General features: G+C 71.3%; 52 protein-coding genes (2 of these 52 running past the window's edge). 36 read left to right on the top strand and 16 right to left on the bottom strand.

Annotated features, from left to right (window positions below):
* Positions 1 to 830 carry the 3' end of a BTAD domain-containing putative transcriptional regulator gene (locus J8M50_RS00670; protein ID WP_010350804.1) on the top strand. 2,734 nt of this gene lie to the left of the window's left edge, so 830 of the gene's 3,564 nt are visible here — the last part of the coding sequence; its start codon lies beyond the left edge, outside the window; it ends in the stop codon at positions 828 to 830.
* Positions 831 to 920: 90 nt separating this feature from the next.
* Here J8M50_RS00670 and J8M50_RS00665 read toward each other — a convergent pair whose 3' ends face one another.
* Complete coding sequence (locus tag J8M50_RS00665; RefSeq protein WP_010350805.1) at positions 921 to 1,496, bottom strand: hypothetical protein; 576 nt, start codon at positions 1,494 to 1,496, stop codon at positions 921 to 923.
* 192 nt (positions 1,497 to 1,688) lie between these two features.
* Positions 1,689 to 2,888 carry a pyridoxal phosphate-dependent aminotransferase gene (locus tag J8M50_RS00660; protein ID WP_010350806.1) on the bottom strand — a complete coding sequence of 400 codons (1,200 nt, stop codon included), beginning with the start codon at positions 2,886 to 2,888 and terminating at the stop codon, positions 1,689 to 1,691.
* A 150-nt stretch (positions 2,889 to 3,038) separates the two neighbouring features.
* Between J8M50_RS00660 and J8M50_RS00655 the strand changes: the two genes are divergently transcribed.
* The 21 genes from J8M50_RS00655 to J8M50_RS00555 all read left to right on the top strand — a co-directional run bounded on the left by J8M50_RS00655 (position 3,039) and on the right by J8M50_RS00555 (position 27,094).
* The gene (locus tag J8M50_RS00655) at positions 3,039 to 3,392 is read left to right on the top strand and encodes a hypothetical protein (protein ID WP_178865246.1); all 354 of its coding nucleotides are present in this window, start codon (positions 3,039 to 3,041) and stop codon (positions 3,390 to 3,392) included.
* Between the two features lie 387 nt (positions 3,393 to 3,779).
* Positions 3,780 to 4,295 (top strand): DUF2617 family protein, encoded by a 516-nt coding sequence (locus J8M50_RS00650; RefSeq protein ID WP_010350808.1) that lies wholly within the window; start codon positions 3,780 to 3,782, stop codon positions 4,293 to 4,295.
* A 220-nt stretch (positions 4,296 to 4,515) separates the two neighbouring features.
* Complete coding sequence (locus J8M50_RS00645) at positions 4,516 to 6,156, top strand: polyamine aminopropyltransferase (protein ID WP_010350809.1); 1,641 nt, start codon at positions 4,516 to 4,518, stop codon at positions 6,154 to 6,156.
* Between the two features lie 323 nt (positions 6,157 to 6,479).
* Positions 6,480 to 7,403 (top strand): SRPBCC family protein, encoded by a 924-nt coding sequence (locus tag J8M50_RS00640; RefSeq protein WP_010350810.1) that lies wholly within the window; start codon positions 6,480 to 6,482, stop codon positions 7,401 to 7,403.
* 195 nt (positions 7,404 to 7,598) lie between these two features.
* The gene (locus J8M50_RS00635) at positions 7,599 to 8,387 is read left to right on the top strand and encodes an aldose epimerase family protein (RefSeq protein ID WP_010350812.1); all 789 of its coding nucleotides are present in this window, start codon (positions 7,599 to 7,601) and stop codon (positions 8,385 to 8,387) included.
* A 65-nt stretch (positions 8,388 to 8,452) separates the two neighbouring features.
* Entirely contained in the window at positions 8,453 to 9,025 is a 573-nt protein-coding gene (gene pyrE, locus J8M50_RS00630; protein ID WP_029183433.1) for an orotate phosphoribosyltransferase, read from the top strand.
* A 141-nt stretch (positions 9,026 to 9,166) separates the two neighbouring features.
* Entirely contained in the window at positions 9,167 to 10,198 is a 1,032-nt protein-coding gene (gene fbaA / locus J8M50_RS00625; RefSeq protein ID WP_010350815.1) for a class II fructose-bisphosphate aldolase, read from the top strand.
* A gap of 232 nt (positions 10,199 to 10,430) precedes the next feature.
* On the top strand, positions 10,431 to 12,416 hold the full coding sequence (locus tag J8M50_RS00620; protein WP_029183434.1) for a WD40 repeat domain-containing protein: 1,986 nt from the start codon (positions 10,431 to 10,433) through the stop codon (positions 12,414 to 12,416).
* A 111-nt stretch (positions 12,417 to 12,527) separates the two neighbouring features.
* Positions 12,528 to 12,941 (top strand): DUF3151 domain-containing protein, encoded by a 414-nt coding sequence (locus J8M50_RS00615; RefSeq protein ID WP_010350817.1) that lies wholly within the window; start codon positions 12,528 to 12,530, stop codon positions 12,939 to 12,941.
* A gap of 193 nt (positions 12,942 to 13,134) precedes the next feature.
* Positions 13,135 to 13,974, top strand: a complete 840-nt coding sequence (locus J8M50_RS00610; RefSeq protein ID WP_010350819.1) for a tryptophan 2,3-dioxygenase family protein — start codon at positions 13,135 to 13,137, stop codon at positions 13,972 to 13,974.
* The gene (gene kynU, locus J8M50_RS00605) at positions 13,967 to 15,154 is read left to right on the top strand and encodes a kynureninase (protein WP_010350820.1); all 1,188 of its coding nucleotides are present in this window, start codon (positions 13,967 to 13,969) and stop codon (positions 15,152 to 15,154) included. The genes J8M50_RS00610 and kynU overlap by 8 nt, the downstream gene beginning before the upstream one ends.
* A gap of 249 nt (positions 15,155 to 15,403) precedes the next feature.
* Complete coding sequence (locus J8M50_RS00600; protein WP_010350821.1) at positions 15,404 to 16,321, top strand: alpha/beta hydrolase; 918 nt, start codon at positions 15,404 to 15,406, stop codon at positions 16,319 to 16,321.
* A 242-nt stretch (positions 16,322 to 16,563) separates the two neighbouring features.
* Complete coding sequence (locus J8M50_RS00595) at positions 16,564 to 17,562, top strand: alpha/beta hydrolase (protein ID WP_010350822.1); 999 nt, start codon at positions 16,564 to 16,566, stop codon at positions 17,560 to 17,562.
* Between the two features lie 25 nt (positions 17,563 to 17,587).
* A complete protein-coding gene (locus J8M50_RS00590) occupies positions 17,588 to 18,907 on the top strand; it encodes an acyltransferase family protein (protein ID WP_078480460.1) in 1,320 nt (439 codons plus the stop codon).
* A 4-nt stretch (positions 18,908 to 18,911) separates the two neighbouring features.
* Entirely contained in the window at positions 18,912 to 20,495 is a 1,584-nt protein-coding gene (locus J8M50_RS00585) for a sensor histidine kinase (RefSeq protein WP_010350824.1), read from the top strand.
* Positions 20,492 to 21,169 carry a response regulator gene (locus J8M50_RS00580; RefSeq protein WP_010350825.1) on the top strand — a complete coding sequence of 226 codons (678 nt, stop codon included), beginning with the start codon at positions 20,492 to 20,494 and terminating at the stop codon, positions 21,167 to 21,169. The genes J8M50_RS00585 and J8M50_RS00580 overlap by 4 nt, the downstream gene beginning before the upstream one ends.
* Before the next feature lie 120 nt (positions 21,170 to 21,289).
* The gene (locus J8M50_RS00575) at positions 21,290 to 22,666 is read left to right on the top strand and encodes a sensor histidine kinase (RefSeq protein ID WP_010350826.1); all 1,377 of its coding nucleotides are present in this window, start codon (positions 21,290 to 21,292) and stop codon (positions 22,664 to 22,666) included.
* Between the two features lie 15 nt (positions 22,667 to 22,681).
* Positions 22,682 to 23,353, top strand: a complete 672-nt coding sequence (locus J8M50_RS00570) for a response regulator (RefSeq protein WP_010350827.1) — start codon at positions 22,682 to 22,684, stop codon at positions 23,351 to 23,353.
* Positions 23,354 to 23,580: 227 nt separating this feature from the next.
* Positions 23,581 to 25,536: a cell wall-binding repeat-containing protein gene (locus J8M50_RS00565; protein WP_010350828.1), complete on the top strand. Its 1,956-nt coding sequence runs from the start codon at positions 23,581 to 23,583 to the stop codon at positions 25,534 to 25,536.
* Positions 25,537 to 25,553: 17 nt separating this feature from the next.
* Positions 25,554 to 25,718, top strand: a complete 165-nt coding sequence (locus tag J8M50_RS00560) for a DUF397 domain-containing protein (RefSeq protein WP_010350829.1) — start codon at positions 25,554 to 25,556, stop codon at positions 25,716 to 25,718.
* A gap of 173 nt (positions 25,719 to 25,891) precedes the next feature.
* A complete protein-coding gene (locus J8M50_RS00555) occupies positions 25,892 to 27,094 on the top strand; it encodes a cytochrome P450 (RefSeq protein WP_010350830.1) in 1,203 nt (400 codons plus the stop codon).
* A 4-nt stretch (positions 27,095 to 27,098) separates the two neighbouring features.
* On the opposite strand, the gene J8M50_RS00550 is transcribed toward J8M50_RS00555, so the two are convergent.
* The 3 genes from J8M50_RS00550 to J8M50_RS00540 are packed head-to-tail and all read right to left on the bottom strand — an operon-like array spanning position 27,099 to position 29,857.
* Positions 27,099 to 27,320: a hypothetical protein gene (locus J8M50_RS00550; protein ID WP_010350831.1), complete on the bottom strand. Its 222-nt coding sequence runs from the start codon at positions 27,318 to 27,320 to the stop codon at positions 27,099 to 27,101.
* A 54-nt stretch (positions 27,321 to 27,374) separates the two neighbouring features.
* Positions 27,375 to 28,943: an ABC transporter permease gene (locus J8M50_RS00545; RefSeq protein ID WP_010350832.1), complete on the bottom strand. Its 1,569-nt coding sequence runs from the start codon at positions 28,941 to 28,943 to the stop codon at positions 27,375 to 27,377.
* Positions 28,940 to 29,857, bottom strand: coding sequence for an ABC transporter ATP-binding protein (locus tag J8M50_RS00540; RefSeq protein WP_010350833.1), 918 nt, complete (start codon positions 29,855 to 29,857; stop codon positions 28,940 to 28,942). Before J8M50_RS00540 ends, J8M50_RS00545 begins: the two co-directional genes overlap by 4 nt.
* A 118-nt stretch (positions 29,858 to 29,975) precedes the next feature.
* Between J8M50_RS00540 and J8M50_RS00535 the strand changes: the two genes are divergently transcribed.
* A complete protein-coding gene (locus J8M50_RS00535) occupies positions 29,976 to 30,491 on the top strand; it encodes a GbsR/MarR family transcriptional regulator (protein ID WP_010350834.1) in 516 nt (171 codons plus the stop codon).
* A gap of 52 nt (positions 30,492 to 30,543) precedes the next feature.
* Here J8M50_RS00535 and J8M50_RS00530 read toward each other — a convergent pair whose 3' ends face one another.
* Entirely contained in the window at positions 30,544 to 32,052 is a 1,509-nt protein-coding gene (locus tag J8M50_RS00530) for an APC family permease (RefSeq protein WP_029183436.1), read from the bottom strand.
* Positions 32,053 to 32,258: 206 nt separating this feature from the next.
* A complete protein-coding gene (locus J8M50_RS00525) occupies positions 32,259 to 33,542 on the bottom strand; it encodes an adenylosuccinate synthase (RefSeq protein ID WP_010350836.1) in 1,284 nt (427 codons plus the stop codon).
* Positions 33,543 to 33,762: 220 nt separating this feature from the next.
* Between J8M50_RS00525 and J8M50_RS00520 the strand changes: the two genes are divergently transcribed.
* The 3 genes from J8M50_RS00520 (at position 33,763) to J8M50_RS00510 (ending at position 37,216) form a co-directional block, all read left to right on the top strand.
* The gene (locus J8M50_RS00520; protein WP_010350837.1) at positions 33,763 to 34,677 is read left to right on the top strand and encodes a diacylglycerol kinase family protein; all 915 of its coding nucleotides are present in this window, start codon (positions 33,763 to 33,765) and stop codon (positions 34,675 to 34,677) included.
* A 191-nt stretch (positions 34,678 to 34,868) separates the two neighbouring features.
* Complete coding sequence (locus J8M50_RS00515) at positions 34,869 to 36,683, top strand: bifunctional metallophosphatase/5'-nucleotidase (RefSeq protein ID WP_010350838.1); 1,815 nt, start codon at positions 34,869 to 34,871, stop codon at positions 36,681 to 36,683.
* Positions 36,684 to 36,925: 242 nt separating this feature from the next.
* Entirely contained in the window at positions 36,926 to 37,216 is a 291-nt protein-coding gene (locus J8M50_RS00510; RefSeq protein ID WP_029183437.1) for a hypothetical protein, read from the top strand.
* A gap of 20 nt (positions 37,217 to 37,236) precedes the next feature.
* On the opposite strand, the gene J8M50_RS00505 is transcribed toward J8M50_RS00510, so the two are convergent.
* The 4 genes from J8M50_RS00505 to J8M50_RS00490 form a co-directional block, all read right to left on the bottom strand.
* Positions 37,237 to 37,887, bottom strand: coding sequence for a putative DNA-mimic protein (locus tag J8M50_RS00505; protein ID WP_010350840.1), 651 nt, complete (start codon positions 37,885 to 37,887; stop codon positions 37,237 to 37,239).
* A 42-nt stretch (positions 37,888 to 37,929) separates the two neighbouring features.
* Entirely contained in the window at positions 37,930 to 40,392 is a 2,463-nt protein-coding gene (locus tag J8M50_RS00500; protein ID WP_010350842.1) for a dolichyl-phosphate beta-glucosyltransferase, read from the bottom strand.
* Positions 40,389 to 41,093 (bottom strand): GntR family transcriptional regulator, encoded by a 705-nt coding sequence (locus J8M50_RS00495; protein ID WP_010350844.1) that lies wholly within the window; start codon positions 41,091 to 41,093, stop codon positions 40,389 to 40,391. Before J8M50_RS00495 ends, J8M50_RS00500 begins: the two co-directional genes overlap by 4 nt.
* 181 nt (positions 41,094 to 41,274) lie before the next feature.
* A complete protein-coding gene (locus tag J8M50_RS00490) occupies positions 41,275 to 42,642 on the bottom strand; it encodes an aspartate aminotransferase family protein (RefSeq protein ID WP_010350846.1) in 1,368 nt (455 codons plus the stop codon).
* A gap of 260 nt (positions 42,643 to 42,902) precedes the next feature.
* Between J8M50_RS00490 and J8M50_RS00485 the strand changes: the two genes are divergently transcribed.
* The 3 genes from J8M50_RS00485 (at position 42,903) to J8M50_RS00475 (ending at position 47,989) form a co-directional block, all read left to right on the top strand.
* Complete coding sequence (locus J8M50_RS00485; RefSeq protein WP_010350848.1) at positions 42,903 to 44,816, top strand: serine/threonine-protein kinase; 1,914 nt, start codon at positions 42,903 to 42,905, stop codon at positions 44,814 to 44,816.
* 108 nt (positions 44,817 to 44,924) lie between these two features.
* Positions 44,925 to 46,475: a substrate-binding domain-containing protein gene (locus J8M50_RS00480; RefSeq protein WP_010350849.1), complete on the top strand. Its 1,551-nt coding sequence runs from the start codon at positions 44,925 to 44,927 to the stop codon at positions 46,473 to 46,475.
* 68 nt (positions 46,476 to 46,543) lie between these two features.
* Positions 46,544 to 47,989, top strand: coding sequence for a M20/M25/M40 family metallo-hydrolase (locus tag J8M50_RS00475; protein ID WP_010350850.1), 1,446 nt, complete (start codon positions 46,544 to 46,546; stop codon positions 47,987 to 47,989).
* A gap of 21 nt (positions 47,990 to 48,010) precedes the next feature.
* On the opposite strand, the gene J8M50_RS00470 is transcribed toward J8M50_RS00475, so the two are convergent.
* Together J8M50_RS00470 and J8M50_RS49610 are read right to left on the bottom strand one after the other, a co-directional pair.
* Entirely contained in the window at positions 48,011 to 48,385 is a 375-nt protein-coding gene (locus J8M50_RS00470; RefSeq protein WP_010350851.1) for a barstar family protein, read from the bottom strand.
* Positions 48,386 to 48,450: 65 nt separating this feature from the next.
* Positions 48,451 to 49,095 carry a ribonuclease domain-containing protein gene (locus tag J8M50_RS49610; RefSeq protein WP_010350852.1) on the bottom strand — a complete coding sequence of 215 codons (645 nt, stop codon included), beginning with the start codon at positions 49,093 to 49,095 and terminating at the stop codon, positions 48,451 to 48,453.
* Positions 49,096 to 49,361: 266 nt separating this feature from the next.
* On the opposite strand from J8M50_RS49610, the gene J8M50_RS00460 reads away from it, so the two are divergent.
* The 3 genes from J8M50_RS00460 to J8M50_RS00450 all read left to right on the top strand — a co-directional run bounded on the left by J8M50_RS00460 (position 49,362) and on the right by J8M50_RS00450 (position 51,905).
* Positions 49,362 to 49,811 carry a hypothetical protein gene (locus tag J8M50_RS00460; protein WP_010350853.1) on the top strand — a complete coding sequence of 150 codons (450 nt, stop codon included), beginning with the start codon at positions 49,362 to 49,364 and terminating at the stop codon, positions 49,809 to 49,811.
* A gap of 82 nt (positions 49,812 to 49,893) precedes the next feature.
* Positions 49,894 to 50,556 (top strand): response regulator transcription factor, encoded by a 663-nt coding sequence (locus J8M50_RS00455; protein WP_010350854.1) that lies wholly within the window; start codon positions 49,894 to 49,896, stop codon positions 50,554 to 50,556.
* Between the two features lie 89 nt (positions 50,557 to 50,645).
* Positions 50,646 to 51,905, top strand: coding sequence for an ATP-binding protein (locus tag J8M50_RS00450; RefSeq protein WP_010350855.1), 1,260 nt, complete (start codon positions 50,646 to 50,648; stop codon positions 51,903 to 51,905).
* A 42-nt stretch (positions 51,906 to 51,947) separates the two neighbouring features.
* On the opposite strand, the gene J8M50_RS00445 is transcribed toward J8M50_RS00450, so the two are convergent.
* On the bottom strand, positions 51,948 to 52,685 hold the full coding sequence (locus J8M50_RS00445) for an SLATT domain-containing protein (protein WP_263303568.1): 738 nt from the start codon (positions 52,683 to 52,685) through the stop codon (positions 51,948 to 51,950).
* Positions 52,686 to 53,110: 425 nt separating this feature from the next.
* Between J8M50_RS00445 and J8M50_RS00440 the strand changes: the two genes are divergently transcribed.
* From J8M50_RS00440 to J8M50_RS00430, 3 genes are all read left to right on the top strand, one after another.
* Positions 53,111 to 53,452 carry a YbaB/EbfC family nucleoid-associated protein gene (locus tag J8M50_RS00440; RefSeq protein WP_029183439.1) on the top strand — a complete coding sequence of 114 codons (342 nt, stop codon included), beginning with the start codon at positions 53,111 to 53,113 and terminating at the stop codon, positions 53,450 to 53,452.
* A 159-nt stretch (positions 53,453 to 53,611) separates the two neighbouring features.
* Positions 53,612 to 54,211, top strand: coding sequence for a recombination mediator RecR (gene recR / locus J8M50_RS00435; RefSeq protein WP_010350858.1), 600 nt, complete (start codon positions 53,612 to 53,614; stop codon positions 54,209 to 54,211).
* Positions 54,212 to 54,218: 7 nt separating this feature from the next.
* Positions 54,219 to 54,878, top strand: coding sequence for a DUF5063 domain-containing protein (locus tag J8M50_RS00430; protein WP_010350859.1), 660 nt, complete (start codon positions 54,219 to 54,221; stop codon positions 54,876 to 54,878).
* Between the two features lie 97 nt (positions 54,879 to 54,975).
* Here J8M50_RS00430 and J8M50_RS00425 read toward each other — a convergent pair whose 3' ends face one another.
* A complete protein-coding gene (locus J8M50_RS00425) occupies positions 54,976 to 55,812 on the bottom strand; it encodes a PhzF family phenazine biosynthesis protein (RefSeq protein WP_010350860.1) in 837 nt (278 codons plus the stop codon).
* Positions 55,813 to 55,984: 172 nt separating this feature from the next.
* Here J8M50_RS00425 and J8M50_RS00420 point away from each other — a divergent pair, with 172 nt between their 5' ends.
* Positions 55,985 to 56,506: an SgcJ/EcaC family oxidoreductase gene (locus J8M50_RS00420; protein ID WP_029183440.1), complete on the top strand. Its 522-nt coding sequence runs from the start codon at positions 55,985 to 55,987 to the stop codon at positions 56,504 to 56,506.
* Here J8M50_RS00420 and J8M50_RS00415 read toward each other — a convergent pair.
* Positions 56,472 to 57,027, bottom strand: partial view of a HAMP domain-containing sensor histidine kinase gene (locus J8M50_RS00415; protein WP_010350863.1) — the final stretch only. It continues 827 nt past the right edge of the window; only the last 556 of its 1,383 coding nucleotides appear in the window; its start codon lies off the right edge, out of view; its stop codon occupies positions 56,472 to 56,474. The genes J8M50_RS00420 and J8M50_RS00415 overlap by 35 nt on opposite strands.

The raw sequence follows: 57,027 nt of genomic DNA, 5'->3' as shown, positions 1-57,027 counted from the left end.
TACTGCGTGACCTGGGCCGTCTGGCCGAGTCGCTCGACTGTCTCGTACGGGCGGAGAGCCTTCCGGGGGACCTGGACAATCAGCACAACCGGATCCGCAGGCAGGCCGACCTCGGCCGTACCCGGCACCTGATCGGCGATACGGCGCAGGCGGCACGCCACCTCCGGACGGCCCTGGCGATGGCCCGGGAGTGCGGCGACCTGGGCGGCGAGGCGTATGTGCTGCGGCTGACGGCGTCCGCCGACCGGGACGCGGGCGACCTCGGCCGTGCCCTGGAACGGGCGACGACCGCCACCGCTCTCAGCGACCAGGACGTCGACGACTACTTCCGGGCCGCCGCCCGTCTCACCCTCGGCAGTGTGCTGCTCGCCCTCGGGCGCGGCGGTGAGGCCTCCGACACCTGGCGGGAGGCGCTGAAGCTGGCCCGTGAGCGCGGCGCGCACGATCTGGAGGCACGCTCCCTGATCGCGCTGGCGGCCGTCCGGCGTCCCCTGGACCGCGAACAGGCGGCGACGGCGCTGGACATCGCCCGCCGTACGGAGTACGTCCTGGTGGAGGGCGAGGCGCTGACCGTCCTGGCCCGGGGCGGCCTGGACCACGGCGAACCCGCCGTCGCGGCCGGTCACGCCCGTCAGGCCCTGGCCCTGCACCGCGACTCCGGCCACCGCAAGGGCCAGGCGCAGGCGCTGGACCTGCTCGGCCGGGCCGTGGACGCGACGGGCGAGGAGGACCCCGCGCCGTACTGGCGAGAGGCCCTGGCGATCTTCGACGCGATCGGGGACCGGCGGGTCGCGGTGCTCCGGCAGCGGCTCGTTATGGCGGACGTATGACCGCGTGCCGTCCGGACCACGTCGGGGGCGGCGTGGTCCGGACGGCCTACCGGACGACGTGCGGTGGCCGTGGCGTCCCGGTCGTGGACCTCAGCTCGTGACCTTCTTCCAGGTCAGTTCCCGCTGGTCGCCGTGGCGCCAGCCGCGGGTGTGGACCGCGTCGGTACGGGGCTTGTCGCGCTCGTTGATGTAGGGGGACCTGGCGTCGACGTTCTGCCCGCTGTCGTAGTACGACTGGAGCGCCGAGGCCCCCCAGCCCTCCTGTCCTCCCCAGGACCAGAGTTCGTCGTGCGCGTTGGTGCCGCTGCTCCCCTCGGGCTCCATCCACACGTTGTTCTCGTTGCCGCCGTGGTAGGCCATCACCTCGTCCTTGCCCATGTTGTACAGCGTGAACTGCCCGTCGGTGCCGAACTGCTTCCACCGGCAGTAGGAGTTGCCGGCGGCGGCACTCTTGGCCACCATCCAGACCGCCTGGTTGTCGGGCGAGGCGCACAGCACGGAGTCCTCGAACCTGCCGTTCTGGAGCATCACCCCCGCGGCGGTGGGGGCGGCCGAGGCCGACGTGGCCGGCACGGCGGTGACGCAGAGCGCGGCGAGGCCGGCCGCTGCGGCGAGGCGGGCCCCGAGGCGGGCTCGGCTCTGGGGAACCCGTGTGGATGAAGCCATGTGAAGAAACTCCCTACCTGTGTTCCGGACCTGTGTTCCGGACATTCCGGGGCTGAGGGCCGGAGTGGACATGCCAAAGGTAGGGAGGGGGTGCGTGTACCGCGCCGCACGTGTGACGCAGGGGAAAACCCCTGGTGGGGGCGGTGATGCGGCAAGAACCGGCAATCCGTGCGCGCCGGTGCGTGGGCGGGGTCAGTGCGCGAATGCCTTGCGGAGTCGTTCCGCCGCGTCCTCCAGGACCGAGGTCCGCTTGCAGAACGCGAACCGTACGAAGGGGGCGCCCTGGTCGCGGTGGTCGTAGAAGACCGCGTTGGGGATCGCGACGACGCCCGCGCGCGCGGGCAGCGCACGGCAGAAGGCGAAGCCGTCGCTCTCGCCGAGAGGGCGGATGTCGGTGGTGACGAAGTACGTGCCGGCCGGGCTGAACACCCCGAAACCGGCCTCCTTGAGCCCCGCCGACAGCAGGTCCCGCTTCGCGCGCATGTCCGCGCGGAACGCCTCGAAGTAACTGTCGGGCAGCGCGAGGGCCTCGGCGACCGCGTACTGGAAGGGCCCGGAGGCGACGTACGTGAGGAACTGCTTCGCCGAGCGGACGGCGGTCGTCAGCCCCGGGGACGCCGTCACCCAGCCGACCTTCCAGCCGGTGAACGAGAACGTCTTGCCGGCCGACCCGATGGTCACCGTCCGCTCGCGCATGCCCGGGAGGGAGGCCAGCGGGATGTGCTCGGCGTCGTCGTACACGAGGTGCTCGTAGACCTCGTCCGTGACGACGAGCAGGTCCCGTTCGACCGCCAGCTCGGCGATCGCGGTGAGCTCCGCGCGCGTGAGGACCGTTCCGGTCGGATTGTGCGGCGTGTTGATCAGAAGCAGTCGCGTCGCGTCGGTGACCGCGTCGCGCAGCTCGTCCAGGTCGAGGCGGAAGCGGGCCGCCTCGGGGTCGGGGCGCAGGGTCACGGGGACCCGGCGGGCGCCCGCCATGGCGATGCAGGCGGCGTACGAGTCGTAGTAGGGCTCCAGGGCCACCACCTCGTCCCCGGGCTCCAGGAGGGCCAGCAGGGTGGCCGCGAGGGCCTCCGTGGCGCCGGCCGTCACCAGGACCTCGGTGTCGGGGTCGTACGACAGGCCGTACCGCGCGCGCTGGTGCGCGACGATCGCCGTACGCAGCTCCGGTACGCCCGGGCCCGGCGGGTACTGGTTGCCGCGCCCGTCGCGCAGCGCGCGCACCGCCGCCTCGCGGATCTCCTCGGGGCCGTCCGTGTCGGGGAAGCCCTGGCCGAGGTTGATGGCGCCCGTGCGCACCGCGAGGGCCGACATCTCGGCGAAGATCGTCGTCCCGAACTCGGCGAGACGGCGGTTGAGGAAGGGGCGTGCGCTGCTGGTCATGCCCGCCATCCTGCGCTCAAGCTCTGGACTTCCTCAAGTGTGCTTTGGCTGCTGAGACGGCGGGGCATCCCCAGGTCACGCACCGCTCGTACGGTGCGCGAGGCGCCCGAGGGGGGACGCTTCGGGGGACTTGCGAGAAGCGGAAGGAGGGTGATCGTCATGCCCATGGCAATCGGCATCATCCTGCTCGTTCTGTTCATGGCTCTGGTCACGGCGGCGCTGTTCGGCAGCCGGCGCCGGGAGCGGGCCGAGAGGCAGGCGCGTGCCGCGCGGCGGCGGTCGTACAGCGGGAGCGGGAGCAGCAACAACAGCAGTGGGAGCAGCGACAGCATGAACAGCTCCTACACGGGCGGCGGCTGGTGGATCTTCGGGGGTGACTCGGGGGGTAGCTCGGGGGGTGACTCCGGAGGGGGACACCACGGTGGTCACTCCTGCGGGGGAGGCCACTCCTGCGGCGGGGGTAGCTCCTGCGGGGGAGGAGGGGGCGGCGGCGGTTGCGGCGGAGGCAGCTGACACGGGGCAGCTGAGCTTCGTCCGGGAGCATCGCCGGGGTCCGGGGGGACTACCGCAGAGGGACGCCCGCCGCGTGGCGACACGCGGCGGGCGTTCTCGCATGTGACATACGCCTCGCGTACGCCAGGGCCGCCCGGCGTACGCCGTAGTTGAACAGTTGAGCTGTGCAGCCCTCTAGGGGATGGAAACCGCACGAAGTTGGGTAAAAACGCTGTGGTGGGACCGCGGTCCATGATTCCCTCTAAAATACCAACGCAGCCCCTCGGACCCCTCGGACGTCCTGCGCGGACGTCCTCTCATACAGGGCCGACCGGGGCCGGACCCCGGAGTCGACCGGGGCGCGCCGGACCTACCCGCTTCTTCCTCGCGTGCTTGCGGAGCCGATCCATGCTCACGACCCTGACCACCTCCTACACCGACACGCGCGCGGCCGACCTCGCCTGGGCCCTGGGGCGCGAGCCGCTGTCGGCCCTGGCCACGCTCGACCTCGAACTGTCCGGTGCCAAACTCCAGTTGAGGCTCCTCGGCGCCTCCCACCAGGTGCTGCTGGAGGAGGCGGAGACCTCCTGCTCGGAGACGGTCGCCTGTATCCCCGGCAGCAGCACCCCGCTCCCGCTCGGCGTGGCCAAACGCGTCGGCGACTGGGAGTACGAGTTCGCGGCCCACGTGGAGGTCCTCTCCCCGGGCCAGTTCGCGGGCCGCGCGCAGGAACTGCTCGCACTCGTCTCCGACCACCCCCATGGCCTCGCGGGCGTCTTTCCCGGCAGCCCGCACGCCTTCACCGCGCTGCTCGCGCACAGAGTCGACGGGTACGTGCACTGGCGGACCTGGCACGCGTACCCCCAGGACGGGCAGCTGGTGGCGACCCGGACCCGGGTCGGGGTGCGGGTACCCGTGGGGTAGTCCCCGGGTACCCCTCACGGGGGCCGGAGTGCCGTGTCCCCCGAAAGAGGTAGTACCCCCGTACCCCCGCACCCGCCTGGCTCCGTCCCTCACACGGGTGGAGCAGCCCGTCAGGACCCCCTCCCGGCCTACCCGGGTAAACCCAAGGGACCACTCCGGCCTCCGGTTTCACGCGTGTGGGTGACATGGCGTACTGAGGCCGTGACGTAACGTCGCAGTCGTGATCGAACCGCACGCGCCCGCTCCCCCCGGTGCCCCGCCTCCGTGGGGAGGCCGGGCCCCGCTGCCCGTCCGGCCGGCGACGGGGCGGTTCCTGGTCCTGGCCTGTGTGTTCGTGTGCGCCGCGTGCGGGCTGGTCTACGAACTCGAACTCGTCGCGCTCGCCTCGTACTTGATGGGCGACTCGGTCACCCAGGCGTCCGTCGTGCTGTCCGTCATGGTGTTCGCCATGGGCGTCGGCTCGCTCGCCGCCAAACGCCTGCGCACGCTGGCCGCCGCCGGGTTCTGCGCGGTCGAGGCGGTGCTCGCGCTGATCGGCGGGTGCAGTGCGATGGCCCTGTACGCGGTGTTCGCCTGGACCGGTGACTGGGGCGGCATGTGGGCGAACGGCCCGCGCGTGCTGCTCGTCGCGTTCTCCCTCGCCATCGGTCTGCTGATCGGCGCCGAGGTCCCCCTCCTGATGGAGCTGATCCAGCGCATCCGCCGCCAGGACGCGGGCGGTGCGGTCGCCGACCTGTTCGCCGCGGACTACGTCGGCGCGCTCGTCGGCGGCCTCGCCTTCCCCTTCCTCCTCCTGCCGTTCCTGGGCCAGTTGACGAGTTCGCTGCTCACCGGCGCGGTCAACGTCGTCGCGGGCAGCGCGCTGATCCTCGGCCTGTTCCGGCGCGACCTGACCCGCCGGGCGCGCTGGCTGCTGCTGGTGGTCAACGTGACCGTCCTCGGCGTCCTCGCCGCTGCGGCCGTACTCGTCGACGACTTCGAGCGCGCGGCCCGCGAGGCGGTGTACGGGGACGACGTGCGCGTAGCTCTCCAGACCGATGTGCAGGAGGTGGTCCTCACGGGGGGTACGCCGGGTCATCCCCTGGGGCTGTACCTCGACGGCCGGCTGCGTGTCGGGGGGCGGGACGAGCGGAAGTACCACGAGGCTCTCGTCCACCCTGCGATGTACGGGTCTCATGCCCGTGTCCTGGTCCTCGGGGGCGGGGACGGGCTCGCCGCGCGCGAGGTCCTCACCCATCCCGGGGTACGGCGGGTGGACATCGTCGATCTCGACGCGGGGCTCGTCCGCCTCGCCCGTACCGACCCGGCGCTCTCCCGGCTCGGCGGGCACGCGCTGGGCGACCCCCGGGTGCACGTCACCATCGGGGACGCGTTCCACGTACTGCGCACGACGGTGCCGGGTACGTACGACGTCGTCGTCGCCGACCTGCCTGATCCGGGGATCACCGCCAGCACCAAGCTGTACTCGGAGGAGTTCTACGGCCTCGCGCGCCGCTCGCTCGCACCCGGGGGGCGTCTCGTCGTCCACGCCGGGCCGCCGGCCACCCGGTCCCAGGTGTTCTGGACGGTCGACGCGACCATGCGGGCGGCGGGGCTGCACACCACCCCCTACCGGGTGACCGGCCGCGACTCCGGGTTCGCGGCGGGGCCCGACCGGACGACCGCGCGGTCCCGGGCGCCGAAGGACTGGGGGTTCCTGCTGGCCTCGGCGGGGCCCCGGCCGCCGGTTCTCGCGCTCGACCCCCGGGCGCCGCGACCGCAGACGCTCACGGCGGAGGGGCTGGCGGAGGGGGCGCGGGTGGCTGAGGCCACGCGGGTTACGGGGGTGCGGGTATCTACGCTGGTCCATCCCAGGTACTAGGGGTAGGGGGGCGGGGGTACGAGGTTCGGCTGGCTGGGGGTCTGGCTGGCCGGGGGAGGGCTTGGTGGACTGCGGGGTCTGACTGGCCGCGAGGCTTGGCGGACTGCGAGGCCGGGCTGGCCGCGGGGCCTGACGGACTGCGGGGCCTGACGGACTGGGGGCCTGATGGGCCGTCTCTCCACCTGCGGGTGGCTCCCCCCACCTCCGGGGTGACCTCTCCCTCCACCCCCAGGCGGCGTCACCCTCCGCCCCCCCGGGTGCAGCGGAGCGAATCCCCCTCTCCGTGGGTGCTTTTCCCCGACCGGTGGGTAGGCTCCACCGACATGGAGCAAGAGGTGTTCGTTCCGGTTCCGGCGGAGCGGCTGCGAGCGGCCCTCGCCGACCCCGCGCAGGTGGCCCGCGCGGTCCCCGGCCTCCAGCAGGACGCGGGGACGCCCCCGGTCGCGGGCCGGCTGAAGATCCGGGTCGGCAGCCACACGATCACCTACCGGGGTAACGCCCAGGTATCACCCGGCGCCGACGGCACGTACACCGTCCGGGCGGACGCGGCGGAGGCCAGGGGCAGCGGCAAGGTCCACCTCGCCCTCACCCTCGCCCTCACCGAGACCCCCACGGGGACGACCCTCAGGTTCACCGGCACCGCCCGCGCGGACGGCCGGATCGCGGAACTCCCGCAGGAGACGGTCGCGGCGGCGGTGGCCCGCCTCGTCAACCGCTTCGGGGGGAACCTGGGGACTACGGGTACGGGTACGGATCCGCAGGCGGCGAAGCAGGACGGGGAAGCCGGGCGGGGCTCAGAAGCCGGGCGGGGTCCGGAGGCCGAGCAGGGCCCGGGAGCCGGCCGGGACCTTGAAGACGAGCGGAACCCCGGAGCCGAGCACGACGCGGAGCTGGAACAGCCGATGCCTCCGAAGCAGTCCCCGGAACCCAAGCCGGCCCCGGACCCGAAGCCCGAACTCCCCTTCCCCTCAACGGTCTTCGAGACCGAGACCCCCGCGTCCGCCCTGGACCCGCTGGCCTCCCTGAACCCCGTCGACCCCCCGGCGGAAGCCGCTCACGCCCGCCGCACGATGATCGGCAGGAGCGCGGAGGAGGTCGACCACGCCCCACCGCGAGGCCGCTACGCCCCGGTCCCGGCCCCCCAGTCGTTCACCCCGGCGAACACCCTCCGCTGGGCGGCCCCGGCGGCGGCCCTCGCGGTGGTGTCGGCGGTGGTGGTGGGCCGCGCACTGCGCAGACGCCGCTGAACGCAGACGCCGCTGAACGAGGCCGGAGCGGAACGCGGGACGCCGGGACAGGGGACGTACCGTAACCGGCGTACCTCTCAGGAGGCAGACGTACCCCGGTACGACGCCCTGGCGGCCCGCCCCCTCGCCGCGCCCCCGGCGCAGCCACCCCCGCCGCCCGGCCGGACCCGTAGCCCCCCAGTACTGTCATCCCTTGTGAGCAACGAAGAGATCACACTGACCGCCGGCTCCGCACAGGCGACCGTGCACCCCGCCAACGGCGCCCGCGTGGCCTCCCTCCAGGTCGACGGTGTCGAACTGCTGCGCCAGGGCGAGAAGTTCGGCTGCTTCCCGATGGTCCCGTGGTGCGGCCGGATCAGGGACGGACAGTTCCGCAACGGCGGTACGACGCACCAGATGCCGCTGAACGCCCCGCCGAACGCCATCCACGGCACCGCGCGCGGCAGTGCCTGGAACGTCGCCCGCGTCGCACCCGACGAAGCGGTCCTCACGTACGACCTCGTGACTCCCTGGCCCTACCCCGGACGTATCACCCAGGTGTTCGCCCTGACCGAGGAGACCCTGACCCTCACCATGGCGGTGGAGACGTACGACGACTCCTTCCCGGCGCAGATCGGCTGGCACCCCTGGTTCAACAGGAACCTGGGAGGTACGGACGTACACCTCGCGTTCGACCCCGCCTGGCAGGAGGAGCGCGGCGACGACCACCTCCCCACCGGGAACCGGATCGAGCGCAAGCCCGGCCCGTGGGACGACTGCTTCGGCATGCCGGACGGCGTCGACGTGACGCTGACCTGGCCGGGGCAGCTGGAGCTGAAGGTCGCCAGCCGCGAGCAGTGGGTCGTGGTGTACGACGAGCAGGAGCCCGCCGTGTGCGTGGAACCGCAGACCGGCCCGCCCAACGGCCTGAACACGCACCCCCGCCTGGTCACCCCGGTGGACCCGCTGGAGGCGTCCACGACGTGGACCTGGCGGCGCCTGTAGTACCCGTACGACCTGAGAGCCACGGCCCCGCGTAGCCCGTACAGCTCGCCTCTAAGCTGTTCGCCATGACGGACGTCGACGAAGTAATGCCGCAAGGCACACGCGCTGAGCTGCTGCAACAGATCAAGGACAAGGCCGTGGTGCACGGCAGGGTGACGCTCTCCTCGGGGCTGGAGGCGGACTACTACATCGACCTGCGCCGCGTCACCCTGGACGGTGAGGCCGCCCCGCTGGTCGGGCAGGTGCTGCTGGACCTGACGGCGGAGCTGGAGTTCGACGCGGTCGGCGGGCTGACCATGGGCGCCGACCCGGTCGCGACGTCGATGCTGCACGCCGCCGCCGCGCGAGGCCGGAAGCTGGACGCCTTCGTCGTCCGCAAGGCCGCGAAGGCGCACGGCATGCAGCGGCAGGTCGAGGGCCCGGAGATCCGCGGGCGGCGCGTGCTGGTCGTCGAGGACACCTCCACGACCGGCGGCTCCCCGCTGACGGCGGTGGAGGCGGTGCGCGCGGCGGGCGCCGAGGTCGTGGCCGTCGCGACCATCGTCGACCGCGCGACCGGCGCCGACGAGAAGATCCGGGAGGGCGCGGGTGTGCCGTACCTCTTCGCCTTCTCCAAGGACGAGCTGGGCCTGGACTGATACCTGAGACGTACCCGGTTACACCTTCCGGAGCAGGGGGCCATGTCTGGAAAGATGGGCATGACGACGACGTCAGACACCCAGGTCTAGGTCAGGGCCGTAGTACGCAGATCGCAACCCGCACACCCAAGGAGCGGACAGATGCCCATCGCAACCCCCGAGGTCTACAACGAGATGCTCGACCGGGCGAAGGCAGGCAAGTTCGCCTACCCGGCCATCAACGTCACCTCGACCCAGACCCTGCACGCGGCGCTGCGCGGCTTCGCGGAGGCGGAGAGCGACGGCATCATCCAGATCTCCACGGGCGGCGCGGAGTTCCTGGGCGGCCAGTACAGCAAGGACATGGTGACCGGCTCGGTCGCGCTCGCCGAGTTCGCGCACATCGTCGCCGAGAAGTACCCGGTCACGGTCGCGCTGCACACCGACCACTGCCCCAAGGACAAGCTCGACGGGTACGTACGGCCGCTGCTCGCCGTCTCCGAGGAGCGCGTGAAGGCCGGCCGCAACCCGCTCTTCCAGTCGCACATGTGGGACGGCTCGGCCGAGACGCTCGCCGACAACCTGGCCATCGGCCAGGAGCTGCTGGCCCGCGCGGTCGCCGCGAAGATCGTCCTTGAGGTGGAGATCACCCCGACCGGCGGCGAGGAGGACGGCGTCTCGCACGAGATCAACGACTCCCTCTACACGACGGTCGACGACGCGATCCGCACCGTCGAGGCGCTCGGCCTCGGCGAGAAGGGCCGCTACCTGCTCGCCGCGTCGTTCGGCAACGTGCACGGCGTGTACAAGCCGGGCAACGTCGTTCTCCGCCCCGACCTGCTGAAGGAGCTGAACGAGGGCGTCGCCGCCAAGTTCGGCAAGCCGGCCGGTTCGCAGCCGTTCGACTTCGTCTTCCACGGCGGCTCCGGCTCCTCCGAGGAGGAGATCGCGACCGCGCTGGAGAACGGCGTCATCAAGATGAACCTCGACACGGACACGCAGTACGCGTTCACCCGGCCGGTCGCGGCGCACATGTTCCAGAACTACGACGGCGTCCTGAAGGTCGACGGCGAGGTCGGCTCCAAGAAGACGTACGACCCCCGTACCTGGGGCAAGCTGGCCGAGGCGGGCATGGCGGCGCGGGTCGTCGAGGCCACGCAGAACCTGCGGTCGGCGGGTACGCGGATCAAGTAGTACCTCCGGGTGAGTGGTCCGGTGTCGTCCTCAGGGGACGGCGCCGGACTTTCTGTATGCCCGGAGTGCCCCCTACCTGAGAGCCAGTGATCCACGCCACGCCATATGTGTGAATCCTGTGGACACGTTGTCATAGGCATGCAATAGGCTGCGATCACCGCACCCCGGTTCTCGGGGCACGCCCCAACTCACGGGGCAGCGAAGACCATTGGGGGGTCTTTTCATCGTGTTCGTGCGTAAACGCACTCTTTCGACCGCGACCGCGCTCGCGGTTCTCGTCAGCTCCGCCGCGCTGGTCGTGGGGACGGCCGGTTCGGCCGCGGCGGACAGCAGCAAGGTGCTCCCGCTGAAGTCCGCGGGCGACATCGTGGTGGACGGCGTCCACCGCAAGGTCTTCGTCAGCGACCCCGTCACCGGACGGGTCGTCGCGACGGACTACTCCGGCAACGTGCTCACCACCGTGCCCGAGCTGTACGGCGTCACCGGCCTGGCTCTCTCGGCCGACTCCGGCCGGCTGTACGCGGCCGTCCCGAGCGTCGACGCGATCGTCGCCCTCGACACCACGACGATGGCCGAGCAGGCCCGGTACGCCACCGGCGAGGGCACCGACCCGCAGTTCCTGGCTCTCGCGGGCGGCAAGATCTGGTTCGGGTACGGCACCGAGTCCGACGGCTCGATCGGCTCGCTGGACGTCTCCGGCACCGACCCCGTCGTCGCCCTCGACCAGGACGCCGAGACGGACTACGCCGGCGCCCCGCGCCTGGCCGTCTCGCCGACCGAGCCGAACACCGTCGCGGCGGCCGGGTCGTACGACCGCGGGTTCGCCCTCGCGACGTACGACGTGACGACGGGCACCGCGGCCCGTACCTCGCGTAATACCTCAGGACTGACCGGGCAGACCAACGATCTCGCCTACACCCCGGACGGCAAGCGCATCGTCACCGCCAACCCCGGCAAGGTGCACCACGTCTGGCAGGCCTCCGACCTCACCGAGGTAGGTACCTACACCAGCACCGAGCACGGCACGTCGGTCGCGATCGCCCCCGACGGCACGGTCGCGGCGGGCTCCGACGCCCCGTACGGCAAGGACGTCTTCGTCTACCGCCCGGGTCAGACCACGGCCGTACGGCAGTACGACTTCCCGGTGACGGGTACGACGTCCGCCGGCGACGGCCTCGTCAACGGCGGGCTCGCCTGGGAGCCGGGCGGCAGCCGCCTGTTCGCGGTCACCGACAACTGGGACAGCAACGTCCGGCTGCACATCCTGGACGAGCCGACCAAGTCCGCGCCGGCCGTCGCCGTCAAGGCACCGGCCACGGCCGCGCTCGGCAAGGCGCTCACCGTCTCCGGGACGGTCTCGGGGACGCTCGCGCTGCCCGTGGGTACCCCGCTGGTAGTCACGCGGTACGACTCCGAGTCCCCCAAGGGCAAGTCCCTGGGGACGAAGAAGCTGGCCGCGAAGGGCGCGTTCTCCTTCACGGACACCCCGGCCGTCGCCGGGAACGTCACCTACAAGGTCGCGTACGCCGGAAGTACTACGCACTCCGCCGCGTCCGGGTCCTCGGTCGTCAAGGTCGCCTACAACAAGACGGCCCTGAAGATCGACCGCAACAACCTGACCGTCAACTACGGCACCAACGTGACGTACACGGCGACGCTCGGCGCGACGTACAAGAACCGCACCGTCGAGATCTGGGCCGACCCGTGGGGTCCCGAGCCGAAGCGGCTGCTCAAGCGCGGCAAGGTCAACGCGAAGGGCCAGCTCGCGGTCGCGCTGCGGATGACCCGCGACACCACGGTCAGCGCGGTCTTCACCGGGGACGCCCGCTTCGGCAAGGCCGAGGCCAAGTCCGGTGTACGCACGCGCGCCGGTGTGACGACCTCGCTGTCGGGCCACTACAAGTGGACGAAGTTCGGGAAGACCAACTACCAGACCTTCCACCAGACGACCGACCCGCTGATCACCACGTGGATCAACGCCTACCCCGGCCGGTACACGCGTCTCGACCTGGAGTTCTACTCCCAGGGCCGCTGGGTCTCGGGTGAGCCCGAGTACTTCCCGCTGGACAGCGCCGGCAAGTCGTACGTGACGCTGGACGGCGACGGCGCGGCCGGGTACCGGTTCCGCCTGCGGTCGGTGTACGTCGACGGCTACAACGGCGACATCGCGAACACGACGTCGTACGGGCCGTGGAAGTACTTCAACTTCACGAAGTGATACCTGCGAGGTAGCTCCACGGAGCTACGTCCGGCCGTGCGCTCCCACCGAGCCCGGCGCCCTTCCCGGGGTGCCGGGCTCGGTGCCGTCCGGGGTGACAGACTGGAGGTCATGACGATTCACGAGAACCTCCTCGGGGGCCCGCCCCCGACCCACCTCCCCGACGACCCCGAGCCGCGCGAGCTGCTCGCGGGCGGCACCGCGGCGGCCGACGTCGCCGCGAAGTACCCGAAGTCCTCGCTGGCCTGGGCACGGCTCGCCGACGAGGCGTTCGAGCGGGGCAGCGTGGTGGAGTCGTACGCGTACGCCCGTACCGGATACCACCGGGGTCTCGACTCGCTGCGCCGCAGCGGCTGGAAGGGCCACGGCCCGGTGCCGTGGGAGCACGAGCCGAACCGCGGCTTCCTGCGCGCCCTGCACGCCCTCGCGCGCGCCGCCGGGTCGATCGGGGAGCAGGACGAGTACGAGCGGTGCACGCAGTTCCTGAAGGACTCCTCGGCGACGGCGGCGCAGACGCTGGGCTGAGGTCTGGTCCGAGGGAGTGCTGAGGTCGTACCCGTGTAGTACCCGGGTATCAGGCTGGCCCGTCTGGACGTGTGATCAGGCGGGCCTTGCCTTTTCGGCCGAGGATCGAAGAGGATGCCCGGCGGGGACCGGGGCCACCGTGTCGAGAACGGCAGGGGCGGACCGCTACCCGGAGCAACAACAGGAGACAGCGATGTCCCAGGAGGCTCACGAGGCTCACGAGCCCGAGACACCTCATCTCGACTTCGCGGGTACGACGCCGTACGAGGACTATGTCCGGGCGGATGTGCTCACCCACCTCCAGCACCCCCTCTCCGAGGACCCCGGAGAGATGGTCTTCCTGGTCACCACCCAGGTCATGGAGCTGTGGTTCACGGTGATCGTCCACGAGTGGGAGACGGCCACGGAGGCGCTGCGCTCGGACCGCATACCGGTCGCGGTCGACGCGCTGAAGCGCTCCGTACGGGAGCTGGAGGCGCTCAACGCCTCCTGGCGTCCGCTCGCCCAGCTCACCCCGGCCCAGTTCAACTCGTACCGCTCGGCCCTCGGCGAGGGCTCCGGCTTCCAGTCCGCCATGTACCGGCGGATGGAGTTCCTGCTCGGCGAGAAGTCCGCGTCCATGCTCGTCCCGCACCGGGGAGCGCCGCGCGTGCACGCTGAGTTGGAGAAGGCACTGCACGAACCCAGCCTGTACGACGAGGTGTTGAGGCTGCTCGCGCGCCGCGGACACGCGATCCCGGACGAGGTGCTGAGCCGCGACGTGTCCCTGCGCTACGAGCCGTCGGCGGAGGTGGAGGCGGTCTGGACGGCCCTCTACCAGGGCGACCAGAACGCCGAACTCGCCCGGCTCGGCGAGGCGTTGACCGATGTCGCCGAGCTCGTCTGGCGCTGGCGCAACGACCACCTGGTCGCCACCCGGCGCGCGATGGGCGCCAAGGCCGGCACCGGCGGCTCCGCGGGTGTGGCCTGGCTGGAGAAGCGGGCCCGCAAGAACGTCTTTCCCGAGCTGTGGACGGCGAGGTCCCATGTCTGAACTGGCCGTCATAGCGCAGGAGTTGGATGCCAGGGACGAACTCGCCGTCAAACGCGCCGAGTTCGCCCTCGACGACGGGGGCGTCTATCTGGACGGCAACTCACTGGGCGCCCTGCCCGCCGCTGTCCCCGACGCGGTCGCGGACGTCGTCCGCCGTCAGTGGGGCGAGCTGCGCATCCGTTCCTGGGAGGAGAGCGGCTGGTGGACGGCGCCGGAGCGGATCGGCGACCGGATCGCCCCGCTGATCGGCGCGGGACCCGGCCAGGTGGTGGTCGGCGACTCGACAAGTGTCAACGTCTTCAAGGCACTTGTGGCCGCACGCCGGATGGCGGGAGCGGGGCGGGACGAGATCGTCGTCGACGCCACGACCTTCCCCACGGACGGGTACATCGCCGAGTCCGCCGCGAGGATGACGGGGTGCACGCTGCTCCCCGTACCGCCCTCGGAGGTCGCCGGAGCGCTCTCCACCCGTACCGCCGCGGTACTGCTCAACCACGTCGACTACCGGTCCGGGCGGCTGCACGACCTCCCCGCGCTGACGTCCGCGATCCACGCGGCGGGCGCCCTCGCGGTCTGGGACCTGTGCCACAGCGCGGGCGCGCTGCCGGTCGGGCTCGACGAGCACGGGGTGGACCTCGCGGTCGGCTGCACCTACAAGTACCTGAACGGCGGCCCGGGTTCGCCGGCGTACCTGTACGTGCGCCGCGATCTCCAGGGGGAGTTCGACTCCCCGCTGCCCGGCTGGAACTCGCACGCCGAGCCGTTCGGGATGAGCCCGTCGTACGAACCGGCGCGCGACGTCGTGCGCGGCCGGGTCGGGACGCCGGACATCCTCTCCATGCTCGCGCTGGAGGCGGCCCTCGGGGTCTGGGAGGGCGTGTCCATCGAGGCGGTGCGCGCCAAGTCCCTTGCCCTGACGGACTTTTTCCTCGAATGCGTCGGGGAGTACGTCCCCGCGGGCCGGGTCGAGTGCGTGACGCCGCAGGCCCACGCGGAGCGGGGCAGCCAGATCGCGCTGCGCTGCGACGACGCGGGCGACGTCATGAAACGGCTCGTCGCGCAGGGCATCGTGGGGGACTTCCGGTACCCGGACGTCCTGCGGTTCGGATTCACGCCGCTGTACCTCGGGTTCGCGGACGTGGAACGCGCGGCGCGGGTGCTGCGGCTGGCTCTCAAGTAGTCCCGCACGACAACCCTGTTCACACGAAGGGCACACCGCACGACCACGCGCGGTGTGCCCTTCGGCACGTACGGTACGAGGGGCGGGGGTGTCATATCCGGGCAGAACCGTTTACCCCTCACCCAGCGTGATATCCGCGTGTCCGTGCACGTCACGGGCCTGATACCGTCCCCGCCAGCGGACGGATCAGTAGTAGCCGTCCTCATCTGTCTGGTCGTCAATTCCATTTCGTTGCTGAGAGGTTGGAGCATGCCGGACGACGTCGCCGCAGCCCGGACCGCCGCCGAGGAGCAGTCCGCCTTCTCGCATCCGCCCGTCGACCCCGACGTGACCGCCGCCTACGGTGACCACCCCGACCAGGTGATCGACTTCTACCTCCCGAGGACTACGAGGGGTACGGGGGGACTCGCGCCGCTGGTCGTCGTGCTGCACGGGGGAGCCTGGCGCGCGCCGTACGACCGCCGGCACCTGACGCCGTTCGCGGACTTCCTGGCCCGGCGCGGGTTCGCCGTCGCCAACGTCGAGTACCGGCGCGGGGAGTTGGGGACCGACGGGACCTCCGGCGGAAACGCTCCGGTGGCGGACGACGCGGACGCGACGCCGGTCGCGGGGCGCTGGCCGGACACCTTCGACGACGTCGCCGCCGCGCTCGACGCGCTCCCCGCCCTCGTCCGGGAGGTCCTCCCCACGGCCGACCCGCGCCGTACCGTCCTCACCGGCCACTCGGCCGGCGGCCACCTCGCGCTGTGGGCCGCCGCCCGGCACCTCCTCCCGGCCGACGCGCCCTGGCGCACGGCCGCTCCGCCGAACCTGCGGGGCGTGGTCGCGCTCGCGCCGATCGCCGACTTCGAGATCGCGCGGAAGCTCGACGTGTGCGGCGGCGCCTCCACTCAACTCCTCGGCGGGGAAGGGAAGTTCGCCGAGCGGCGGCCGTACGCCGACCCGGCGCTGCTGCTGCCGACAGGCATCGCCACGGCGATCGTGCAGGGCCGTGCGGACGAGGTCGTGCCGATGGCGGTCGCGGAGGCGTACGCGGACGCGGCGGCGAAGGCGGGGGAGGTGGTGGGGGTGACGCTGCTGGAGGACGTCGGACACTTCCCGCTGATCGATCCGGTGGCGGACGCTTGCGCGGTGGTGGGGGAGGAGATCGCGCAGCTGGCTTGGTGAGGTGGGAGCCTGGCTCACTCGGCGGCTCTTCCGTACGTCTGTGGTAGTCCCCGGTTAGCTCCCGGGTATCTCCGCTTCGAGCCTTCCGCAGTCCTTCCCCAGTCCTTTCGTAGTCCGCGTCATACCTGAGAGCTACGTCGAAGAAGAGCTCTCAGGCGGGACGCGGACGACGAGCGCCGATCCGTAACTTCGCAACCAGTTCGCCCGACGGTCGGGCGGTCTGGACGGGGAGGGGCGCGGCGATGCGACTCGGTGACGCGGAGAAGACGGATGGAAGGGCGGGGCGCCTGCTCCGGGCCCTGCTCGCCGTCCTGGTCGTCGCGGCGGTGGTCGTCCCCCTTGTCGCGGCGGCCCGCCCCGACATCCCGGCACCCACTCCGGCGCCGGCGCTCCCGCTGACGGCCGCGACGCTGGAGAAGACGTACGCGGCCAACCGGGCCGGCGCCGAGCTGGCGTCGAGGATGGCCCGGGACAACGGCGACCGGCACAGGGCCGAGGCCGACCGGAGGCTGGCCGACCCCGACCGGCGCCTCCTCTCCTTCGACGGCCGCGGCGAGGGCCGGGCCACGGAGGTCTTCGGCGACCTGGCACACGCACACCGCATCGCGGTCCTGGTCCCCGGCTCCGACACCACGCTGGACACGTACGAACGCTTCCGCGCGGGAGCCGAGGCCCTCCACCGCCGGCTCACCCGAGAGGGCCCGGCCGGTTCGGGGACGGCGGTGGTCGCCTGGCTCGGGTACACGACGCCGGGCACGATCAGTACGACGGTCCTGACGCCGGACCGGGCGCAGGAGGCGGCGCCGGACCTGCGCGACCTCGTCGCCGGGCTGCGCGCCCTCACCGGCCGGGACACCGACGTCAGCGTCCTGTGCCACTCCTACGGCACGGTGGTGTGCGCCCGAGCGGCCGACGGCCTGGACGCCGACGACCTGGTCCTCCTCGCCAGCCCCGGCACCGGCGCGGATTCGGCGGCCGACCTGGACACCCGCGCCCGGGTATGGGCGGCGCGCGGAGCGGACGACTGGGTCGCGGACGTCCCGCACACCAGCACCCACCTCTTCGGTACGACGATCGGCTTCGGCACGGACCCGGTCTCCCCGGCCTTCGGCGCCCGCGTCTTCGCCGCCGGAGACGGCGGGCACAGCGACTACTTCACCCCGGGCTCGGTCTCGCTGGCCAACCTCACCCGGATCGTTCTCGGCGAGTCGACGGAGGTCACCCGTGTTCACCACACGTGATCCGCGCGGCACCTACCTGGCCCGCATGGCGGCCCGCATCGACGCCGCCACACCCCCGCACCGCGACCGCGCGGTGGACGCCCTGCGCGCGCTGGCCATCCTCGGTGTCGTCCTCGGCCACTGGCTGGTGACCGCCCTGGTCGCCGACGGCGACACCCTGCGTGCGGCGAGCCCGCTGGCGTCGATGCCGTGGCTGGCGCCGGTGTCGTGGACGTTCCAGACGCTCGCGGTGTTCTTCATGGTGGGCGGGCATGTGGCGACGCGGAGTTACGCGGCGGCGCGGGAGAGGGCACGGGGCACGGGCCGTGCGCACGGGGCAGGGCGGGCCGCCTGGGCCGGCGCTGGACGGGGGCCGTCGCCCGGTGTCTACGTCGGCTGGCTGCGGGCCCGCCTCGCGCGGCTGTTCCGGCCGGTGGCCGCGCTCGTGGCCGTGTGGCTGACGGTGACCGTCTGCCTCCTGCTGGGCGGCGCCTCGTTCCTGACGGTGCACACGGTCGTGAAGCTGGCGCTGTCCCCGCTGTGGTTCCTCCTGGTCTTCGCGCTGCTGACGGCGGCGACCCCGCTGCTGGCACGGCTCAACCCGCTGTGGCCGCTGGTGGTGGTGCTCCACGTGGACCTGGTCCGCTTCGGGCTCGGCGGCCCGTCCTGGCTGGGCTGGGTCAACCTCGCGGCGGGCTGGGCGGTGCCGTACACGCTGGGCGCGGCCTGGACGCGGGGCGAACTGGAGCGCCCGCGCGCCGGGTGGGTCCTGCTGACCGGCGGTGCGGTGGTGACGGCGGTGCTGGTCCGGTGGGGCGGGTACCCGGCGTCGATGGTGGGGGTGCCGGGGGAGGAGATCTCCAACCTGAACCCGCCGACACTGGCGGCGGTCACCTTCGGGCTGGCCCAGTGCGGAGCGGCGCTGCTGCTGCGGGGCCGACTGCGCCGGGCGATGCGGCGGCCCCGCGCGTGGACGGCGGTGGCCCTGCTCAACCTCTCGGCGATGACGGTGTTCCTCTGGCACCTGACGGCCCTGATGGCGACGACGGCCCTGGCGCTGTCCGCCGGCCACCTCCCCGGCCTCCACACCCGCCCCGACACCCTGGCCTGGGTCCCGTACCGGCTCCTGTGGCTCCCGGTGTTCGTGCCGGCGCTCGCGGTGTGCTGGGCGGCGTTCCACGGCTGGGAGACGCGGCCGGGCCGTCGTGGGGGAGGGCGTGCGCGGGGCGTGATCGTCAACAGGGCGACGCGTTCCGCCGGTGAACCACCAGGCAAGGAGCGGATGTTGGCGCACCTGGTCACAGGCCGGAAGCATCCGCTTCCGTGCCCGGGATCGGCCGCTCTGAAGGAGGTCGGCGGTGCATAGGGTGATGAGGGTGACACAGCTGGAGAAGCACCTGGAGCGCGCACTGCGCCGGTCATCGGGCGAGGACCGTCGGCGCCGCGCACTGCGGGAGACGCGGGCGGGGCGGATGTTCGTCGCGCTGCGGCGGGACCTGTGGCCGACCGAGGCGATGCCGTTGCCGCCGTCGGTGTGGCTGCGGTGGCTGCCGCACGGGCTGGTGTGCCTGGCGGCGCTCGTGGCGGTGCTGGCGAACGGGGACCAGTTCAGTACGCGGTACCAACTGGGCGTCGAGTTCGGCCTGTTGTGCGCGGCGGCGCAGAGCGTGGCGCTGGTCGTGGCGCTGTGGTGGCCGCTGCACGGGTGGTGGCTGTCCCTGGTGGCCACGGTCGTGGCGGCCCTGGGAGCACGCAACCGGCTGATGACGGGCACTGTCCCGGGACCGAACCACGTCGTCTGGAACGGCGATGTCCCCTGGCCCTGGGGCGTTCCCGGGATGGTCGTCCACGCACTGGTCCTCCTCCTGGTCGCCCTGCGGGTCCGCGCGCGTGTCTCCGCCGAGGTGCTGGCCCTGACCGCGCTGGCCACCTGGATCGTGGAGGGCGTGATCGGCGGCGGGTACTACTCCCCGAGCGGTGTGCTGGCGATGGCCGTCTTCCTGGGCTTCGTCCTCGTGGGCGCCGCCCTGCGAGGCCGTCGCGAGGCCCGGACCGAACTCGTCGAGCAGACCGGCATCACCGCGGAGGAGCGCGCGCGGCGCACGCTGCTGGAGGAGCGCACCCGTATCGCGCGGGAGCTGCACGACGTGGTGGCGCACCACATGTCGGTGATCTCGATCCAGGCGCAGGTGGCCCCGCACCTGGTGGCGGACCCGTCCGAGGAGCTGAAGGAGAACCTCGCGGGCATCCGGCAGAACGCGCTGGAGGCGCTGACCGAACTGCGCCGGGTGCTGGGGGTGTTGCGTTCGGAGAGCCCCGAGGACCCCGACGGGCCGTACGGGCTCGGCGCGGCGACCGGCACGGCGCCGGACGCTCCGCAGCCCACCCTGGACCGGCTGGACGCGCTGCTGGACAACACCCGTGCGGCGGGGCTGGACGTGGTCAAGGAGATGACCGGCGAGCCGCCGACGCCGCCGTACTCACCGGGCGTCCAGCTCTCGGCGTACCGGATCGTGCAGGAGGCGCTCAGCAACGTGCTGCGGCACGCGCCGGGGGCCGGCGCGACCGTGGAGATCGAGCAGCGGCGGGACGGCGTGTACCTGTGCGTCACGAACTCCGCATCGAGCGGCCGGGCCGACCCGTCCCCCGGCGCGGGGCACGGACTGCTGGGGATGCGCGAGCGCGCGGCGATGCTGGGCGGCCACCTGATGGCCCACCCGACTCTGCACGGCGGCTTCGTCGTCTCGGCGTTCCTGCCGCGTGACGGCGTCCGCGTGGACAGCCCCGCGAGCGACGAGGCGTACGTGGCCCTCCCCGGACTGGTGCAGCAGATGTCCGACCTTCCGAACGTTCGATTGATCCTCCCGGAGGCGTTCCGGAAGAAGGGACGGGGCGACGTCCCGTCCCTTCGGCAGCCTCCTCCCGACAACGAGACAGGAGACGAGAAGAGATGACGAACGACACGAAGATCCGCGTACTCATCGCGGACGACCAGCAGATGATCCGGCAGGGCTTCACCGTCCTGCTGGACAAGCAGCCCGGGATCGAGGTGATCGGCCAGGCGGTCGACGGCCTGGACGCGGTGGAGAAGGCGGCCGAACTCACCCCGGACGTCGTCCTGATGGACATCCGGATGCCCGACCTGAACGGCATCGAGGCGACGCGCCGGATCACGGCCCTGCTGCCGGACATGAAGGTGCTGGTGCTGACGACCTTCGACCTCGACGAGTACGTGTACGAGGCACTGCGCGCCGGCGCCTCCGGGTTCCTGCTGAAGGACGCCTCCGCCGACCAGGTCGCCGAGGCCGTCAGGATCGTCGCGGCGGGCGACGCCATGCTCGCCCCCGGTATCACCCGCAAGCTGATCACCGAGTTCGCCCGCATCGACAGCGGCCCGCGCGCGCCCGAGAAGGTGCGCCTGGAGGAGATCACCGAGCGGGAGACGGAGGTGCTGTCGCTGATCGCGCAGGGCCTGTCGAACGGGGAGATCGCCCGGCACCTGTGCGTCGCCGAGCAGACGGTGAAGACCCATGTGGGCCGGATCCTGGTCAAGTTGGGGCTGCGGGACCGGACGCAGGCGGCGGTGTTCGCGTACGAGGTGGGGCTCGTGCGCCCGGCCGTCCGCTGAGCGGTGCTTCGCCGGGTCCGGCCAGGTGTGGGGGAGACCCCGTAGTACTTGAGATGGACCCGGCGGAACCCCTCTCAGTGGTGACGACGACGATTCCGGCCCCGGCCTACGGTGGTGAATGTGACCGAGACGACGCAGACCACCCGGACGCGGATCATGGATCCGCAGACCCCGTACGGCGATTCGGACGGCGGCGGATACACCCCGCGCAGTCCGGAGGCCAAGGCGGCCCTGGACGCCCTGCGCGGGCTGCGGGGGGACCTGATCGACGACGCCTTCGCCTACCGCCCGCTGCCCCGCCTGGGCGACGAGAGCCGCCTGGTCCGCCGGCTGAAGGGCCGGCGTCGGGAGTACGCGGCCTGGGCGAGGCACGGCCTGGTCGCGGCGGGCGGCGTCCTGGCGATGATGAACACGTGGACGTACTCCCGGGACGGCGCCCTCAACATGGTGTGCGGCCTCCTGGTCCTGGCGCCGGTGCTGCTGACGCTGGTCCGGCCGGTGGGCGCCTTCTGGCTCTCGTTCGCGTCGACGACGGCGGTCGCGGCGGTCGGCACGTCGTACACGCTGTGGCCCTGGGAGCCGGGCCCCTTCATCTCCCACCTGCTGGTGCTGACGGTGGTGGCGGTCCGCACCCGCCCGCGCACGGCGGCCTGGATGTGGCTGCTGACGGCCGTCTACGGCTTCACCGCCGAGTCGCTCTTCCGCTGGAGCCACGACGGGTACGGCACGGACACGGGCCCGATGCTGGTGCTCTCCGCGTTCGCCCTGCTCGCCGTCACCGTGTGGCACACCCGCCGGCAGGCGGAGCGGGAGGTCACGGCGCAGCAGACGGTGACGGAGCACGAGCGCTCCCGGCGGACGCTGCTGGAGGAACGCACGACGATAGCCCGGGAGTTGCACGACGTGGTGGCGCACCACATGTCGGTGGTGGCCATCCAGGCGGAGGCGGCCCCCTACCGGGTGGAGAACACCCCGCCGGAGCTGGCGAAGGCGTTCGCGACGATCAGGGAGAACGCGGTGGCGGCGCTCACCGAACTGCGCCGGGTGCTGGGCGTGGTCCGCGCCGAGGACTATGAGGTGCCGGACGCCCCGCAGCCGTCGCTGGCGGAGCTGGACGGCCTGCTGGCGAACGTGCGGGAGGCCGGCCTGGAGGTGGAGAAGGTGACGACGGGAGCGGTGCGGGAGCTGCCCCAGGGGGTGGAGCTGTCGGCGTACCGCATCGTGCAGGAGGCCCTGAGCAACACCCTGCGGCACGCGCCGGGGGCGAAGGCGACGGTGGAGTTCGGGTATGTGCTCGGGGGCCTCGGGATACGGGTGGTGAACGGCCCGGCGGAGCACCCGTCGCCGGCCAAGGCGCAGGCGGGCGAGGGGCACGGCCTGACGGGGATGAAGGAGCGGGTGATGATGCTGAACGGCGAGATGACGACGGGCGGTACGGACGACGGGGGCTACGAGGTGGCGGTGTTCCTGCCGGTCGTGGCCCATGGCACGGAGTGAGAGGGGAGGCGGGACATGACGATCAGGGTGCTGGTGGCGGACGACCAGATGATGGTGCGGGAGGGATTCTCGGTCCTGCTCAACGCGATGCCCGACATCGAGGTGGTCGGGGAGGCGGTGAACGGGCGGGAGGCCGTGGCGAAGGTGCGTGACCTCGCGCCGGACGTGGTGCTGATGGACATCCGGATGCCGGAGCTGAACGGGATCGAGGCGACGCGGGAGATCGTGGCGGCGGACGGCGCCACGAAGGTGCTGGTGCTGACGACGTTCGACCTGGACGAGTACGTGTACCAGGCGCTGCGGGCGGGCGCCTCCGGGTTCCTGCTGAAGGACGCCTCGGCGCGGCAACTGGCGGAGGGGGTACGGGTGGTGGCGTCCGGGGAGTCGCTCCTCGCGCCCTCGGTGACGAAGCGGCTGATCACCGAGTTCTCGCGGCTCGCGGAGAGCGAGAGGCCCCGGGTCCCGGCGAGTGCCCAGGCGGCGTACGGGGATCTGACCGAGCGGGAGACGGAGGTGCTGGTGCTGATCGCGCAGGGCCTGTCGAACGCGGAGATGGCGGAGCACCTGGTGGTGGCGGAGTCGACGGTGAAGACCCACGTCAGCCGGATCCTGGTGAAGCTGGGGCTGCGGGACCGGACGCAGGCGGCGGTGTTCGCGTACGAGACGAGGCTGGTGGTGCCGGGATAGGGACCAAAATCGTCAATGTGTTCCCATGAACCCGTAAACCCCCTCCTCGCCGGTCACTTCGGGACCTACGCTCACTCAGACGCTGTGCCGCGACTGTGAGTCGGCCGAGTGACCTCGGCTGACCCGGCGGGACGCGACTCATCGCTTTTTCTCATCTGCTCCGTGCCGGGCCGGGGGACGGCAGGGCGGAGCGTCTGATCCATTGGGGGGTCGACACCTTGAGTTCGTTGTTCACACGTCGCGGCGCGGCGACGCTCGCGTCGGCGGTGACGCTGGCCGCCGTAGGAAGCCTGGCGCTGGCGCCGGGCGCCCTGGCCGACGGCGCCGGGTCCTGGCCGGGCACGGAGGGGAAGCTGCTGACCGACGGTCCGGTGCTGGTGGACCCGGCGACCGGGGCGCAGACGAAGGTCGGCGGCGGGGCGGGGACGTACGCGACGTGGGCGCCGGACGGCAGCCGGATCGTCAGCGTCGTAGGGGGCAGGATCGCCAGCGTGCGGCCCGACGGGAGCGGGCAGTTCTTGCTGCCGAAGCCGCAGGGGGTGCGCAGGAGCGCGCCGTACCAGGACCTGACGTTCTGGTGGGGCGGGCAGGCTGTCGTGTTCGCGTCGGGCGGGCAGCTCGTCGCGGGTCCGTCGGACGGCACCCGGGTGCCGCAGCCGCTGCTGACGGCGGCGCTCGAACCGGCGTCGGTGTGCGACAGCGGCCCGACGGTGAACGAGAAGGGGCAGGTCGCGTTCACCCGCCGTCCCACGGGCAACTGCACGGGCGCCGACGCGGTGTACGTGTACGACAACGCCAAGCGGACCGTGAGGAAGGTGCTGGACGACGCGGCGCAGCCCGCGTTCTCGCCGGACGGCGGGCAACTGGCGTTCGTGCGCAAGGACGCGGGCGGTCTCCGGCAGGTGTTCACGGCGAACGCGGACGGCACGGGGGTGCGGCAGCGGACGAGCGGGACGGGCTGGGCCGAGCACCCGTCGTGGTCGCCGACCGGCAAGCGGATCGTGTTCGACGCGCACACCGCGAGCGACGCGACGGACGTGCACAGCACGGCGTACGTCGACCTGGCCTCCGGCGCGGTGACGCAGGTGCCGGGTACGCCCAAGGGGGACCGGCCGAGCTGGCAGCCGCTGCGGAAGAACAACACCGGGCGGGTGTGGGGTGCGACGCCGGACGCGACGAACATCGCGGCCTCGCGCTGGACGTGGAACAAGCTGGGCGCGCCGAGCGTGCCCGGGCTGATGAACGCGCGGTCGGCGGTGCTGGTCAACCATGACGACTGGGCGTACGCGCTGACCGCGCCCGCGCTCGCCGGCAAGAAGGCGGGCCCGGTGCTGGCCACGCCGAAGACCGGCCTCACGACCGCCGTCAAGAACGAGCTGAAGCGGACGCTGAAGAAGGGCGCCCCCGTCTACCTCATGGGCGGCACCTCGATCCTCACGAACACGGTCGCCTCGCAGGTCAAGGCCCTCGGCTACACGCCCCAGCGGATCGCGGGCGCGGACCGGTACGCGACGTCGGTGCTGTCCGCCAAGGCGATCACGACCGCGCCGAAGTACGTCTTCGTCGCGACCGGCGCCGACTACCACGCGGCGCTCGCGGCAGCGGTGGCTGCCGGGTCCGGCGGTACGAGCGGCGCGGCCGGCGTCGTCCTCAGCAACGGCAACAAGCTGACGGCGCCGGTCCAGGCGTACCTCAACGGCCTGAACCCCACGAAGACGATGATCATCCCGGTGGGTTCGCCCGCCGCGTACGCGGTGGCGCACGGGAGCTTCCCGAGGTGGCCGTCGAACTCCGTCTACTACCCGGTCTCCGGCGCCACCGACGAGGCGACGTCCGTCGCGCTCGCGAAGTTCTGGTGGGCGGCGCCGAGGCAGATCACGCTGGTCGGTCCGGCCTGGCGGGACGGCATCTCGGCCGCCGCCGCGATGAACGTCTTCAGCCCGCTGATCTGGACCCCCAAGGCGACGGTCCTGCCGGGCACCGTCCAGAGCTACCTCACGCAGGCGTCGGCGAGCATCCAGTTCACGGCGACGTTCGGGGGCACGGGTTCGGTGGCTGCGGCGACGCTGGACGCGGCGGGGAAGGCGATCAGCGCGGGCGCCGGGCAGTGGACGTACCACCCGTACTACAACGGGGTGGGTCCTGCGGCGGCTGCACGGAGCGGCATGACGATGGTCAAGTAAGCGAGTTCTGGCGGAAGTTGGACCACCTCTCCGGCCTGGAGGGGTGGTCCGCGTTCGTCGAGACGGCGGAGCTGCCCGCCCGCATAGCGGTCCGCGACTCGAAAGCCCCGGCCCGCTCCGCCCCCCTCTCCACCTTCGTGACGGCGCTCAACTCAGGCCATTTGCGCCTGAGTCCGCGTTGAAGAGGGCCAGGTCGCCCGGTTGGAGTAGCTCTGCGGCGAACGCGGTCAGCGGGCCGTGTCGAGCGGGTTCGGTCATGCGGGACCTGGTCCCCTCCGGGAGCCGTTGCGGAAAGTGATGACCGCGTACGGAAGAGGCCCTGGTCAGAGCCGGTTTTCCGGGTTAGCGTCCGGGCATGGCAGCCTTCGACCCCTGGGACCCGGCGTTCCTCGCCGACCCGTACCCCGCGTACGCCGGACTGCGTGAGCGGGGGCGGGTGATCCACTACGAGCGCACGGACCAGTGGCTCGTCCCGCACCACGCGGACGTCTCGGCGCTGCTGCGGGACCGGCGGCTCGGACGCACCTACCTGCACCGGTACGAGCACGAGGATTTCGGCCGGACCCCGCCGCCCGCCGAGCACGAGCCGTTCCACACGCTCAACGACCACGGCATGCTGGACCTTGAACCGCCGGACCACACCCGCATCCGACGGCTCGTCTCAAAAGCCTTCACCCCGCGCACGGTTGAGCAGCTCAAGCCGTATGTCACCAAGCTGGCCGGGGAGTTGGCCGAGCAGCTCGTCGAGCGCGGCGGCGGCGACCTCCTCACCGACGTCGCCGAACCGCTCCCCGTCGCCGTCATCGCCGAGATGCTGGGCATCCCCGAGAGCGACCGCGCACCGCTGCGCCCCTGGTCGGCGGCCATCTGCGGCATGTACGAGCTGAACCCGTCCGAGGAGACGGCGGCGGAAGCCGTACGGGCCTCCGTCGAATTCTCCGACTACCTGCGGGAGTTGATCGCCGAACGGCGCAACTCGCCCGGCGACGACCTGATGTCGGGCCTCATCGCCGCCCACGACGAGGGCGACCGCCTCACCGAGCAGGAGATGATCTCCACCGCCGTCCTGCTCCTCAACGCAGGACACGAGGCGACCGTCAACGCCACCGTGAACGGCTGGAACGCCCTCTTCAACAACCCTGACCAGCTGGCCCTGTTGCGCGCCGACCACTCCCTGATCCCGGGTGCGGTGGAGGAGTTGATGCGGTACGACACCCCGCTCCAGCTCTTCGAGCGCTGGGTGCTGGACGACATCGAGATCGACGGCGTCACCGTCCCGCGCGGCGCCGAGATCGCGCTCCTCTTCGGCGCCGCGAACCACGACCCGGCCGTCTTCAGCGACCCCGAGCGCCTCGACCTGCGCCGCACGGACAACCCGCACATCTCCTTCAGCGCCGGTATCCACTACTGCATCGGCGCGCCACTGGCCCGCATCGAGCTGGCGGCGTCCATGGCGGCCCTGCTGGAGAAGGCGCCGACGCTGCACCGCGCGCGGGAGCCCCGCCGCAAACCCAACTTCGTCATCAGGGGGTTGGAGGGGCTGGACGTCGAGATCTAGGACGTCAGGGCTTCCTGCGCCTCAACAGCGTTGCCCACAACAGGAGTCCGGCGGCCGTCCCACCCAGGACGGCCAGCGGGAGTTCGGCGTACAGGACGCTCCAGTCGGACATCGCCTCGAACCGGTAGAACCGCCCACGGACGTCGACCGACCACAGCGCCAGCCCGGCTCCCGCTCCACCGACCGCCAGCAGACACCCCGCCGCGTCCCGCCCGTTGCCCTTCATGGGAACCAGGACGCGCCCAACTCGCCCCGAGTTCCCGGCAGAAGAGCGGACCGGTCAGGTCACCAGATCACGGCGGCGCAGCCCCACGAGCCCTCCGGCCACCAACACCCCGGCCAGCGCCAGCAGTACACCCATCGGCCCCCAACTCATCTCACCACCAGGCAACTTGGGCAGGTGTCCGAACGGAGAGAGATCCAGCACCAGTTGGGGAACGTCGAGGGCCGGCCCCACCCACCCGATGAGCAGCGCGGCCCCGGCGACACCCCAACTCGCCGTCGCCAGTCGGGGAGTTGCCCCGACCAGCAGCACCGCCAGCCCGCCGATCACCCACACGCCGACGAGCTGCACCAGACACGCCCCCAGGATCGGCCCGAGCCGCTGCCCGTACCCGGCGCCGAATCCCAGCCCCGCGAGCAGCATGAGGACGGCCGACCCACCGAAGGCGATCAGCAGATGACCGGCGGCCCACCGCACCCGCCCCACCGCGTTCGCGAGCACCAACTCGGCCCGCCCGGACGTCTCTTCACCGTGCAGCCGCAACACCGAGGCGACGACGTACAGTGCCGCGACGAGCCCCACGAGTCCGGTCATCGACGCGAGGAAGGCGTCGGCGAGGCCCGACTGTCCGCCCATCCGCTCGAAGATCTCGCGCGTCCGCTCGTTGTCACCGACGAGATCGGCGACCCCGTCGGTGAGACCGCCGAACACCACCCCGGTGAGGAAGAACCCGAGCCCCCAGCCGAAGACGCTCCCGCGGTGCAGCCGCCAGGCCAGGGCCAGGGCGGTGCCGAGGCCGCCGGTGGCGGGCCCGGGGCGCGTCGGCAGGAAGCTCATGCCCACGTCGCGCCGCCCGGCCAGGACGTACGCGAGCACACCCTGGACGGTGGCGGCCACCGCGAACAGCCCCAGCACCCACCAGCGTTCACCGGCGAACGGCCGCAGGTTCTCCAGCCAGCCCAACGGCGAGACCCAGGTCAGAAGTGACGAACCATCAGAAGTCGCCGAGTCTCCGGCCGCCCGCAGCACGTACGCGAGCCCGATCACAGCAGCGGCCAACCCCCTTGCCAGCCGCGCGCTTTCCGTCAGCTGGACGACGACGGCGGTGAGCGTCGCGAACACCATCCCGACGCCCGCGAGCCCGAGCCCGAACGCCAGCGCCCCCGATACACCCTGCCCGGCGAGGCCGGCCGTCACGAGCAGTCCGAGCACGCCGCTCGCGACGGCCGAGGCCAGCAGAGCCGCCGTGAGCGAGGCCCGCCGGCCCACCGCCCCGGCCGAGACGAGCTCCTGCCTGCCGGTCTCCTCCTCCTCGCGGGTGTGACGCACGACGACCAGGAGAGCGGCGGTGGCCGCGAGGGCGCCCGCGAAGACGCCGACGCGCCAGGCGGTGAGGGCGCCGAGGGAGTCACCGAAGAGCGGGCCGATCAACGACCGGAAGGAGGAGTTCGTCTCCAACTGGCCCAGCAGGTGGTCGCGTTCGGCCTGGGTGCCGTACAGGTTCTTCAGCGTGTTCGGCATCGACAGGACGAGCAGGGCGTTGACGGCCACCCAGAGCGGGATGAGCAGCCGGTCGCGGCGGAGCGCGAAGCGCAGAAGTGTCCCGGTTCCGGCGAGAGTTGTCATCGGATGCCCGCCTCTTCCCGCTGGTAGTGGCGCAGGAACAGCTCCTCCAGCGTGGGAGGGGTCGACGTCAGTGAGCGCACCCCGGACTCGTTCAACTTCCTGAGTACGGCGTCGAGTTCGCCGGTCTCGACCTGGAGGCGGACCCGGGTGCCCTGGACGTCGAGGTCGTGGACGCCGGGAAGGTCGGCCAACTCTCCGGGTGGGGCAGCGAGTTCGGCCCTGATGCTGGTGCGGGTGAGGTGGCGCAGTTCGGCGAGGGAGCCGGTCTCCACGGTCCGGCCCTGCCGGATGATGCTCACGCGGTCGCACAACTCCTCGACCTCGCTGAGGATGTGGGAGGAGAGCAGCACCGTCCGGCCGCGCTCGCGCTCCTCGCGTACGCAGTCGCGGAACACCTCTTCCATCAACGGGTCGAGTCCGGAGGTCGGTTCGTCGAGGATCAGCAGGTCCACGTCCGAGGCGAAGGCGGCGACCAGGGCGACCTTCTGCCGGTTGCCCTTGGAGTAGGTGCGGCCCTTCTTCGTCGGGTCGAGTTCGAAGCGGTCGACCAGGTCGGCGCGGCGGCGCGGGTCGAGGGGGCCGCCGCGCAGCCGGCCGTACAGGTCGATGACCTCGCCGCCGGAGAGGTTGCGCCACAGGGTGACGTCGCCGGGGACGTACGCGATACGGCGGTGGACCTCCACCGCGTCCTTCCACGGGTCGTGGCCGAGGATGCGAGCGGTGCCGGAGTCGGCGCGCAGCAGGCCGAGCAGGACGCGGATGGCGGTGGACTTGCCGGCGCCGTTCGGACCCAGGAAGCCGTGCACCTCGCCGGTCTCCACCCTGAGGTGGAGGCCGTCCAGGGCATGGGTGCGGCCGAAGGACTTGTGCAGGCCGGAGACCTCGATGGCGGGTCCGGGCGCGGTGACGGTCATGCTTCAGAACGTACGCTTCTTTCAGAAATTTGTGAAGTTAATGAAATCTCGGATGCTACGAAAGTTCCGGAAGCTACGGAAGTCTCGGAAACCCCAGAAGCCCCGATAGGGTGGGAACATGGATGAAGCAGCAGACGAACGCGACCCGGCGGCCGTCTCCAGGTTCGTCGAGTCCTTCGCGGCGCAGCTCCTAGAGGCGGGGATGCAGCGCATGCCGGCCCGGATCTTCGCCGCGCTCCTCTCCTCCGACGCGGGCGCCCTCACCGCCGCCGACCTCGGTGAGCAGCTCCAGGTCAGCCCGGCGGCGGTGTCCGGCGGGGTGCGCTACCTCTCCCAGCAGCACATGGTCACCCGCGAGCGGGAGCCCGGCTCACGGCGGGAGCGGTACCGGGTGCACAGCAACCAGTGGTACGAGGCGCTCACCAACCGCGAGTCCGTCCTGCGCAGGTGGGAGGCGTCGCTGCGGGAGGGAGTGGACAGCCTCGGCGAGACCACGCCTGCGGGGCGCCGGATGGCCGAGACGCTGGCCTTCTTCGAGTTCGTCGACGGGGAGATTGCGGCCATGATGGAGCGGTGGCGGATCCACCGCGACGAGATGTTCGGCAACGCCTCGGACGTGGCGTCGGGCCGGTGAGAGCGGACGTGACCGGTTTCGGAGAACGGTTGCTGAACCCGGTCACTGCCGGTCAGCGTTCCTTCGTCTCCTCCAGCACCGTCCGCCCCAGCAGCGCGTACCGCTCGGGCGCCCGCCGCTTCAGGAACTGCGCGTAACCGATCCCCCCGAGCGCGATGAACGCCACCAGCCACGGCGTCGCCCTCAGCAGCAGCGCGCCCGACTCCGGCCCCGCCGCCGCCCCCATGTTGGACACGAGCAGGACGACGACCGCGAGCATCGCCACGCCCCCGACGATCGGTGCGGTGAACGTCCGGAACCAGTGCCGGCTCTCGGGGTGGTGGGAGCGGAAGTAGACGAGGACGGCGAACGAGCAGACCGCCTGGACGACGAGGATCGCCATCGTGCCGAGGATGGCGAGCAGGACGTACGTACCGGAGTACGGGTCCTTCCCGGCCAGCCAGAACGCGCCGATGAGGACGGCGGACACGGCGGTCTGGACGAGGCCGGCGATGTGCGGGGAGCCGTGCCGGGGGTGGGTACGCCCCGTAGTCCTCTGGAGGTAGGGGACTACACCCTCGCGGCTGAGGGCGTACACGTAGCGAGCCGCGCAGTTGTGGAAGGCCATACCGCAGGCGAGCGAGCCGGTGATCATCAGCCACTGCATGACGACGACGGCCCAGTGGCCGACGTACTGCTCGGTGGGGTCGAAGAACAGGGCGAGCGGGTCGGCGGTCGCGATCTTCACCGCGTTGCCCTCGCCGACGCCGCTGATCGCCATCCACGAGACGAAGACGTAGAAGACGCCAACTCCCAGGACACTCACCATCGTTGCCTTCGGGATGATCCGCTTCGGGTCGCGGGACTCCTCCCCGTACATCGCCGTCGACTCGAAGCCGACCCACGACCAGAACGCGAAGAAGAGGCCGAGCCCGGCCGAGGTGCCCTGGAAGGCGTTCACCGGGTTCACGGGGTCGAGCGAGAGGCCGTCGGGGCCGCCGCCGTGCAGCAGGACGGAGACGGCCATCGCGGCGAGGACGGTGACCTCGGTCGCCAGCAGCACGACGAGCAGCTTCTCCGCGACGGACACCCCGAACCAGGTCCCCATCGCGTTGACGGCCAGCATCAGCACCGCGAACGCCCACCACGGGACGTGAACTCCCGTCTGATCCTTGAGAGTCGACGTCGCGAACGAGGAGAAGATGCCGATCAGCGCCGGCTCGAACACGACGTACGCGAACGTCGCGAGGAGGCCCGAGGCGAGGCCGACGGTTCGGCCGAGGCCGTACGAGATGAACCCGTAGAACGCGCCCGTCGACGTGATGTGCCGTGCCATTGTTGTGAAACCGACGGAAAAGATTCCCAGTACGACCATTGCGACGAGGTAGCTCGCGGGGGCGCCGACGCCGTTGCCGGACGACACGATGAACGGCACGTTCCCCGTCATCGCGGTGATCGGCGCGGCCGTCGCGACGGCCATGAACACCACGCCCAACAACCCGATAGCGTTGGGTTTAAGCCGGTGCACCGGCTCCGACCCGCCTGCCCCAGTCGCCGGTGCGACTCCCTCGTCCACTGCCATCGGGCGCCCCTCTCCCTGCCGGTAGCTGTCCTCGCTGTATCGGCTCTCGGAGGAGAATGCTGTAGCCCGAATGAGTCGGGCAAGAGGCGTGCGACGTTAAATATGCGTCAACCAGACCTTTAGGTCGGCGTCCGCACGACAGCCGAGGCCGGCCCTTCGCGGGGAAGAGCCGGCCTCGTGTCGAACTGCTGTACCGAACTGCCGTGTCAGATGAACGAGTTGATCTCGATCGTCTCGTCCCGGCCCGGGCCCACGCCGATCGCGGAGATCGGCGCGCCCGACATCTCCTCCAGCGCCCTCACGTACGCCTGCGCGTTCTTCGGGAGGTCCGCGAAGGTCTTGGCCTTCGTGATGTCCTCCGACCAGCCGGGCAGGGTCTCGTAGATGGGCTTCGCGTGGTGGAAGTCCGACTGGGAGTACGGGAGTTCCTCGACGCGCTTGCCGTCGATCTCGTACGCGACGCAGACCGGGATCTCCTCCCAGCCGGTGAGGACGTCGAGCTTGGTGAGGAAGAAGTCGGTCAGGCCGTTGACGCGCGTCGCGTACCGCGCGATCACCGCGTCGAACCAGCCGCAGCGCCGGTCGCGGCCGGTGGTCACGCCCCGCTCGCCGCCGATGCGGCGCAGCGCCTCGCCGTCCGCGTCGAACAACTCGGTCGGGAAGGGACCCGCACCCACCCGGGTGGTGTAAGCCTTGAGGATGCCGATGACCCGGCTGATCTTCGTCGGCCCCACACCGGCACCGGTGCAGGCGCCGCCCGCGGTCGGGTTGGACGAGGTGACGAAGGGGTACGTGCCGTGGTCGATGTCCAGGAGCGTCCCCTGGCCGCCCTCGAAGAGGACCACCTTGTCGTCCTCAAGAGCCTGGTTCAGCACCAGGACCGTGTCGGCGACGTACGGCGCCAGCTTGTCGGCGTAACCCAGAAGTTCCTCGACCACCTGAGCTACGGAGATAGCTCTGCGGTTGTACAACTTGGTGAGGATCTGGTTCTTGGCGTCGAGCGCCGCCTCGACCTTCTGGGTCAGGATCGACTCGTCGTACAGGTCCTGGACCCGGATCCCCACACGGTTGATCTTGTCCGCGTACGTGGGACCGATGCCGCGACCGGTCGTACCGATCTTCCGCTTGCCGAGGAAGCGTTCCGTCACCTTGTCGACCGTGACGTTGTACGGCGTGATGATGTGAGCGTTGCCGCTGATCAGGAGCTTGGACGTGTCGACGCCGCGCTCGTTCAGACCGCTCAGCTCGGAGAGCAGGACCGACGGGTCGACGACGACGCCGTTGCCGATGACCGGCGTACAACCGGGGGAGAGAATCCCGGAAGGGAGAAGGTGGAGGGCGTACTTCTGGTCGCCCACGACCACCGTGTGGCCGGCGTTGTTACCACCCTGGTAACGGACCACATAGTCGACGGAGCCGCCGAGCAGGTCCGTCGCCTTTCCCTTGCCTTCGTCACCCCACTGAGCACCGAGCAGCACAAGTGCGGGCACGCGCGTACACCCCTTCCGGGCGGGGCAGACCCAAGGTCAGGGGCGTACGCGGCACGGCCTTGTGCCTCGTACCCCGGCGACCGCTGTACGGCCGCCGGCAGCCGTCGTACGGCCGTTGCCCGTCGGACCCGGATGCCCCGGAATAGACGAAGCCCCTGGCGCAATAGCGCAAGGGGCTCTTGCACAAAGATGCTACCCGAGGAAGCGAGGCAGGACCGAGGTGGCGACTTTCGCGACTTCCGATTTCGCGGCGTCCGATCAACTGCTGGTGGTCATCGACCCGGTAGCCCGGAAGACCGACGGTGAATCCGTGCGCATCGTGAAAGATGTCCTGAGTGCCGGGGCGGCGACGAAGGTCTGCCTTCCCGATGATCACGAGGAATTCGCCCGCGCGCTGGTCCGCAGGGGGTCCCGTAGACCTGTGGTGGTAGGCGACGACCTGGCTCTCGTACGCGCGGTGTCCCTGCTGCACCGGCGCCGCGAGCTGGACGCGTGCGTCCTGTCCGTCGTCCCTGTGGGGGGTGCGGTGGCCGTCGCGCGGGCGCTGGGGGTGCCGACGGATACCGTCGCGGCGGCGCGGGCCGTGCTCGACGGGGTGGAGAGACGGGTGGACGTGCTGGTGGACGAGAGCGACGGGGTGGTGCTGGGGGTGCTCTGGATCCCGCCGGGGGCGGGGGGAGGTACGCCGGAGGTACGACGGGGGCCGTGGGACCGGGGTACGACGGGGTCCACGGGTACTACGGCGGCCCTGGACGGCCTCTCCGGTGCCCGGCGCTGGCGTCGTACCTGTAGCTCCCTGGTACGGGCTCTCGTCCCCTCCCGGGAGGGTCCCGCTCTCTCGCCGCCCGGGCCCTTCCGGCTGCGCGTCGAGGTCGACGGGAAGGTGCTCGTCGGTCTGGACCAGCCGGTGGAGTCGGTCTCCGTGACCCCGGGCGCCTCGGGCACGGCGCTGGTGGAGGTGCGGCCCGTGTCCGTGGGGGCGGAGGCGTCGCCGCTGATCGCGCACGGGGGTGTGGTGACCGTGTCGGGGGGCGACTTCCTGTACGGCGCCGACGCGGGGGTCGGCGGGCCGGTGCGGACGCGGACGTGGCGGGTGCGGGAGGGGGCGCTGGGGGTGGTCGTACCTGGGGTGTAGCGGGGGACACCTCAGGGGCTGCCCTGCCCATGAGGACCAGCCACCACTCGGAGTATCCGATCGAATACGCACCCGTATCCCATCCTTGACCCGCCCATGGCCAACTCCTGGTTCCGTCCCGAAGTCAAGGGCCGCAAGCATCTACGCGGGTAGTCATACCCGTACCCCTCGCGCGCTCCAGGAGCCCCCTCATGTCCAAGTCCCCTTGGAACCGACGTCAGTTCATGAAGAAGTCGGCCGTCACCGGTGCCGCGGTCGCCGCCGTGAGTGCGGTGGGCGCGCCGGCCGCGCAGGCGGCGCAGGCGGCGCAGCCTGAGAAGTGCCGGACGAAGAAATGGTCGTTCTCGATTCTCGGCACGACGGACCTGCACAGCCACGTATTCGACTGGGACTACTACAAGGATGCCGCGTACAGCGACAGCAAAGGAAACTCCGTAGGGGTGGCCCGGGTAGCCACCCTCATCAAGGATCAGCGGAAAGCGAAAGGCGAGGAGAGAGTTCTCCTCGTCGACGCGGGTGACATCATCCAGGGAACGTCGCTCGCCTATTACTTCGCCCGTGTCGCGCCGATCACGGAGAAGGGCGGCCCGAAGCACCCGATGGCCGTCGCGATGAACCACATGCGCTACGACGCCGCCGCGCTCGGAAACCACGAGTTCAACTACGGCATCGACACCCTGCGCAAATTCGAGAAGCAGTGTCATTTCCCGCTGCTCGGCGCCAACGCGCTCGACGCGAAGACCCTCAAACCCGCTTTCCAGCCGTACGTCGTGAAGCGGATCCGCGTCCCCGGAGCGCCCGACATCAAGGTTGGTATTCTCGGTCTCACGAACCCCGGAATCGCCTTGTGGGACAAGGACAACGTCAGCGGGAAAATGGTCTTCCCCGGCCTGGTGGAGCAGGCGAAGAAATTCGTCCCCCGGCTGCGCGCCCTCGGCTGCGACGTCGTCTTCCTGACCGACCACTCCGGTCTGGACGGCTCGTCGTCGTACGGCGACGAGCTGCCGTACGTCGAGAACGCCTCCAACCTGGTCGCCCAGCAGGTCCCCGGCATCGACGCGATCCTCGTCGGCCACACGCACGTCGAGGTGCCGTCGTACACCGTCAAGAACGAGGAGTCCGGTGAGGACGTCCTCCTCTCGGAACCCTATTGCTGGGGATACCGGCTCAGCGTCTTCGACTTCGAGGTCGAATTGGTGCGCGGGCAGTGGAAGGTCACGAAGAAGACCGCGACGACACTCAACCCGAACACGGTCGACGAGGACCCGGAGATCAAGAAACTCCTCGAAGCGGACCACGAACTGGTCGTGAAGTACGTCAACACCGCGGTGGGAACCTGCACTGCCGACCTCTCGGCCGCCGATTCCTGCTGGAAGGACGTCCCGATCATGGACTTCATCCACCAGGTCCAGACCGACAGCGTGAAAGCGGGCCTTTCCGCCGCCGACGCCGCGCTCCCGCTGATCTCCGTCGCCGCGCCTTTCAGCCGCACCGCCGACATTCCGCAGGGCTCGGTCACCATCAAGGACATCGCGGGGCTCTACATCTACGACAACACCCTGTACGGGAAGAAGCTCACCGGCGTACAGCTCAAGGACTACCTGGAGTACGCCGCGAAGTACTACCACCAGGTGCCGAGCGGTACGAAGGTGGATACCGCCACCCTCACCAATGCCAACAACTTCTGGGACTACATGTACGACACGGCGGCGGGCGTCGACTACGAGATCGACATCGCGCAGCCGGAGGGGTCCCGGATCAAGAACCTCTCGTACGCCGGCAAGCCGGTCGCCGACGACCAGGTGTTCGTCGTCGCGGTCAACAACTACCGGGCGAACGGCGGCTCCGGGTACCCGCACATCGCCGCCGCCGAGATCGCGTACAGCTCCACCAACGAGATCCGGCAGCTGATGATCGACTACGTGACCGCGAAGAAGGCGCTGGACCCGGCGGACTTCGCGGACGTCAACTGGAAGCTGACGCAGGGCGGGACGCCGGTGTTCTGAGGTAGCCCAGGGGAGCTACCCCTGAAGTAGGGGGGAGCCGTCGAGACGGGCGGCTCCCCAGCCCTCCCGGCCTCACGCCCCCGGCCCCAGCCCTCCCGGCCTCACGCCCCCGGCCCCAGCCCTTCCGGCCTCACGCCCCCGGCCCCAGCCCTCCCGGCCTCACGCCCCCGGCCCCAGCCCTCCCGGCCTCACGAACCGACCTTTTCGGGCATATGATACTTCTGACCGAGAAGGTGAGTGTCATGCGTGTACTGCTCAAGGCGTCCCTCGACACGGAACGGGCCAACGACGCGATCCGCACCGGCAAGATGCCCCAGCTGATGGAGGAGGCGCTCGGCCAACTCAACCCGGAGGCCGCCTACTTCACCCTCGACCACGGCCGGCGCACGGCCTTCCTCGTCCTCGACGTCCAGGACAGCTCCGAGTTGCCGAAGATCGGCGAACCCTTCTTCCTCGACTTCGGCGCCGAGATCGACGTGACCCCGGTCATGAACCGGGAGGACCTCGCGAGGGGTCTCTCCCAGCTCACGTGAACCGGCGCGCCTGAACCGCCTCAGCTGAACACGATCATCGACCCCTGCGCCAGACTCCGCGTCGCCGCCGCGTGCAGCCCGAGCCACACGTGCCGCTCGCGCGCGAAGGGGCTGGGATCGTACGGCGCCGGGATGGCGGGCTCCTCCAACTCCGTCGGCGCGGACGGGGGTTGAGGCGGCGCCGGCGGGTTGGCCGGGTCGATGCCGATCGCGGGAGCGACGTACTCCAGCTCCCGCAGCAGCGCCTGCGAGGAGCCCAACGGGCCGCCCCCGGCGAGCAGTTCGTCGTTGGACAGCGGTGCCGGGAAGTCCACCGGCACGTACGCGCCCGCGTGGTCGTAGTGCCACACCAGGTGCGACTGCTGCGCGGTCCCCTCGAACATCTCCAGTAACTGCTCGTAATCCCCGCCGAGTTCACCCACCGGCGTCACCGGGAGACCGCACACCTGCAACAGGTAGACGCGCCGCAGGAAATGCAGCGCGTCGTAGTCGAACCCCGCCACCGGCGCGACCTCTCCGGACAGGCCCGGCATGTACTGGTACACCGGCACCGGCGGGAGCCCGCTCTCGGCGAGCACGTTGTTGTACTGCGCGAGTTCGTCCGCGAACGGGTTGTCGGGGGTATGGCACAACACGTCCACGAGCGGTACCAGCCACAGGTCACAGGCCAAAGAAGTACTCCTCATCCGAAGTCACCCAGCGCACTCGTCCGATCAGGGAAGGGTAGTCGCTGCCGCTTTCGTCGGCTGCCCCTCGTGCAGGTCCCATACCCATACACCGCCCACCTGCTCACCGGGCCGCCCCACCAGCTTCTCCACGGTCTCACGCAGCTGCTCGGCGTACCTCCCTGGGGGTACGACCAGTGCCCCCGCCCGCCACCCGGCGAGATCGGCCCGCGCCTGCCGCCGCGCCGCCGCGTCCACCACAGGTACGACACCGGTCGCGTGGACGTCGGCGAACAGCGCCGAGGTGAAGTTCAGCGGAACCCCGTACACCCCGGTCCGGTCCCCGTCCCCGTACGGCCCGTTGAAGTACCCGCCCGGCATCCGGAAACCCAGCCCCGCGACGACCTGCCAGTGCAGCGCCTCGGCGTCCAGCGGGTCAGCCAGGGGCACCGGCACGAGAGTCTCCCCGCCCCCTACGTACGCCTTCCAGGCCCCGTCCGCGAAGAACGCGGGTACGGCCGCCCGGGGTTCGGACTTCAGCGGCGCCGGTACCAGCGGCAGCAGCGCGACGCAGACCGCCGCGAGCCCGGCGTACCGCTCCCGGCGAGGCCGCCGGGCCAGCCGCTCGACGCCGATCGCGACCAGCATCCCGAGGACGGGCGCGCAGACCATCGCCACCCGCCCCTCGATCACCGAGTCGAGCAGCGGGAGCCGCCCGAGGAGCGCCCAGGGACCCGGAAGGACCACATCCGTGAGAGGTACGCCGATCCGGGGACCGAGGGACAGCAGCGCGGCGACGGACGCGGTGACCCCCAGTACCCGTACCACCGGAGTACTACGCCACATCAGCACGGTGACCGCGAGAGCCAGCAGCACCAGCGGGAAGCCGTAGAAGGCGTTCTGCTCGGTCGGGTTGAGGGAGAGCGCGTCGGCCCGCGCCGCATCCCCGGCGAGCAGCGAGCGCTCGGCGAACGACAGGAGCGCCAGCGGGCTGTTGCCGGCGTTCGTGCCGTGGTCGATCCCCGTGTAGCTCTGCGGTCCGTGGAACTGCCACAGCAGCGGGTAGCAGACGACCGGCAGGCACACCGACGCCGCGACCGCCAGCCCCCGCAGTAGCCCGGGCGCCGCCCGCCGCGCGACGTCCGGCCGTACGACGGCGTAGCCGACGGCGAAGACGGTCATCCCCAACGCGGCCAGGAGCAGGGCCTCTTCGCCCAGGAAGCACTGGTACGCCGCCATCAGGCCGAGCACGATCGCGTCCCGCGTCGGCCGGGTGCCCTCGCAGAGCCGCAGCGCCCGTTCGACGATCGGCGGGATCATGAACAGGACGACGAAGTTGGGGTGCGCGTTGGCGTGGCTGATCATCGGCGGCGCGAACGCGGCGAGGGCGGCGCCGAGGAACGCGGCGGGGCGGTGGTCCACAACTCGCCGCACCAGCAGGCGGTACCAGGCGACCGCCGTGGCCGCGAGGCCCAGCGTCATGCAGAGGCTGAGCGCAACCGCCGGGCCCAGCAGGAGAGTTACGGGGGTGAGGGGCACCGACAGGCCCAACATGACCGTGTTCGCCATGAGGTTGACGCCGTCGGGGTAGCCCTGGAGGTCGGTGAAGAGGGGGTTGCGCAGGTGCGCGACGTTGTCCGCCGTCACCGCGAAGAACCACTCCCACTGGTTCTGGTCCTGGAGGGAGTCGGTGAGATAGCGGCCGTCCGGACCGAAGAAGCGGCCGGAGTACAGGATCACCGAGAACGCGAGGAACAGCAGCGCGGCCAGGACGCCGGAGCGGTGCAGGCGTATCAGGTCGGCGAGGAAGCGCGGGTAGTCCAACGGGCGGAGTTTCGAACCCGGTTGGTGCGCCCAGCGCACCGGGACCTCGGTGACCGTACGGCCGTCCTGACGCAGCCGGCGCAGGACCTCGACGTCCGTCGCCCAGCCGTCGAGGCGCGAGGCGGCGTACGCGTCGCGGGCGGCCTCGCCGTCGTACAGCTTGAAGCCGCACTGGGTGTCGCGGATGCCGGGGAGCGTGGTGCGGCGGATGAGGAAGTTGCCCGCGCTGCCCAGGAGTTGGCGCAGGCGGGCGGGGCGGGCCTCGATCGTGGCGCCGGGTGCGGAGCGGGAGGCTATCGCCGCGCCGCCGTCCGCCAGCTCCTTCTCCAGGTGCTCCAACTCCTCGACGGGAGTGGCGAGATCGGCGTCCGTGACGAGGACGCGGCGGCCTCGGGAGGCGGCCACCCCGAGGCGCAGGGCATGTCCTTTGCCTTTGTTCTGGGGGGAGTCGAGGAGGCGGACGCGGGGATCGGCCGCCGCGCGGCCGGTGACGAGGGCGGCGGTGGCGTCGGTCGAGCCGTCGTCGACGACGATCAACTCCCAGGAACGGGAGGGGGTTCGGTCGAGGTGGGCGATGACGGCGTCGAGGGTGGGGGCGAGGCGGCGCTCCTCGTTGTAGGCGGGGACGACGACGGAGAGATCGACGGTTTCTGTAACCGTTTTCTCACCCGTTTCCGTCCGGCTCATCCGGCGGTGGCCAGTCGCTCGATCAACGCCACCGAGCCCGTGTTGTACTCGTCGAGGAGCGCCCGCGCCGTGGCCGTGTCGTGGCCGGCGAGGGCGTCGATGAGGTCGGTGTGACGGGACCAGAGGTGGCCGCGCAGATCGCTGAGGCGGCGCAGGTGCTGGACGGCGCACACCCAGGACTGCACGCGCAGCCGGTTGAGGAAGTCGGCGAGGTAGGGGTTGCCGAAGAGGATGCTCAGCTCCCGCCAGAACCGCAGGTCGTACCCGATGAGTACCGTGAGGTCACCCGCCGCTGCGGCCCGCTGCGCCTCCTCACCCCTGCGGCGTACCCCGGCGATCGCCGTGGCCACCTCCGGGTCCCCCGGGTCGCGCAGCTTGGCCCGGTCCCGCTCGGTGGCCAGGAACATGCCCTCCATGACGAGCGCGCGGGCCTCGACCATCCCCCGGTAGTCCGCCGCCGAGTACTCGTGGACCCGGAACCCCCGGTGCTGGTCGGCCTCCAGCAGCCCCTGCGCCGAGAGGTCCACGAGCGCCTCGCGGACCGGGGTCGCGGAGACCCCGTACTGTTCGGCGATCTCCTTGACCGTGAACTCCTGGCCCGGCTGGAGCCGGCCCCCCAGCACCTCGTCGCGAAGGGCCTCGGCGATCTGCTGCCGCAGAGTACTGCGGGTCACGGCGCCGTTGCCGCTGCCGGCGGACATGGTCGGGGGCCTCCTTCGTCCTTCGTCACGTTCGACGCGCGGCCGGCCGGCGGGGTGTCGCCGGAGCCCGTGGGGTGACGTACTCGCCTATACCTACGAGCACGCCACCTTACGCGTTCGAATCGGAAGAAGGCCTAATCGCGCGATACCCCCTCAGGGGTACCCCGCTACGCCCCCAGGACTACGCGGAGTGCCCGGTCGTGTGCTCGTCGGCCACGGAGAGTGCCGCGTCCAGCGCCGTGAAGCCCTCCTTCAGTTCCTCCTCGGTGACGTTGCACGGCGGGACGACGTGGGTGCGGTTCATGTTGACGAAGGGCCACAGGCCGTTCTTCTTCGCGGCGGCGGCGAAGGCGGCCATCGGCGCGTTCGCCTCACCGGCCGCGTTGTACGGCACCAGCGGCTCGCGCGTCTCCTGGTCCTTCACCAGCTCCAGCGCCCAGAACATGCCGGTCCCGCGGACCTCGCCGACGCTCGGGTGCCGCGCGGCCAGCTCCCGCAGCGCCGGGCCCACCACGTCCGCGCCGAGCCGCTTCGCGTTCTCGACGACGCCCTCCTCGGCCATGACGTTGATCGTCGCGACCGCCGCCGCACAGGCCAGGGGATGACCCGAGTACGTCAGACCTCCGGGGTACGGCCGCTTGGCGAACGTCTCCGCGATCTCCCCCGAGATGGCGACGCCCCCGAGGGGGACGTACCCCGAGTTGACGCCCTTCGCGAAGGTCATCAGGTCCGGTACGACGCCGAAGAGGTCGGCCGCGAACCACTCGCCGGTCCGCCCGAACCCGGCCATGACCTCGTCCAGGATGAAGACGATGCCGTACTTGTCGCACAGCTCCCTCACCCCTGAGAGGTAGCCCGGAGGGGGGACCATGATGCCGGCGGTGCCGGGGATCGTCTCCAGGATCAGGGCGGCGATCGTCGCCGGGCCCTCGAAGGCGATCGTCGTCTCCAGGTGCTCCAGGGCGCGCGCGGTCTCCTGCTCCTCGGTCTCCGCGTAGAACCGCGTGCGGTAGAGGTAGGGGGCCCAGAAGTGGACGACCCCGGCGGAGGCGCTGTCGGAGGCCCAGCGGCGGGGGTCCCCCGTGAGGTTGACGGCCTGCTGCGTACCCCCGTGGTACGAGCGGTACGCCGCGAGGACCTTGGTCCGGCCGGTGTGCACCCGCGCCATGCGGACCGCGTGCTCGACCGCGTCCGCGCCCGCGTTGGTGAAGAAGATCTTGTCCAGGTCGCCGGGGGTCCGCTCGGCGATCAGCCGGGCCGCCTCCGAACGGGCCTCGACCGCGAACGCCGGTGCGAACGTGCTGAGTCGAGCAGCCTGCTCCTGGATCGCCGCGACGACCTTCGGGTGCTGGTAGCCGATGTTCGTGAAGACGAGGCCGCTCGTGAAGTCGAGGTACCGGTTCCCGTCGTAGTCCCAGAAGTACGACCCCTGCGCGCCGGCCACGGCGAGCGGGTCGATGAGGTCCTGGGCGGACCAGGAGTGGAAGACGTGCGCACGGTCCGCCGCCTTCACTGCGGCGCCGGCCTGGGGATCGGTCTCAAGGGTCATGGGAGTGAGCGTAAATGTCCGCGATGCGGAAAGGTATCGGCGTCCTGTGCTGTGGGGGTGAGGAATCCGCGACAGGTTGTCGGGGGTGAGGGGCGGGGGAGGGGCGAGGAGCAGGGGTACTACGGGTATGACGGGACTACGGGTACTACCCGCGCCCGGCCCCCTGTTACGGAACCGTCGACCCCGCGCCGTACGACTCCTCGTACCGCCCGATTATTCTCGGCCCGTTCACGTGTGCGGGGGGAAGGCGGGCGGCGGCGATGGAGAAGCTGGGCGCGGGGGACCCGATGGGGATCTCGCCGGGGTTCGGGCTGCGGGGGCGGACCGGGGAGTACCGGCTGGTCGCGCGCCTCGGGGGCGGCGGCATGGGCCACGTCTACCTCGCGCGGTCGGACCGGGGCCGCACTGTCGCCGTGAAGCTGGTCCGCGCCGAACTCGCCGCGCGCGAGGAGTTCCGGCAGCGGTTCCGGCAGGAGGTCGCCGCCGCGCGCCGGGTCGGCGGCCACTGGACCGCGCCCGTCCTGGACGCCGACACCGAGGCCGAGATGCCGTGGGTGGCCACCGGGTACGTCGCAGGTCCCAGCCTCCAGCAGGTGGTAGGCCGCGACCACGGCCCGCTGCCCGAGCGGTCCGTCCGCATCCTCGCCGCCGGGCTCGCGCACGCCCTCCAGGACATCCACGCCGCGGGCATCGTCCACCGCGACCTCAAACCCTCCAACGTCATGGTGACCATCGACGGCCCCCGGGTCATCGACTTCGGGATCGCCCGTGCGCTGGAGGGTGATACTCCAGAGCTAACTCTCACGGGGGTCATGATCGGGTCGCCGGGCTTCATGGCGCCCGAGCAGGTACGGGGTGACCGGATCACCCCCGCCTCCGACGTGTTCTGCCTCGGCTCCGTGCTCTCGTACGCCGCGACCGGGTCGCTGCCCTTCGGCAACGCCGACAGCGGGATCCCGGCGCTGATGTTCCGCATAGCCGAGGACGAGCCCGACCTCACCGGCGTCCCCGAGGGCATCGCCGACCTGGTCCTCGCCTGTCTGCGCAAGGACCCCGCCGCCCGGCCCTCCCTGGACGCCGTCCTGGAGGGCATCGGCGCCGAGGACACCGTGTCCGGCGGACGCTCCCGCGACCCCTGGCTGCCGAGCGGCCTGGTCGCCCAACTCGGGCGGCACGCAGTGCAGTTGCTCGACATCGAGGGGCCCGGCGAGGAGGACGGCGAGACCGAGGCGGCGCCCGAGCACTCCGGCCCCCGCAGCACGGAGGGCACCCGTGGCAGGGAAGGCTCCCGCAGCACGGAGGGCCCTCGCGGCACGGAGCGCGCGGCGCGAGTGCCGGACGCGGACGGCGTCCCGCCCACCCGCCCGGCCGTCCACCAGCCCGGCCCGCCGTCGCCGTCCACCCCCCTCGGCACCCCCGCACCGGACCACCCCGCGTACGGCCGCCCCCAGCAGCACCCGCAGCCCGCGCCGGGATACGGGCCGGCGCCGTACGGCAGCGGCCCCCCGTACCCCGGAAGTACTACGGGTACGACGACCCCCACCACCCCCTACGGCCCGCCCCCGCACCTGCCCCCCACCGCGTACACCCCGTACTCCCCCACCCCCTACTCCCCGTACCCCCCGGAGGACCCCGCCCCCCGCCGCAACAACCGCGCCACCGCCCTCCTGATAGCCGTCGCCCTGGTCGTGGCCGTCGCGGCGGGCGCCTCCGTCTACGCGCTGCTGAACGGCGACGGCACCTCCGGGGCGAAGACCCCCGACCCGGCCCCGACCGCCACCGCCCCGAACGGCACGGCACCCACCCCGGAGCCGTCCGCCTCGCAGACCGCCGGGGGTGAAGGAGCCGTCCCCGCCGCCTACTTGGGCACCTGGAAGGCGACGATCGACACCAGCACCCGCGAACTCACCATCGCCCAGGGCGAACCGGGCAGCGCGGCGCTCACCCTGGTCGCCGAAGGCCCCGGCTACCACTGCGAGTTCACGGCGACGCTGACCCGTGGCCCGGCCGGCGGCGTCGGCCCGCTGGCGTACGGCCCCTCCCGGGTCACCACCGGCCGCCCCCTCTCCTCCTGCACGCCGGGCGCGGCCACCGAGGTCACGGTCCTCCCCGGCGGCACCCTGGAACGGGTCAACACCTCCACCGGGGAGAAGCTGACTTACGCCAAGGGGTGAACGTCCGGAGAACACAAGGGAGTCGGCCCGGTTTGTCCGGGCGCACGCCCCCCGCGCGCCCGTACCGTGACGGCACGGTCCAGGGATCGGCAGGGGCGGGGGAGCCCGGTGGAGTGGCTGAACGCGGAGAACGTGGTGGCCGTGGGCACGGCGATGCTCGGCATCGTCGCCTCCGGGGTGATGGTCTGGTACGAGCGCCGGGTGCCGCGCCGCAGACGGGTCGGGTACCGCGTCCAGATGGACAACCCCATTGGTGACGACGCCCGTTCGGGCCGCGCCAACAGACGGCTCGGTCTCTTCGACGAGGCCCCGGGGATGATCGACGCGACGCTGGTCCTGCTGCGGATCGAGAACGACGGCTCGCAGGGCATCGACCGCGACGACTACACCTCGCCCGAAGTCCACGGCCTCACCGCGGTGTTCACCGACCGCACCGTCAAGGGCGTCACGGTCACCCAGCCGACCGACACCGACCACCTGATGGACCACTTCACCGAGGTGCGGGGGTTCGGCTACGACGGCCACACGCTGCGCATCCCGCGCGTCCCCCTGAACCGGGGCGACCACTACAAGCTGCTCGTCCTGCTCTCCGGCGGCGACGTCGGCAGCCCCATTCGCCTGTACGGCGGCATACGTGAGGGGGAGGTCCACCCCAACCGCAGTGCTACCCCGGACGACGTACCCCCGCTGTTCAGCCGGGCCGCGCGGACGATCTCGATCATGCTGACGGTCTGCGTGCTGACGCTCGCGGCGATCGTCGTGGTCCGCGACGACACCCCGCCGCCCGTCGAGTGCGCGAAAGGGAAGCTGACGGTCAGCGGCTCGACCGCCTTCGCGCCGGTCGTACGGGACGTCGCCGAGCGGTTCCAGCACGACTGCGAGGGCGCGACGGTCGAGGTCGACGCGCACGGCTCGACCGCCGGGCTGCGCGACCTGATGTCGGCGGGCGGCAGACAGGGCTTCCCGTCCCTGATCGCCCTCTCCGACGGCCCCAAGCTCGCGGGCATGGACGCGCTCACCGAGGACCGGGCGGCGCTCTCGGTCTTCGCGCTCGTCGTGAACGACGACGTGCCGCTGAAGAACCTCTCCACCGACTCCGTACGGCGCGTCTACCGGGGCGAGATCACCAACTGGCGCCAGGTCGGCGGCCCCGACCTGCCGGTGCGGATGGTCAGCCGGGACGCCAACTCCGGTACCCGGCAGGTCTTCCAGCGCCGGGTGCTGGACCGCAGCGAGATGGAGAACACCTCCTCCGACTGCGTGCAGCGGGACTACGCACCGCAGAAGGGCCCCGTCCGCTGCGAACTCGACTCCACCGCGCAGGTGTTGGCGCAGATCCGGAAGACCTCCGGCGCGATCGGCTACAGCGAACTGAACGTCGCCGAACGCACGAAGGGCCTGCACCCCCTCAAGCTCGACGGCGACGCACCGGACCTCAAAGCCATCGAACAGGGCACCAGCGCCTACCCGTACCGCGAGGTCGAGTACGCCTACACGTACGGCAATCCGCCCGCCGGCTCCCTCGCCGCGAACTTCCTGACCTACCTCATCCGGGGTACCGGCCAGACGACGATCCGCTCCCACGGTCACCTGCCCTGCTGGAGCCCGCAGGGCCTGCAACTCTGCGCGGAAACCGTCCAGCCCGCCAACTCACCCTGAATCAGGCCCTCTTGCCGCCTGCCGACGGTGTCCAGGAGCATCGGCAGGACACCGCCCCAGGAGGAGCCATGCCCCCCACCCCCACCAGGCGCACCGTCCTCACCGCGACAGCGGCCACCGCCGCGACCCTCGCCGCGACGGCCGCGGAGGCGACCGCAGCCGAAGCGACCGCCACCGGCCGCCCGGCGACCGCTCAGCCCCCGAGCCGTGAACTCAGGTCCCTGCTCAAGGAGTTGGACCCGGCCCGCATCGAGGCGACGATCCGCACCCTCGTCTCCTTCGGCACCCGGCACACCCTCTCCACCCAGGACGACCCGGCCCGGGGAATCGGAGCCGCCCGTGACTGGATCCAGGACCGACTCCGTTCGTACGCCGCCGAGTCGGGCGGCCGGATGACGGTCGAGCTCCAGTCGTACGTCCAGGAACCGGCGTCCAGGATTCCCGTCCCCACGCGCATCACCAACGTCCTTGCCACGCTGCGGGGTTCGGTCACCCCCGAGCGGGTGCACGTCGTCTCCGGGCACTACGACTCGCGCGTCAGCGACGTCATGGACGCCGTGTCCGACGCGCCGGGCGCGGACGACGACGCGTCCGGCGTGGCTGTCGTGCTGGAGCTGGCGCGGGTGTTCGCGCGGCGCCGCCCGGCGGCCACGATCGTGTTCGCGGCGGTCGCGGGGGAGGAACAGGGACTGTACGGATCGGGTTACCTGGCACGGCAGTTGAAGGGCGCCGGGGCGGATGTGCGGGCGATGTTCACCAACGACATCGTCGGCAGTTCGACCGCCGACGACGGGAGCCGCGACCCTCCCCCAAGCTCTTCGAGCAGGGGGGACCCCCATCTCGCTGCGCTCGCGATCCGGCTCTTCGCGGAGGGCGTGCCCACCTCCGAGACGCCCGAACAGGCCGCCGTGCGGCGCTCGGTGGGCGGCGAGAACGACTCGGACACCCGTCAACTCGCCCGCTTCGTCAGGGATGTTGCCGACAACGACGCCACCGGCATGCGCGTCCGGGTGATCTACCGCCGGGACCGCTATCTGCGCGGCGGCGACCACATCCCGTTCCTGGAGAACGGCTACCCCGCACTCCGGTTCACCGAGCCCGCCGAGGACTTCGCCCACCAGCACCAGGACGTGCGCGTCGAGAACGGGCGGCAGTTCGGGGATCTGCCGGAGTTCTGCGACTTCGCCTACACCGCCCGCGTCGCCCGCGTGAACGCCGCCGCGCTGTGGACGCTCGCCCAGGCGCCGGCCGCGCCGCGCGGGACGCGGATCGTGACCTCGGCGCTCACCAACTCCACGCGCCTGGTGTGGAGTCGGGGCGCCGAACCCGACCTCGCCGGCTACGAGGTCGTCTGGCGCGAGACGACGGCGCCCGAGTGGACACACGTCGTCGAGGCCGGTGACGTGACCTCGTACGAGGTGGACCTGTCGAAGGACAACGTGTTCTTCGGCGTACGGGCCGTGAACCGCGCGGGGCTGCGCGGGCCGGTGGCGTTCCCATCTCCCCAGTCGTAGCGGGGAGTTGGTCCAACTCCGTCAACTCCCCTGTGTCAGCCGGGTGTTCAGGGATGCGAGGCGGTCCGGGGTGTCGTCCAGGAAGAGGCGGAGGCGCGGGGCGGCGCTGTCGTCGCCCGCCGCCTCGGCCAACACGTCGAGCAGCACGGCGAGTTCGAGCTGCGGCGCGTCGGCGAGAAGGGCGCCCGCGTCCCGTACGACGACCACCGTCGGCACGACGTCGCGCAGACAGTCGGTGAACGCGTCCCAGTTGCGGCCGAAGTGGGCCGGGAAACCGAGCGCGGCGCTCCACTCCGTGAACAGGTCCTGGCGGGTACGGCTGCGCGCACCGCTCACCTCCTTCGCGGCGGCCGGCGCCTCGGCCAGGGGGCGGATCCAGTCGGTCGTGCGGGTCAACGGACGTACCTGCCTTTCGAGTTGAAGGGGGTGCGGCAGGCAGCCGCACCCCCGGTGAGCGGCTGTCAGTACTTACCCAGCCAGGCGAACGTCTGGTAGTGGTCCCAGGTCGCGAACACGTTCCCGGTCAGCGGGTTGCGGATGATGCGGCGCAGTCCGCGGTCCTGCGAACGCGTCGAGGTGTGCTCGTCGATGTCGTACTCGACGTAAGGAGCCGTACGCCCGTTGCCCGTCGAGAAGGCGCGGGACGACGGTTCGTGGCGGGCCTGCTGCTCGAACGAGGCGAGGTCGCCGCCGCGGTCGTTGTAGCGACCGCCGTAGTAGATGTCCCGCCAGGCCTGCGCGGTGCTGTCCCAGAAGTCGAACCAGCGCCCGCCCTCCGCCTGGCCGGGCCAGCCGTGCTGGTCCGCGTGGTTCAACCGGCCCACGCCCCAGGTGAGATGGGGATCGACCTGGTGGTTCGCCCAGAAGTCGGCGGCCCGTTCGGCGTCGTCCCACTGCTGGTTGGTGATGACCGGGGTGCCGCCGGGCGGGTTGTTGCACCACTGGCGGCAGGCGCCGGGCGGCGGCTGCGCGATCGCCGTACCGGCCGCGCCGCCGACGAGGGCGAGCAGGACACCCGCGACGGTCAGGGCCCGGCGGCCACGCAGCCGGGGCTTCTTGCGGCGTTCCGCGTCGGGCGCGGACACCGGGGCAGGGGAGGTCGACACCTGGTGTTCCTCGATTCGTTCCGGTTACCCGAGGCCGACGGCCCCGGTGCGGCACAAGGAACCAGCCGGGCATGACAGTGGTCCGGCGGCCGGATCACAGCCGGTGGTCGGAAATGACGGCCGACCGTTACCGGAATATGGGAGCGTTTCCACGCTTTGCCCGATCCTTAATGTAAGGACATGGTCCGTTTACCCGGATCGGGTCAAAGTGGTGCTCTTCCTGTAAAGGTGGTCCAGACCACCGGAGGTGCGGAGAGGAGAGCGGTATGCGGTACGACATACCCGCGCTGGCGGCGCTGCTCGTCCTCGGGCTCACGGGGTGCGGCACGGTCTCCGGCGGCGCGCGGGCCGAGGGCCCGGCACCGACCGCGATCCCCTGGACCGGTCCGGCCTACGTCGACGACGCGCGCTCGATCCCCCGGCAGAGCCCCGGCGTCGTGGACCTCACCGACACCACCACCCTGTACGGCCTGAAGTGGCGCGGCTGGGGCACGTCCCGCGCCGTCGCGACCGGCCTCGTCGTCGACTTCGCCTGCGTCTCCGGCTGCCCCCACGGCGATCCCCCCTCCTTCCCGGCCGGCCTCGTCCTCACCGGCCTGGTCAAACGCGAGTACGCCGCGTACTACAGCCACGCCGTCCTCACCCCGGACCACCCGCCCGCCCCCGACTGGGCCATGGACGTAGGACCCGTACGACTCAGGGTGCCCAAGGCGTGAGGGCGCGCAGGCGCGTAGTACCCGTAGCCCCCGAGGGCCACGAAGGAGAGGCCCCCTACCCCCCTACCTCAGGAGTACAGCCATGCACGAGGTCCTGCTGGTCGAGGACGACACGATGGTCCGGGAGGCGACCCGCCTCGCCCTGGAGTCCAGTGGGTACGCCGTACGGACCGCCGCCGACGGCGCCACCGGCCTCGCCCTCTTCCGCGAGCACCGCCCCGACGTGGCCGTCCTGGACATCATGCTGCCCGGCCTGAACGGGGTCAGCCTGGCCGGCCGCATCCGCGACGAGTCCCGCGTACCCGTCCTGCTGATCTCCGCCCGCAACGACCCCGTCGACGTGGTGATGGGCCTGGAGGCCGGCGCCGACGACTACGTCACGAAACCCTTCGACGGCGTGGTCCTCGCCGCCCGCATCCGCTGCCTCCTGCGCCGCGCCGCCCCCGCGGCCCCCCGCACCGCCCGCCTCACCTTCGGCGACCTCGACTTCTGCCCCGTCTCCCTCACCGCGTACCGCTCCGGCGAGCCCCTCTCCCTCACCACCACGGAACTGCGCCTCCTCCAGGAGTTCACCTCCTCCCCGGGGACGGTCCTCACCCGCGACCTCCTCCTGGAGAGGGTCTGGGACTACGCCTGGACCGGCGACACCCGCGTCGTCGACGTCCACATCCGCCGCCTGCGCACCAAGATCGGCCACGACCGCATCGAGACGGTCCGCGGCTTCGGCTACAAGCTGCGCCCCTGAAGTACTACGGCTCTACGACCTGAGGACCAGGGGACCAGGGGACCGGGAGACCTGAGAACCAGGGGCCCAGGGGACCCAAGAGGAACGCCATGAACATCGGTACGAAGGTCGCGCTGGCCGTCGCCGCGGCAGCCGTCTGCGTCGCGAGCGCCGTCGGCGTGCTGGTCCACCGCATCACCGCCGCCGACCAGCTCACCACAGCCCGCGCCGACCTGGACCGCCAGCTGGTCGCCGCCGCCTACGACCACGCCGCCGGCCGCGAGACCGACGCCCGCATCGACCCGCCCGACCTGCCCGCGCCCCTCACCCGGCTGATTACCACGGGGGTACGGGCGACCTACCTCCGCAGTGGTAGCCACCCCGAGCTGTGGGCGGCGACCCGGGTCTCCGACCGGACCGTCCTCGCGCTGTCACGCCCCTACGGCCACGAGGCGGACGCGCTCGCCGACCTCGACCGCACGCTCGCCACCGCCGGCGTCGCCGCGACCGGCGCCGTGGCGCTGCTCGGCCTCGCCCTCGGCGTACGGATGGGCCGCCGGGCCACGGCCGCCGCCCGGACGGCGGAACGTATCGCCCACGGCGACCTCGACGCCCGCGTCCGCCCGCGCGGGCGGGACGAGATCACCCGGCTCGCCGAGTCCATGAACGCCATGGCCGACGCGCTCGGCGCCCGCCTGGAGGCCGAGCAGCGCGTCACCGCCGACATCGCGCACGAGCTGCGTACGCCGGTCTCCGTCATGGTCACCGCCGCCGGGCTGCTGCCGCCCGGACCGGCCGCCGACCTCGTCGCGGGCGGGGTCCGCAAGCTGCACGGGCTCGTCGAGGACGTCCTGGAGATCGCGCGGCTCGACGCGCAGGTCGCGGTCGTCGAGACCGAGCACCGGCAGGTCAGCGCGATGGCGCGGCGCGCGGTCGCCGGGCTCGAAGGGGTCGGGGTGCGCATCGTCTCGGACCTGCTCGTGGAGACCGACCCGCGCCGGGTGGAACGTATCCTCACCAACCTCGTCACCAACGCGCTGCGGCACGGCGCGGCACCCGTGACGGTCACCGCCGACCGGGGCCCGGGCGGACCCTTTCTGCGCGTCCGCGACCACGGCCCCGGCTTCCCGCTCGACACGCTCGCCGTCCTCACCACCTCCGGCCCGCAGCGCTTCCGCACGGCCCGCACCTCCCCCGGCACGGGCCTCGGCCTCAGCATCGCCGCGGGCCAGACCCGCCTCCTCGGCGCCCGCCTGGTCTTCCGCAACCCCCCGGAGGGCGGCGCGGAGGCGACCCTGTACCTGCCGGCGGGGGGTATGACGACGGAGGTACGACGACGGGGTTCGGGTACGGGGATGCAGGCGCGGTAGTCCCCGTGTAGTACCCGAGAGCCACGCCCCCGCCCCCTCACCTCACCGCGGCTCCGGCGGCCTCTGCCTCGGCATGTTCGGCCGGGTCCCGTTCACCGGCGGCGGCGAGAACCGCCCCAGGTGCGGACCGGGCACGTCCTGGCGGGGCACGGAGGGCGCGGTCGTCTGGAGCGCCAGCGACGTGGACGCCGTACGGAACTCGATCATCCAGTCCGCCGTCTCCGTACGGATCAGGTCCGTGACGTCCTCCGAGAACCGGCGCAGCACGCCCAGGCACCGTTCGGCCGCCTCGCCGGCGGTCCCCTCGGCCGGGCCGAGCACCTCGCGGACGCTCTCCGAGGCCCAGTCGAACTGGAGCACCTGGAGCCGCCGCTGGACGGCCTGCGCGGTGGCGACGTCCCGCATCCACCCCGAGGTCAGCCCGAAGGACCGGTCCGCGGCGACGCAGGAGACGGCGATCAGCAGGGCGAGGTACCCCCAGGTGGACGCGCCGGGCAGCAGGCCGGTCAGGTCGAGCAGCGGCAGCGCGGCACCGACCACCGCGGACCCCGCCGCCGTACCCCGCAGGGCGCGCGCGCCGCGCCGCTTCCACCCGCGGTCGGCGAGGTACCAGGCGGCCGTCTCCAGCGCCCCCCGCTCCACCCACCGGTACAGCTCGTCGAGCCGCACGGCGGGCTCACCCCAGTCGCCGTGCGGGAACGTCCGCCCGGTCAGATCGCCCGGCCGCAGCCCGGCCGCGCCCTCGTCCCGTCCGTCCTGAGGCGGACCCTCGGGCTGCATCTCCGGCTGCTGACCCACCCGGCACTCCCTCCTGAACCCCGTTCCCACTGCCTGACCGACACACCCGGCACGTACGGGGCCCGCTGCCACGAGGCCGAGCCCCAGGACCCGTCCCTCGGACACCGGCCGAAGCCGGCGCCCGCGAGGTGGCCCCCGGCGCGGCCGTGTCGCCGTATACCGCCGGACGGCACCCGTGTGCGCCGTGAACGCCCGTTGTCCGTGCGTCTGACCCTTCCTACCTCCCAATGGGTGGCGAAGAGGAAGGTTTCGCCGGTTTTACGCCCGGAAGTGGGCCTTGATCAGGTATAGGCCGTGGAGGAGACTCACTCGAAAGAGTGCCGGGGCAGCGTCCGCACAGACCACGTAGGCTCGTGCCGAGCGGGAAACCCCCCGCCCCGAGACGTCGCACGACACAGGAGCCGATGGTGTTTCCCGGTGGTGGCCAGCCCAACATGCAGCAGTTGCTCCAGCAGGCCCAGAAGATGCAGCAGGATCTCCAGGCCGCCCAGGAGGAACTGGCGAACACGGAGGTCGACGGCCAGGCCGGCGGCGGCCTCGTGAAGGCCACGGTCACCGGTTCCGGCGAGCTGCGCGCCCTGCACATCGACCCGAAGGCCGTGGACCCGGAGGACACGGAGACCCTCGCGGACCTGATCGTCGCGGCCGTCCAGGCGGCCAACGAGAACGCGCAGACCCTCCAGCAGCAGAAGCTCGGCCCGCTGGCCCAGGGCCTGGGCGGCGGCGGAATCCCGGGCCTCCCCTTCTGACCCGACCCGCCCACCCCCTGTCTCCACCCCCTACCCAGGTACTACCCGGGGACTACTTTCCCGGGCTCGGCCGGTCTGTTCACGCCGGTCGCCTTTCTGGGAGGGGTACCCGGCAACTACCGTACGCACTGAAGGAACCCCAGGAAGGACGGCAGTCCGTTGTACGAAGGCGTGGTCCAGGACCTCATCGACGAGCTGGGTCGGCTGCCCGGCGTCGGTCCCAAGAGCGCGCAGCGGATCGCCTTCCACATCCTCCAGGCGGAACCGACGGACGTACGCCGCCTCGCGCACGCCCTGCTGGAGGTCAAGGCGAAGGTCCGCTTCTGCGCGACCTGCGGAAACGTCGCGCAGGAAGAGCTGTGCGGCATCTGCCGCGACCCCCGCCGCGACCCCTCGGTGATCTGCGTCGTCGAGGAGCCGAAGGACGTCGTCGCGGTCGAGCGCACCCGGGAGTTCCGCGGCAGGTACCACGTCCTGGGCGGCGCGATCAGCCCCATCGAGGGCGTAGGACCCGACGACCTGAGGATCAGGGAACTCCTCGCGCGCCTCGCGGACGGCACGGTCACCGAGCTCATCCTCGCGACCGACCCCAACCTTGAGGGTGAGGCGACAGCGACGTACCTCGCCCGCATGATCAAGCCCATGGGCCTGAAGGTCACCCGCCTGGCCAGCGGCCTCCCGGTGGGTGGCGACCTGGAATACGCGGACGAGGTGACCCTCGGCCGCGCCTTCGAGGGGAGACGACTCCTAGATGTCTGACGTCACGATGCCCGACGCAACGCTGCACGCGACCGGCCGGGATCCGGACGACTTCGCGGTCCAGATCGCCGACCAGGTGGAGAGCTTCCTGGTCGCGGTCACCGAGGTCGCCAAGGGCGACGAACCCGGTTCCGCGGTCCCGTTCCTGCTCCTGGAGGTCAGCCAACTCCTGCTGGCCGGCGGCAGGTTGGGCGCCCACGAGGACATCGTCCCGGACGAGCGGTACGAGCCCGACACGGGCCCGGACCCCGACGCGGACGAACTCCGTGAGAACCTCGCCCGCCTGCTTGAGCCGGTCGACGTCTACTCCGAGGTCTTCGACCCGTACGAGCCCCGCAAGGCCCCGGTCCCGGCCCGCATCTCCGACGACCTCGCCGACGTCATCACCGACCTGCGCCACGGCATGGCCCACTACCGCGCGGGCCGTACGACCGAGGCGCTGTGGTGGTGGCAGTTCTCGTACTTCTCCAACTGGGGTACGACGGCCTCGGCGACCCTGCGCGCCCTGCACTCCGTCCTCGCGCACATCCGCCTCGACCAGCCCCTCGCCGAACTGGACGGCCTCGACACCGACCAGGCCGTGGGCGACGAGACCCTGGAGATCGAGGCGGGCCGCGTGATGACCGAGGAGATCGCGCAGCCGCTGGGGCTGAAGGCCCAGAAGTAGGGGGTACCGGGGGTACTCCAGAGGGACAGCGAGGGGTGGACGCGACCGGACGCGACCGGACGCGCCCACCCCTCGAACACGCCACCCCTCGACGCGCTCAGACGGAGACCGCCGTCCCCGTCACCCCGATCCCGCTGTCCAGCTCCCGGGGAACCGTCACCGTGAGCCTGCTGGGCCGCCCCATGTCCACCCCCTGATGGATCGTCAACGTCGCGGGCGTGCCGACGAGTTCGAGCTCCCGGAGATACCCCCCGAAGGCAGCCGCCGCCGCACCGGTCGCCGGATCCTCGACAACTCCCCCCGGCGGAAAGGGATTCCGCGCGTGGAACACGGTCTCCGACTCCCGCCAGACCAGCGCGACGGTGGTCCACGAGCGGCGCTCCATGAGGTCGCCGAGCGCGCCCATGTCGTAGTCCAGATCGGCGAGTCGACCCCGTTCGGCAACCGCGATGACGGGGTGCCAGGCACCGCCGTACGCCACGCGCGGCGGTAGCGCGGGGTCGAGGTCGCCGGCCTTCCAGCGCAGCGCCGAGAGCACCTCGGAGAGGTCGTCCGGCGCCAGCGCGACGGTGCGCGGCTCCACGCTCACCAGCGTCGCCACGGTCGAACCCCCCTCGTCCACCGAGGTGTTGACGGAAACCGGCCCCGCCTTGGTCCGCAGCCGCAGCGGCCCCGTCCCGTGCCGGTCCGCGTGCGCGACGGCCAGCGCGATCGTCGCGTGACCGCAGAACGGCACCTCGGCGAGCGGGCTGAAGTACCGCACGTCCAGGGCCCCGTCGTCCGACGGAACCGCGAACGCCGTCTCGGAGTAACCGACTTCGGCGGCGACGGCCAGCATCGCCGCGTCGTCCATCCCGGTCGCGTCGAGGACCACTCCGGCGGGGTTGCCCCCGGTGGGACCGGTACCGAACGCCACGTAGCGCAGAACATCCATGCGGTGACCGTACAGCTCCCCGACGTGCGGGAAAACGAGTTTTGGAGAGGTCCTGGATCTCTCCTGTACGACGGCTGCACGGGCGCTAACCGGTGAAACGGGAGTCTGGAGTCACTTCCTCCACAGGAGAACCGGAAGGAAGCGAACTAGCCCCAGACGTACTGGAGTTGTGATGAACCGTCGCCGTCCTCGCCCCCTCAGCAAGAGAGCCCTCGTGATCGGTACGGCCTCGCTCGTCGTCGCCGGGACCGTCGGCGCCGGTGTCAGCTTCGCCGGCCCCGAGCACAAGCCCCAGTCCAAGAGGGCGACGAAGACCCAGATAGCCGGCCTGTTCAACACCTGGAACGCCACGCTGAAGACCGGGAATGCGGAGAAGGTCGCCGACCTCTACGCGGACAACGCGGTCCTGCTGCCGACCGTGTCGAACAAGATCCGCACCGACCACGCCGGCATCGTCGACTACTTCGAGCACTTCCTCGCCAACAAGCCCGTCGGCAAGAAGCTCACGACGATCGTGACCGTGCTCGACAACAACTCCGCGATCGACACCGGGATTTACCAGTTCACGCTCACCGACCCGAAGACGGGCGTGAAGAGCGTCGTCAAGGCCCGCTACTCCTACGAGTACGAGAAGCAGCGGGACGGCGACTGGAAGATCGTCAACCACCACTCCTCGAAGATGCCCGAAGGCTGATCGAGACGCAGAGGCCACCACCGGGAGCGTCGTTCAGGGCCACCGTGCCGCCGTCGTCCGTCACCAGCTGCTTGACGACGGCGAGGCCGAGCCCCGAACCGCCCCGGCCGGTGAGCCCCTGGCCCCGCCAGAAGCGGTCGAACGCCCTCGACTTCTCCTGGTCCGACATGCCCGGTCCCTCGTCCAGGACCGACAGGACCACCGTCCGCTGGCCCGAATCCCAGCGGGCGGTGCCCCACTTGACGGTGATGGTGCCACCGTCCGGCGAGACCTCCAGGGCGTTGGAGAGCACGTTGTCCAGCACCTGGTCCAGGTGACCGGGAGCGGCCAACACGAGCGGCCGGTCGTCGACACTTCCCCCCACGAGAGCGATGGTGACTCCTCGCTCGTCGGCGGCCGGCCTCCACACCGCGAGCCGTTCGTTCACGGTCTCGGCAAGTGGCAGCGGTTCCGCGGCAGTTACCTTCGCCTCGGCCCGCGCGAGCACCAGCAGACCGCTGACCAGGCGGCTCATGCGGACG

It is taken from the genome of Streptomyces acidiscabies, assembly GCF_020010905.1.
In the GTDB taxonomy this organism is placed as follows: domain Bacteria; phylum Actinomycetota; class Actinomycetes; order Streptomycetales; family Streptomycetaceae; genus Streptomyces; species Streptomyces acidiscabies.
This window is presented reverse-complemented; position numbering and strand designations above follow the sequence as displayed.

Excerpts from the sequence above, each read along its gene's own strand:
- J8M50_RS00495 (WP_010350844.1), bottom strand. The coding sequence starts at position 41,093 with ATGTCCGCCGGCAGCGGCAACGGCGCCGTGACCCGCAGTACTCTGCGG.
- J8M50_RS00555 (WP_010350830.1), top strand. The coding sequence starts at position 25,892 with ATGGCAGCCTTCGACCCCTGGGACCCGGCGTTCCTCGCCGACCCGTAC.
- J8M50_RS00535 (WP_010350834.1), top strand. The coding sequence starts at position 29,976 with ATGGATGAAGCAGCAGACGAACGCGACCCGGCGGCCGTCTCCAGGTTC.
- J8M50_RS00490 (WP_010350846.1), bottom strand. The coding sequence starts at position 42,642 with ATGACCCTTGAGACCGATCCCCAGGCCGGCGCCGCAGTGAAGGCGGCG.
- J8M50_RS00615 (WP_010350817.1), top strand. The coding sequence starts at position 12,528 with ATGACGATTCACGAGAACCTCCTCGGGGGCCCGCCCCCGACCCACCTC.
- J8M50_RS00500 (WP_010350842.1), bottom strand. The coding sequence starts at position 40,392 with ATGAGCCGGACGGAAACGGGTGAGAAAACGGTTACAGAAACCGTCGAT.
- J8M50_RS00450 (WP_010350855.1), top strand. The coding sequence starts at position 50,646 with ATGAACATCGGTACGAAGGTCGCGCTGGCCGTCGCCGCGGCAGCCGTC.
- J8M50_RS00425 (WP_010350860.1), bottom strand. The coding sequence starts at position 55,812 with ATGGATGTTCTGCGCTACGTGGCGTTCGGTACCGGTCCCACCGGGGGC.
- J8M50_RS00540 (WP_010350833.1), bottom strand. The coding sequence starts at position 29,857 with ATGACCGTCACCGCGCCCGGACCCGCCATCGAGGTCTCCGGCCTGCAC.
- J8M50_RS00550 (WP_010350831.1), bottom strand. The coding sequence starts at position 27,320 with ATGAAGGGCAACGGGCGGGACGCGGCGGGGTGTCTGCTGGCGGTCGGT.
- J8M50_RS00485 (WP_010350848.1), top strand. The coding sequence starts at position 42,903 with ATGGAGAAGCTGGGCGCGGGGGACCCGATGGGGATCTCGCCGGGGTTC.
- J8M50_RS00610 (WP_010350819.1), top strand. The coding sequence starts at position 13,135 with ATGTCCCAGGAGGCTCACGAGGCTCACGAGCCCGAGACACCTCATCTC.
- pyrE (WP_029183433.1), top strand. The coding sequence starts at position 8,453 with ATGACGGACGTCGACGAAGTAATGCCGCAAGGCACACGCGCTGAGCTG.
- kynU (WP_010350820.1), top strand. The coding sequence starts at position 13,967 with ATGTCTGAACTGGCCGTCATAGCGCAGGAGTTGGATGCCAGGGACGAA.
- J8M50_RS00475 (WP_010350850.1), top strand. The coding sequence starts at position 46,544 with ATGCCCCCCACCCCCACCAGGCGCACCGTCCTCACCGCGACAGCGGCC.
- J8M50_RS00420 (WP_029183440.1), top strand. The coding sequence starts at position 55,985 with ATGAACCGTCGCCGTCCTCGCCCCCTCAGCAAGAGAGCCCTCGTGATC.
- J8M50_RS00445 (WP_263303568.1), bottom strand. The coding sequence starts at position 52,685 with ATGCAGCCCGAGGGTCCGCCTCAGGACGGACGGGACGAGGGCGCGGCC.
- J8M50_RS00650 (WP_010350808.1), top strand. The coding sequence starts at position 3,780 with ATGCTCACGACCCTGACCACCTCCTACACCGACACGCGCGCGGCCGAC.
- J8M50_RS00665 (WP_010350805.1), bottom strand. The coding sequence starts at position 1,496 with ATGGCTTCATCCACACGGGTTCCCCAGAGCCGAGCCCGCCTCGGGGCC.
- J8M50_RS00530 (WP_029183436.1), bottom strand. The coding sequence starts at position 32,052 with ATGGCAGTGGACGAGGGAGTCGCACCGGCGACTGGGGCAGGCGGGTCG.
- J8M50_RS00430 (WP_010350859.1), top strand. The coding sequence starts at position 54,219 with ATGCCCGACGCAACGCTGCACGCGACCGGCCGGGATCCGGACGACTTC.
- J8M50_RS00590 (WP_078480460.1), top strand. The coding sequence starts at position 17,588 with ATGGCGGCCCGCATCGACGCCGCCACACCCCCGCACCGCGACCGCGCG.
- J8M50_RS00640 (WP_010350810.1), top strand. The coding sequence starts at position 6,480 with ATGGAGCAAGAGGTGTTCGTTCCGGTTCCGGCGGAGCGGCTGCGAGCG.
- J8M50_RS00460 (WP_010350853.1), top strand. The coding sequence starts at position 49,362 with ATGCGGTACGACATACCCGCGCTGGCGGCGCTGCTCGTCCTCGGGCTC.
- J8M50_RS00515 (WP_010350838.1), top strand. The coding sequence starts at position 34,869 with ATGTCCAAGTCCCCTTGGAACCGACGTCAGTTCATGAAGAAGTCGGCC.
- J8M50_RS00510 (WP_029183437.1), top strand. The coding sequence starts at position 36,926 with ATGCGTGTACTGCTCAAGGCGTCCCTCGACACGGAACGGGCCAACGAC.
- J8M50_RS00600 (WP_010350821.1), top strand. The coding sequence starts at position 15,404 with ATGCCGGACGACGTCGCCGCAGCCCGGACCGCCGCCGAGGAGCAGTCC.
- J8M50_RS00595 (WP_010350822.1), top strand. The coding sequence starts at position 16,564 with ATGCGACTCGGTGACGCGGAGAAGACGGATGGAAGGGCGGGGCGCCTG.
- J8M50_RS00660 (WP_010350806.1), bottom strand. The coding sequence starts at position 2,888 with ATGGCGGGCATGACCAGCAGCGCACGCCCCTTCCTCAACCGCCGTCTC.
- J8M50_RS00545 (WP_010350832.1), bottom strand. The coding sequence starts at position 28,943 with ATGACAACTCTCGCCGGAACCGGGACACTTCTGCGCTTCGCGCTCCGC.
- J8M50_RS00580 (WP_010350825.1), top strand. The coding sequence starts at position 20,492 with ATGACGAACGACACGAAGATCCGCGTACTCATCGCGGACGACCAGCAG.
- J8M50_RS00585 (WP_010350824.1), top strand. The coding sequence starts at position 18,912 with ATGAGGGTGACACAGCTGGAGAAGCACCTGGAGCGCGCACTGCGCCGG.
- fbaA (WP_010350815.1), top strand. The coding sequence starts at position 9,167 with ATGCCCATCGCAACCCCCGAGGTCTACAACGAGATGCTCGACCGGGCG.
- J8M50_RS00570 (WP_010350827.1), top strand. The coding sequence starts at position 22,682 with ATGACGATCAGGGTGCTGGTGGCGGACGACCAGATGATGGTGCGGGAG.
- J8M50_RS00655 (WP_178865246.1), top strand. The coding sequence starts at position 3,039 with ATGCCCATGGCAATCGGCATCATCCTGCTCGTTCTGTTCATGGCTCTG.
- J8M50_RS00455 (WP_010350854.1), top strand. The coding sequence starts at position 49,894 with ATGCACGAGGTCCTGCTGGTCGAGGACGACACGATGGTCCGGGAGGCG.